General features: G+C 69.0%; 54 protein-coding genes. 27 read left to right on the top strand and 27 right to left on the bottom strand.

Annotation, left to right across the window (positions count from 1 at the left end):
- Positions 1-72: 72 nt before the first annotated feature.
- The 4 genes from HOV77_RS28380 to HOV77_RS28365 are packed head-to-tail and all read right to left on the bottom strand — an operon-like array spanning position 73 to position 2,787.
- A complete protein-coding gene (locus HOV77_RS28380) occupies positions 73-741 on the bottom strand; it encodes an endonuclease/exonuclease/phosphatase family protein (protein WP_290867126.1) in 669 nt (222 codons plus the stop codon).
- Between the two features lie 19 nt (positions 742-760).
- Positions 761-1,705 (bottom strand): ROK family glucokinase, encoded by a 945-nt coding sequence (locus HOV77_RS28375; protein ID WP_290867124.1) that lies wholly within the window; start codon positions 1,703-1,705, stop codon positions 761-763.
- Positions 1,706-1,742: 37 nt separating this feature from the next.
- Positions 1,743-2,336, bottom strand: coding sequence for a hypothetical protein (locus HOV77_RS28370; RefSeq protein WP_290867122.1), 594 nt, complete (start codon positions 2,334-2,336; stop codon positions 1,743-1,745).
- A 4-nt stretch (positions 2,337-2,340) separates the two neighbouring features.
- The gene (locus HOV77_RS28365) at positions 2,341-2,787 is read right to left on the bottom strand and encodes an SRPBCC family protein (protein WP_290867119.1); all 447 of its coding nucleotides are present in this window, start codon (positions 2,785-2,787) and stop codon (positions 2,341-2,343) included.
- 100 nt (positions 2,788-2,887) lie between these two features.
- On the opposite strand from HOV77_RS28365, the gene HOV77_RS28360 reads away from it, so the two are divergent.
- The 4 genes from HOV77_RS28360 to HOV77_RS28345 all read left to right on the top strand — a co-directional run bounded on the left by HOV77_RS28360 (position 2,888) and on the right by HOV77_RS28345 (position 7,672).
- Positions 2,888-4,693 carry an AMP-dependent synthetase/ligase gene (locus HOV77_RS28360; RefSeq protein WP_290867117.1) on the top strand — a complete coding sequence of 602 codons (1,806 nt, stop codon included), beginning with the start codon at positions 2,888-2,890 and terminating at the stop codon, positions 4,691-4,693.
- 85 nt (positions 4,694-4,778) lie between these two features.
- The gene (locus HOV77_RS28355; RefSeq protein WP_290867114.1) at positions 4,779-6,413 is read left to right on the top strand and encodes a GAF domain-containing sensor histidine kinase; all 1,635 of its coding nucleotides are present in this window, start codon (positions 4,779-4,781) and stop codon (positions 6,411-6,413) included.
- Between the two features lie 44 nt (positions 6,414-6,457).
- The gene (locus tag HOV77_RS28350; RefSeq protein WP_253761516.1) at positions 6,458-7,126 is read left to right on the top strand and encodes a response regulator transcription factor; all 669 of its coding nucleotides are present in this window, start codon (positions 6,458-6,460) and stop codon (positions 7,124-7,126) included.
- Between the two features lie 18 nt (positions 7,127-7,144).
- Complete coding sequence (locus tag HOV77_RS28345) at positions 7,145-7,672, top strand: diadenosine tetraphosphate hydrolase (RefSeq protein ID WP_290867110.1); 528 nt, start codon at positions 7,145-7,147, stop codon at positions 7,670-7,672.
- Positions 7,673-7,690: 18 nt separating this feature from the next.
- Here the strand turns inward: HOV77_RS28345 and HOV77_RS28340 are convergent, their stop codons facing one another.
- From HOV77_RS28340 to HOV77_RS28325, 4 genes are all read right to left on the bottom strand, one after another.
- A complete protein-coding gene (locus HOV77_RS28340) occupies positions 7,691-8,374 on the bottom strand; it encodes a hypothetical protein (RefSeq protein ID WP_290867107.1) in 684 nt (227 codons plus the stop codon).
- Positions 8,371-9,093, bottom strand: a complete 723-nt coding sequence (locus HOV77_RS28335; RefSeq protein WP_290867105.1) for an ABC transporter ATP-binding protein — start codon at positions 9,091-9,093, stop codon at positions 8,371-8,373. The genes HOV77_RS28340 and HOV77_RS28335 overlap by 4 nt, the downstream gene beginning before the upstream one ends.
- A 12-nt stretch (positions 9,094-9,105) precedes the next feature.
- Positions 9,106-10,221, bottom strand: a complete 1,116-nt coding sequence (locus HOV77_RS28330) for a glycosyltransferase family 4 protein (protein WP_290867102.1) — start codon at positions 10,219-10,221, stop codon at positions 9,106-9,108.
- Between the two features lie 71 nt (positions 10,222-10,292).
- Complete coding sequence (locus tag HOV77_RS28325; protein ID WP_290867099.1) at positions 10,293-11,534, bottom strand: M48 family metallopeptidase; 1,242 nt, start codon at positions 11,532-11,534, stop codon at positions 10,293-10,295.
- A 117-nt stretch (positions 11,535-11,651) separates the two neighbouring features.
- Here HOV77_RS28325 and HOV77_RS28320 point away from each other — a divergent pair, with 117 nt between their 5' ends.
- Complete coding sequence (locus tag HOV77_RS28320) at positions 11,652-12,377, top strand: SDR family oxidoreductase (RefSeq protein ID WP_290867096.1); 726 nt, start codon at positions 11,652-11,654, stop codon at positions 12,375-12,377.
- 274 nt (positions 12,378-12,651) lie between these two features.
- On the top strand, positions 12,652-12,891 hold the full coding sequence (locus HOV77_RS28315) for a hypothetical protein (protein WP_290867093.1): 240 nt from the start codon (positions 12,652-12,654) through the stop codon (positions 12,889-12,891).
- On the opposite strand, the gene HOV77_RS28310 is transcribed toward HOV77_RS28315, so the two are convergent.
- Positions 12,892-14,274, bottom strand: a complete 1,383-nt coding sequence (locus HOV77_RS28310; protein ID WP_290867090.1) for an NYN domain-containing protein — start codon at positions 14,272-14,274, stop codon at positions 12,892-12,894.
- 74 nt (positions 14,275-14,348) lie between these two features.
- On the opposite strand from HOV77_RS28310, the gene HOV77_RS28305 reads away from it, so the two are divergent.
- From HOV77_RS28305 to HOV77_RS28275, 7 genes are all read left to right on the top strand, one after another.
- Positions 14,349-16,133, top strand: a complete 1,785-nt coding sequence (locus tag HOV77_RS28305; RefSeq protein ID WP_290867087.1) for a DEDD exonuclease domain-containing protein — start codon at positions 14,349-14,351, stop codon at positions 16,131-16,133.
- 81 nt (positions 16,134-16,214) lie between these two features.
- A complete protein-coding gene (locus tag HOV77_RS28300; protein WP_290867084.1) occupies positions 16,215-18,134 on the top strand; it encodes an HD domain-containing protein in 1,920 nt (639 codons plus the stop codon).
- A gap of 32 nt (positions 18,135-18,166) precedes the next feature.
- Complete coding sequence (locus HOV77_RS28295; protein ID WP_290867081.1) at positions 18,167-18,718, top strand: NUDIX domain-containing protein; 552 nt, start codon at positions 18,167-18,169, stop codon at positions 18,716-18,718.
- Complete coding sequence (locus tag HOV77_RS28290; protein ID WP_290867078.1) at positions 18,711-19,529, top strand: NTP transferase domain-containing protein; 819 nt, start codon at positions 18,711-18,713, stop codon at positions 19,527-19,529. The genes HOV77_RS28295 and HOV77_RS28290 overlap by 8 nt, the downstream gene beginning before the upstream one ends.
- Positions 19,526-19,807 (top strand): Lrp/AsnC ligand binding domain-containing protein, encoded by a 282-nt coding sequence (locus HOV77_RS28285; RefSeq protein WP_290867076.1) that lies wholly within the window; start codon positions 19,526-19,528, stop codon positions 19,805-19,807. The genes HOV77_RS28290 and HOV77_RS28285 overlap by 4 nt, the downstream gene beginning before the upstream one ends.
- A gap of 49 nt (positions 19,808-19,856) precedes the next feature.
- A complete protein-coding gene (locus HOV77_RS28280; protein ID WP_290867073.1) occupies positions 19,857-20,681 on the top strand; it encodes an alpha/beta fold hydrolase in 825 nt (274 codons plus the stop codon).
- 102 nt (positions 20,682-20,783) lie between these two features.
- Positions 20,784-21,458: a hypothetical protein gene (locus HOV77_RS28275; RefSeq protein WP_290867070.1), complete on the top strand. Its 675-nt coding sequence runs from the start codon at positions 20,784-20,786 to the stop codon at positions 21,456-21,458.
- Positions 21,459-21,497: 39 nt separating this feature from the next.
- Here the strand turns inward: HOV77_RS28275 and HOV77_RS28270 are convergent, their stop codons facing one another.
- The 6 genes from HOV77_RS28270 to HOV77_RS28245 form a co-directional block, all read right to left on the bottom strand.
- Positions 21,498-22,439 carry a cyclase family protein gene (locus HOV77_RS28270; protein WP_290867067.1) on the bottom strand — a complete coding sequence of 314 codons (942 nt, stop codon included), beginning with the start codon at positions 22,437-22,439 and terminating at the stop codon, positions 21,498-21,500.
- A 69-nt stretch (positions 22,440-22,508) separates the two neighbouring features.
- Positions 22,509-24,248, bottom strand: a complete 1,740-nt coding sequence (locus tag HOV77_RS28265) for a cation:proton antiporter (RefSeq protein WP_290867064.1) — start codon at positions 24,246-24,248, stop codon at positions 22,509-22,511.
- A gap of 39 nt (positions 24,249-24,287) precedes the next feature.
- Positions 24,288-25,880, bottom strand: coding sequence for a GMC family oxidoreductase (locus tag HOV77_RS28260; RefSeq protein WP_290867061.1), 1,593 nt, complete (start codon positions 25,878-25,880; stop codon positions 24,288-24,290).
- 29 nt (positions 25,881-25,909) lie between these two features.
- Positions 25,910-27,811, bottom strand: coding sequence for a glycoside hydrolase family 15 protein (locus tag HOV77_RS28255; RefSeq protein WP_290867058.1), 1,902 nt, complete (start codon positions 27,809-27,811; stop codon positions 25,910-25,912).
- Positions 27,808-29,217 carry a glucose-6-phosphate dehydrogenase gene (zwf, locus tag HOV77_RS28250; protein ID WP_290867055.1) on the bottom strand — a complete coding sequence of 470 codons (1,410 nt, stop codon included), beginning with the start codon at positions 29,215-29,217 and terminating at the stop codon, positions 27,808-27,810. The genes HOV77_RS28255 and zwf overlap by 4 nt, the downstream gene beginning before the upstream one ends.
- 5 nt (positions 29,218-29,222) lie before the next feature.
- Positions 29,223-30,524, bottom strand: a complete 1,302-nt coding sequence (locus HOV77_RS28245) for an NAD(P)/FAD-dependent oxidoreductase (protein ID WP_290867052.1) — start codon at positions 30,522-30,524, stop codon at positions 29,223-29,225.
- 210 nt (positions 30,525-30,734) lie between these two features.
- Here HOV77_RS28245 and HOV77_RS28240 point away from each other — a divergent pair, with 210 nt between their 5' ends.
- Entirely contained in the window at positions 30,735-32,126 is a 1,392-nt protein-coding gene (locus HOV77_RS28240) for a cytochrome ubiquinol oxidase subunit I (protein ID WP_290867049.1), read from the top strand.
- Positions 32,127-32,150: 24 nt separating this feature from the next.
- Positions 32,151-33,161, top strand: a complete 1,011-nt coding sequence (gene cydB, locus HOV77_RS28235) for a cytochrome d ubiquinol oxidase subunit II (RefSeq protein WP_290867047.1) — start codon at positions 32,151-32,153, stop codon at positions 33,159-33,161.
- 2 nt (positions 33,162-33,163) lie between these two features.
- Here cydB and HOV77_RS28230 read toward each other — a convergent pair whose 3' ends face one another.
- From HOV77_RS28230 to HOV77_RS28210, 5 genes are all read right to left on the bottom strand, one after another.
- Positions 33,164-34,738, bottom strand: coding sequence for an MFS transporter (locus tag HOV77_RS28230; RefSeq protein ID WP_290867044.1), 1,575 nt, complete (start codon positions 34,736-34,738; stop codon positions 33,164-33,166).
- A 155-nt stretch (positions 34,739-34,893) separates the two neighbouring features.
- Positions 34,894-36,495, bottom strand: a complete 1,602-nt coding sequence (locus HOV77_RS28225; protein ID WP_290867042.1) for a ubiquinol-cytochrome c reductase cytochrome b subunit — start codon at positions 36,493-36,495, stop codon at positions 34,894-34,896.
- A complete protein-coding gene (locus HOV77_RS28220; protein ID WP_290867039.1) occupies positions 36,492-37,631 on the bottom strand; it encodes a Rieske 2Fe-2S domain-containing protein in 1,140 nt (379 codons plus the stop codon). Before HOV77_RS28220 ends, HOV77_RS28225 begins: the two co-directional genes overlap by 4 nt.
- The gene (locus HOV77_RS28215; protein WP_290867036.1) at positions 37,628-38,476 is read right to left on the bottom strand and encodes a c-type cytochrome; all 849 of its coding nucleotides are present in this window, start codon (positions 38,474-38,476) and stop codon (positions 37,628-37,630) included. Before HOV77_RS28215 ends, HOV77_RS28220 begins: the two co-directional genes overlap by 4 nt.
- Before the next feature lie 38 nt (positions 38,477-38,514).
- Positions 38,515-39,132: a heme-copper oxidase subunit III gene (locus HOV77_RS28210; protein ID WP_290867033.1), complete on the bottom strand. Its 618-nt coding sequence runs from the start codon at positions 39,130-39,132 to the stop codon at positions 38,515-38,517.
- Positions 39,133-39,263: 131 nt separating this feature from the next.
- On the opposite strand from HOV77_RS28210, the gene HOV77_RS28205 reads away from it, so the two are divergent.
- From HOV77_RS28205 to trpD, 3 genes are read left to right on the top strand one after another with little or no spacing between them, the layout of a single operon-like run.
- Entirely contained in the window at positions 39,264-40,256 is a 993-nt protein-coding gene (locus tag HOV77_RS28205; protein WP_290867030.1) for a cytochrome c oxidase assembly protein, read from the top strand.
- A 48-nt stretch (positions 40,257-40,304) separates the two neighbouring features.
- A complete protein-coding gene (locus HOV77_RS28200) occupies positions 40,305-40,715 on the top strand; it encodes a hypothetical protein (protein WP_290867171.1) in 411 nt (136 codons plus the stop codon).
- A 59-nt stretch (positions 40,716-40,774) separates the two neighbouring features.
- Entirely contained in the window at positions 40,775-41,845 is a 1,071-nt protein-coding gene (gene trpD, locus HOV77_RS28195) for an anthranilate phosphoribosyltransferase (RefSeq protein WP_290867027.1), read from the top strand.
- Positions 41,846-41,998: 153 nt separating this feature from the next.
- Here the strand turns inward: trpD and HOV77_RS28190 are convergent, their stop codons facing one another.
- A complete protein-coding gene (locus HOV77_RS28190; RefSeq protein ID WP_290867024.1) occupies positions 41,999-42,424 on the bottom strand; it encodes a cytochrome c oxidase subunit 4 in 426 nt (141 codons plus the stop codon).
- Between the two features lie 13 nt (positions 42,425-42,437).
- Complete coding sequence (coxB, locus tag HOV77_RS28185; protein WP_290867168.1) at positions 42,438-43,310, bottom strand: cytochrome c oxidase subunit II; 873 nt, start codon at positions 43,308-43,310, stop codon at positions 42,438-42,440.
- Between the two features lie 167 nt (positions 43,311-43,477).
- Here coxB and HOV77_RS28180 point away from each other — a divergent pair, with 167 nt between their 5' ends.
- The 3 genes from HOV77_RS28180 (at position 43,478) to HOV77_RS28170 (ending at position 46,420) form a co-directional block, all read left to right on the top strand.
- On the top strand, positions 43,478-44,650 hold the full coding sequence (locus tag HOV77_RS28180) for an aminotransferase class V-fold PLP-dependent enzyme (RefSeq protein WP_290867021.1): 1,173 nt from the start codon (positions 43,478-43,480) through the stop codon (positions 44,648-44,650).
- A complete protein-coding gene (locus HOV77_RS28175) occupies positions 44,647-44,877 on the top strand; it encodes a sulfurtransferase TusA family protein (protein WP_290867018.1) in 231 nt (76 codons plus the stop codon). The genes HOV77_RS28180 and HOV77_RS28175 overlap by 4 nt, the downstream gene beginning before the upstream one ends.
- Positions 44,878-44,968: 91 nt before the next feature.
- Positions 44,969-46,420: an endo-1,4-beta-xylanase gene (locus HOV77_RS28170; protein ID WP_290867016.1), complete on the top strand. Its 1,452-nt coding sequence runs from the start codon at positions 44,969-44,971 to the stop codon at positions 46,418-46,420.
- Positions 46,421-46,520: 100 nt separating this feature from the next.
- On the opposite strand, the gene HOV77_RS28165 is transcribed toward HOV77_RS28170, so the two are convergent.
- The 3 genes from HOV77_RS28165 to HOV77_RS28155 form a co-directional block, all read right to left on the bottom strand.
- A complete protein-coding gene (locus HOV77_RS28165) occupies positions 46,521-47,498 on the bottom strand; it encodes a carbohydrate kinase family protein (protein ID WP_290867014.1) in 978 nt (325 codons plus the stop codon).
- Between the two features lie 156 nt (positions 47,499-47,654).
- Positions 47,655-48,014 carry an iron-sulfur cluster insertion protein ErpA gene (gene erpA / locus HOV77_RS28160; RefSeq protein ID WP_290867012.1) on the bottom strand — a complete coding sequence of 120 codons (360 nt, stop codon included), beginning with the start codon at positions 48,012-48,014 and terminating at the stop codon, positions 47,655-47,657.
- Between the two features lie 44 nt (positions 48,015-48,058).
- Complete coding sequence (locus HOV77_RS28155) at positions 48,059-48,517, bottom strand: MarR family transcriptional regulator (RefSeq protein WP_290867009.1); 459 nt, start codon at positions 48,515-48,517, stop codon at positions 48,059-48,061.
- A gap of 87 nt (positions 48,518-48,604) precedes the next feature.
- Here HOV77_RS28155 and HOV77_RS28150 point away from each other — a divergent pair, with 87 nt between their 5' ends.
- Complete coding sequence (locus HOV77_RS28150; protein WP_290867007.1) at positions 48,605-50,122, top strand: MFS transporter; 1,518 nt, start codon at positions 48,605-48,607, stop codon at positions 50,120-50,122.
- Here the strand turns inward: HOV77_RS28150 and HOV77_RS28145 are convergent.
- Together HOV77_RS28145 and HOV77_RS28140 are read right to left on the bottom strand one after the other, a co-directional pair.
- On the bottom strand, positions 50,113-50,640 hold the full coding sequence (locus tag HOV77_RS28145; RefSeq protein ID WP_290867005.1) for a hypothetical protein: 528 nt from the start codon (positions 50,638-50,640) through the stop codon (positions 50,113-50,115). The genes HOV77_RS28150 and HOV77_RS28145 overlap by 10 nt on opposite strands.
- A 66-nt stretch (positions 50,641-50,706) precedes the next feature.
- Positions 50,707-51,789: a glycerate kinase gene (locus HOV77_RS28140; RefSeq protein ID WP_290867002.1), complete on the bottom strand. Its 1,083-nt coding sequence runs from the start codon at positions 51,787-51,789 to the stop codon at positions 50,707-50,709.
- Positions 51,790-51,853: 64 nt separating this feature from the next.
- Here HOV77_RS28140 and nadA point away from each other — a divergent pair, with 64 nt between their 5' ends.
- The 5 genes from nadA (at position 51,854) to HOV77_RS28115 (ending at position 56,237) form a co-directional block, all read left to right on the top strand.
- A complete protein-coding gene (nadA, locus tag HOV77_RS28135) occupies positions 51,854-53,023 on the top strand; it encodes a quinolinate synthase NadA (RefSeq protein WP_290867000.1) in 1,170 nt (389 codons plus the stop codon).
- Positions 53,024-53,353: 330 nt separating this feature from the next.
- A complete protein-coding gene (gene murA / locus HOV77_RS28130; RefSeq protein WP_290867165.1) occupies positions 53,354-54,700 on the top strand; it encodes a UDP-N-acetylglucosamine 1-carboxyvinyltransferase in 1,347 nt (448 codons plus the stop codon).
- Between the two features lie 43 nt (positions 54,701-54,743).
- On the top strand, positions 54,744-55,379 hold the full coding sequence (locus tag HOV77_RS28125) for a DUF3043 domain-containing protein (protein WP_290866997.1): 636 nt from the start codon (positions 54,744-54,746) through the stop codon (positions 55,377-55,379).
- 94 nt (positions 55,380-55,473) lie between these two features.
- On the top strand, positions 55,474-55,722 hold the full coding sequence (locus tag HOV77_RS28120; protein WP_290866995.1) for a helix-turn-helix domain-containing protein: 249 nt from the start codon (positions 55,474-55,476) through the stop codon (positions 55,720-55,722).
- A 2-nt stretch (positions 55,723-55,724) separates the two neighbouring features.
- Positions 55,725-56,237, top strand: a complete 513-nt coding sequence (locus HOV77_RS28115; RefSeq protein ID WP_290866992.1) for a Clp protease N-terminal domain-containing protein — start codon at positions 55,725-55,727, stop codon at positions 56,235-56,237.
- Positions 56,238-56,944 lie beyond the last annotated feature (707 nt).

Below are 56,944 nucleotides of genomic sequence, written 5' to 3'. Positions count from 1 at the left end.
GCCAAGTGCAAGGCCAGCCGAGCCGGGAGCGCGGTGGCAGCCGAGCCGCGGACCGGCCGGGCAGCCGACGGGTCAGAGGATCAGGTCGGCGACGAGCGGAAAGTGGTCGGAAGCCCGAAGCGTCAGCGGCCCCCGCTCGACCCGGTACGCCGAGACGCCCACCGAAGGGCTGACTGCGATGGTGTCGATCCGCCGGTTCGGACCGCGGCACGGGAAGGTGTCGCCGCCGTCCACCCCGAGGTCGGTGCGGCCCTGATGCACCAGGTCCCAGCTCACCGACCCGGGCACGTCGTTGAGGTCCGCGCCCAGGATCACCGGACCGTCCACCGAGGCGAGCGCCTGACGTAGCAGCAGCGCCTGCGACGGCCGCTCTTCGTCGTCAGTGGACAGATGCGCGCCGGCCAGGGTAAACGTCACTCCGCCCACCGAGCATCGGGCGAACGCCGCGCCGCGCATGTGGCGCCCCGGCTTCAGCGGGAAGCGCACTTCCCATGCGTCTAGGCGGCGTACTCGGAGGCTGGTGAGGATGACGTTGCCCAGCGCGGGCAGGCCACCCGCCACCACGACCAGCCCGAACGAGCTCGCGAGCGCCGCCGCCTTCGTGCGCCAGCGGAAACGCCGCGGTCCCTCCTGCATGATCAGGACATCCGGCTCCAGGCCGCGAACCACGGCGGCCAGCGCGTCACGATCGTCTCGCGACGAGTGGATGTTGTACGCGACTACGCGCAGTCCGACGCCCATCCCGGGAGCGTAAGACCTACTAGCTGCGCGCCAAATCGGCCGCGCCGACGATGCCCGCGAGGTTGCCCATCTTCGCCGGGCGTACCTCGGCGATCGGCGACTTCGCACGCTGCGCGAGCTGCTCCTGATAGGACACCAAGGCCGGCTTCATGAGCAGGTCGCCGGCCTCGACGACACCGCCGCCCACCACGATCACCTGCGGGTCGAGGAGCTGGACCATGTCGGCCATCGCGACACCGAGCCAAGTCCCGGCCTGCCGGAAGGCGTCGATGGCGAGCGCGTCGCCGGACAGTGCCGCCTCGGTCACCATCGGCCCGGTGATCGCGCCGACGTCACCGCCGGCCTGGTCCAGCAGGGCGGCTCCGGCCGCGGTGTCGTCCTTCACGCCGGTCTGGGCGTACCGGACCAGGGCGCTGCCGGAGGCGTACTGCTCGATGCAGCCGTGGCGGCCGCAGCCGCAGGGGTGCCCACCCGGGACCGCCTGGACGTGCCCGAGTTCGGCGGCGATGCCGTGCGCGCCCCGGATCAGGCGGCCGCCCAAGATGATGCCGCCGCCGATGCCGGTGCCGATGGTGAACAGCACCATCGAGTCGGCGGCGTCTTCGGCTGCGCCGTAGCGGAACTCGGCCCACGCGGCGACGTTCGCGTCGTTCTCGACGATGACGGGCAACCCGGTGCCCGCGCTCACCGCGTCGCGCAGCGGCTCGTCGCGCCAGGCCAGGTTCGGAGCGAACAGCACAGTCGACCGGTCGGCGTCGATCCACCCGGCCGCGCCGATGCCGACGGCGTCGATCTGCCGGTCCTCGGCGAGCTCCCGGACCACCTCGACGATCACGTCCCGCGTACGCGCCACGTCGTCGGCGGGCGTGGGGCGGCGAGTCGTCGCGAGCACCTTGCCGGTCTCGTCGACGATGCCGCCGAGCACCTTGGTCCCGCCGATGTCCACGCCGATGGTCAGTCCCACGCCAAACCCCTCATTCCCGCGAGTACGCGCGTTCACCTTATCCGTTGTCGTCGGGACGCGGCCTGGGCATGGCCTTCTTGGCGGGCTTCTTGGGCGCTGCCTTCTTCGGCGGGACTTCTTCCTGGTCAGCGGCCGGCTTGCCGGAGGTCTTCCGGGGTGCGACCGCCTTCTTCGCGATCGCCTTCTTCGCCACTTTCTTCGCGGTTGTCCGGCTTGCCGGGCTCGTCGGCGATGCCGAGCCGCCCGAAGCAGCCGACCCCGCCTGCGCAGCGGAGTCGCCCGAAGCAGCCGAACCGCTTGAAGCAGCCGAGGACGAAGAAGCCGGCGAAGGCTCTTCGGCCGTCGCGGACCGCCACGGATCGGCGTCGGCCGCCTCGCGCGTCCCGGACAGGTTGCGCAGCAGGCTGGCCAACCCCACGGCGAGGTCGCCCGCACCGGTCGCGAGCCGCTCGACGAACTGCGGATCGGGGTCGCGGACCGCCTCGATCAGCTTGCAGAAGGGGCAGACGCAGCAGGCGGCGCTGCCGGTGGCCAGCTCAGGATGGTTGCCGGCGGCCAGGGAGGCGACGGCCAGCGCCGCCGCGACCAACCGCTCGGCCTCCTGACGGGCGGTCGAGGGCTCGGTGAACACCGGGTCACCCCCGGCTCTCGACGCGCTTCTTCAGCCCGCCCAGCGCCGCGTCCATGATCGCCTTCTCCGCCTTGCGCTTGAACATGCCCAGCACCGGCATCGTGAGGTCGACCTCCAGCGTGTAGGTCACGGTCGTCGTGCCGTCCTCGTTGTCCACGAGGTCGTACGCGCCGTTCTGCACCTTCAGCATCTTGGAGGGGTGGACCAGCCGCCACTCGATGCGGCTGAGGTCCTCGGCGTACTCGTAGAGCACGGTGTACTCGTCGGAGACGACGCCGGCATCCAGGGCGAAGGTCACCTCGGCGGCGTAGCCGTCCTCGTACTCGGTGAGGACCTCCACCCGCTTCATCGCCGGGATCCACTCCGGGTACGCCGGGAAGTCGCAGATCACCTCGGCGATCCGGCCGGGTGTGGCGTCGATCACGATCGACTGCATGGAAGAGTCGGCCATGATGAGCAGGCTACCGCCCGGCCGATTTCCATGCGGAGCAGGTAGCTTCGAGAAAGCAGAGTCGTGACGTTCCCCGGCTCACCGAAGCGAGGAGGACGCCGTGCGGGAGATGGCGGTACCGGCGGTCGTGACCATCGGCGACGGTGACAGTCTCACCGATCCCGTCTGGGTCAACGCCGACCGACATCCGGACGCCGTGCAGTTCCTTCTGGACGACCGTCAGGTGACCTGCGCCGAGTTCCGGACCGAGGTCGTGGCGCTGGCCCGGGGCCTGATCGCGGCCGGGGTCGGCCCGGGCGACCGGGTGGGCCTCATGAGCCGGACCCGCTACGAGTGGACGCTCACCGACTACGCGATCTGGTCCGTGGGCGCGGTGACCGTGCCGATCTACGAGACCTCCAGCGCCGAGCAGGTCCGCTGGATCCTCGCCGACTCCGGCGCGGTGGCCTGCGTGACCGAGTCCGCCGCGCACACCGCCACGGTGCGGGAAGCCGCGCCGCTGCTGGCCAAGCCGGGGAGGCTCTCGGTCGAGCCGCCAGGAGTGCAGTCCGTGTGGCAGATCGACGCAGGCGACCTCACCACCGTCATCGCGCGGGGAGCCGACGTCGACCCGGATGCGGTCGCGCAACGGCGGGCGGGCGTACGCGCCGACGACACCGCGACGATCATCTACACGAGTGGCACCACCGGCCGGCCGAAGGGCTGTGTGCTGAGCCACCGGAACATGCTCGCCGACATCGGCAACGCCGTTCCCGAGCTGGACATCCTGTTCCACGAAGGATCGACGACCCTGCTGTTCCTGCCGCTGGCCCACGCCTTCGCCCGGTTGCTGCAGATCGGCGCGGTCGCCGCCCGGGTGCAGACCGCGTTCGCCCCCGACGTGAAGAACCTCGTCGCCGACCTCGCCCGGGTCCGCCCGACGTTCGTGCTGGCCGTTCCCCGGGTCTTCGAGAAGGTCTACAACAGCGCCCGGCAGAAGGCGCACGGCGACGGCAAGGGCAAGATCTTCGACGCCGCCGAGGCCACCGCGATCGCGTACTCGCAGGCGTTGGAGACCGGTGGTCCCGGGGTGGGACTGCGGTTGAAGCACGCCCTCTTCGACCGCCTCGTCTACGGCAAGCTCCGGGCCGCCCTCGGTGGCCGGTGCACCGCCGCGATCTCGGGCGGTGCACCGCTCGGCGAGCGGCTGGGCCACTTCTACCGGGGCATCGGCCTGCTGGTGCTGGAGGGCTACGGGCTCACCGAGACCTCGCCCGCGATCACCTTCAACCGGGAGGGCGCGCAGAAGGTCGGCACCGTCGGCCGCCCGCTGCCCGGGGTGGCGGTCCGGATCGCCGACGACGGCGAGATCCTGGCCAAGGGCGACATCATCTTCCGCGAGTACTTCAACAACCCGGTCGCCACCACCGAGGCGATCTCCGACGGGTGGTTCCACACCGGCGACCTCGGCGAGCTCGACGACGACGGCTTCCTGCGGATCACCGGGCGGAAGAAGGAGATCCTGGTGACGGCCGGCGGCAAGAACGTCGCCCCGGCCGTGCTGGAGGACCGCGTACGCGCGCATCCGCTGATCAGCCAATGCATGGTCGTCGGCGATCAGCGTCCCTTCATCGCGGCGCTGGTGACGCTGGACGAGGAGGCGTTGCCCGACTGGCTCGCCACCCAGGGCCGGGCGGGGACGGGCCTCGCCGAGCTGCGGGACGACCCGGCGGTCCGGGCCGCGATACAGTCTGCTGTGGACGAGGCGAACAAGGCGGTCTCCAAGGCCGAGGCGATCCGCGTCTTCCGCATCCTGCCCCGTGACTTCACCGAGGCCACCGGCGAGCTGACCCCGTCCATGAAGGTCAAGCGCGCGGTCGTGATGAAGGAGTACGCCGACGAGATCGACGCCATTTACCTCCGCTGAGCGGAGTCGCTCCGAGTCCACGGCTCTCGGCGCGACGCAACAGCCCGGCGGCCGGACGGCCGGTGGGCGGGCGGCGTTTCTCGCGATGACGATGCGAGTGGCGCTGCTGGTCCTGGTCGCGGTGCTGATCCTGCTGGCCACCCGGGATCCCAAACAGCTCGTCTGGGTCGGCCTGCTGGTCGGAGCGGCCGCTGCGGTGCCCGCCAGTTCGCGCTGGCCGATCGTGGGAACCTTCGGCCGGTTCGCCGAAGTCGTCATCGTCGCCGTCGGTGCGACCGCCGTCGCCATGGCGGCCGTGGAGGCGGGGACGGTCACCGGCGGCTTCGGCGCCGGGGCGCTTCTGCCCTACCTGGCTGTCCCGTTGACGGCGGCGACTCTGAACAACCGCCCGGTCGAGGCGGCCACCCTGCTGGCGGTGACCGCGGGCACGCTCGTCGTCGCCGGTCTGGTGACCGACCTGGACGGGCGGCCGCTGCTGGCCTCGTCCGGCTACGTCATCGTCTGCGCCCAGTGGCTGGTGCTGGTCGCGCTCGGCACGGTCACCACGGGCGCGCTCCAACGGGCGGTCCTCGCCCGGCGGGAGCCGCAGCCCTATGTGGAGGCGACCCGGCTGCTGACCCAGCTCCGCACGGTCGCCCGGCAGCTGCCCGGGGCGACCCTCGACCCGGGTGGCATCGCCGAGCACCTGCTGGACGAGGCGCGTACGGTCACGAAGTCCGACCGGTCGGCCGTGCTGACCGCCAGCGGCGGCGGCCGCCTGATGGTGCTGGCCCAGGCCGGGCTCGCGCACGACGGCAGCGAGCAGCACGACTGGGAGACGATGCTCGACACCGACACCGGGATCGCCGAGGCGTGGGCCAGCCAGCTCCCGCACGTGGCGACCCGGTCGCAGGTACGCGACGCGCCCCGGGACGCCGACGTCACGGCACTCCTGATCCCCCTGGTCGCGGGCGTACGCACAGTGGGCGTGCTCGTCCTGGAACGCGACGACGCCGGCGGCTTCGCCTCCCCGGCGATCAGCCGCATCCGGCACGCGGCCGAGCAGGCGGCCCTCCGCCTCGAAGCGGCGCTCCTGTTCGACGAGGTACGCTCCCTGGCCACCAACGAGGAGCGGCAGCGGCTGGCCCGCGAGATCCACGACGGGGTGGCCCAGGAACTGGTGATCATCGGTTACGGCGTCGACAACGCGCTGGCCGGCCTCCCGGAGGAGGCCACCGAGACCGCCGACGAGCTCCGCTCACTCCGTGAGGAGATCACCCGGGTCGTCACCGAGCTGCGGCTGAGCCTGTTCGAGCTACGCAGCCAGGTCGACCGGCACGGCAACCTGACGGCCGCGATCGCCGAGTTCGCGCGGATCGTCGGCGCGTCGGCGGGGCTGCGCGTACACCTGTCTCTGGACGACTCGCCCGGCCGGCTCCCCTCGGCCATCGAGGCGGAGTTGCTGCGCATCGCGCAGGAGGCCATCACCAACGCCCGGAAGCACGCCGGGGCCAGTAATCTGTGGGTCACCTGCTCCGTGGACCCCCCGAACGCCCATATTGAAGTGTCGGACGACGGACAGGGAATCGCTGACCAGCGGGTTGACGGACGGTACGGTCTTGCGATCATGGCAGAGAGAGCGGAACGTATCCGTGGCAGGCTGGAGATCCGGCCCCGTCACCCCCATGGCACAACGGTCGCGGTGGTGTTGGGTCCGGCCGGTCGGCGCGATAGCGTGTGAGCCAGCCGTCACGACCGGCGGCCCTGAAGGGGAGAGCACCGAGCATGTCCACCAGCACCGTACCGGCGGGCCGTACCAAGGTACTACTCGTCGACGATCACGACCTCATCCGTAAAGGTTTGCGGCATGCCTTCGAGCGCGACCGCCAGTTCGAGGTCGTCGGCGAGGCGGGGACGGCGGCTGAGGCCGTCCGTCAGGCCGGTGCCCTCCAGCCCGACGTGGTGATCATGGACCTGCGGCTGCCCGACGGCAGCGGCCTGGAAGCGACCCGCGCCCTGCGCAAGGCCAGCTCCACCATGGGCATCGTCGTCCTCACCATGTATGCCGGCGACGACCAGCTGTTCGGCGCGCTGGAGGCGGGCGCCTCCGCGTTCGTCCCGAAGACTGCGCCGGCCGACGAGGTCGTGGCCGCCGCCCGGCACGCCGCCTCGGCGCCGAGCGCGTTCACCGCGGCCGACCTGGCCGAGGCGATGAAGCGCCGGCTGGCCCCGGCCGGCCCGCAGCTGAGCCCCCGCGAGGGCCAGGTGCTGCGGCTGCTCGCCGACGGCATGAGCGTCAACGGGATCGCCAAGCAGCTCTTCGTGAGCGAGTCGACGGCGAAGACCCACATCTCGAAGCTCTACGAGAAGCTGGGCGCGGCCAACCGCGCACAGGCCCTGATGACCGCTCTGCGCCTGGGTCTGCTCGAGGCCCCCGACGCGCCCAAGTTCTAGGAAGAGGCAGCCTCATACATGGGACGGCACTCCTCCACGCCCGCCGACGAGCTGGCTGTCGACTGGCGTTCTGACCGCGTCGGCTCGGCTCGCCGTGGCGAGAACCCGATGGTCATGGCGAAGGTCCCCAGCGGCTACGTCGTGTTCGGCGACACCCAGCAACTACCGGGGTACTGCGTACTGCTCTCCGACGTGGACGACGCCGACCACCTCACGGACCTGTCCGGCGACCAGCGGACGGAGTTCCTGGCGGACATGGCGCTGCTCGGTGACGCCGTCTTCGCCGTGTGCGGTGGCCGGGACCCGGCGTTCCGGCGGCTGAACTACGAGATCCTCGGCAACTCCCTGCACCACCTGCACGCGCACGTGCACGCGCGGTACGCCTGGGAGCCGGCCGAGTTCCGCAAGGGCCCGGTCTGGCGGTACGCGTACGAGGACCGGTTCGCCGAGCAGCACGATCCGCTCAGCTCCCCCGACGCGGAGGAGCTGGACGAGCTGCGCACGGCGATCACCGCCGAGATCCACCGCCTGCTCAAAGCACGCTGAGCAGCTGAGCTGATCGGTCTACGCCCGGTTCCGCCGGAGCCGGGCGTAGACCGTCAACGCCAGCGCGACCCAGACGGCTGCCTGCACGGTGTAGCCGAGCGTGCTGGTGAGCGTCAGGGAGTCCCGGCTCACCGTCTTCGCGATCGTCGTCATGGGCGGAATCAGCCAGACGAGCGGAGTCTGCGGCAGTCCCAGGACGATGGCGAGCACACTGCCGACGGCGAGCACGCCGACGCCCTTGCCGGCCGACTCGGTCACCGCCCGGCTGCTCAGCGCGCCGAGCGCCACTCCGGCCGCCAAGGCGAGCAGATGTGCCCATACGCCGATGGCAAGCTGCTGAGCCAACGGGTCGAACTGTGCCTTCACCGCGCCTGTCAGCCACGGCAGGACCAGGGAAACCCCGGTCACGACGAGTCCGGCGGCGAGCGCCGCGAGCAGGCCGGCCACCTGTTCCCGGCGAGCCGAACCGACGGCGACCAGCGCCAGCCGCCGCTGCACATCCGGGTCGCCGTCGAGGATCACCCGGGTCTGCCAGGCGTACGCCGGGAAGAGGATGAGCGCGCAGACGGCGTACGCCTCCGCCGCCTCGGCCTTGCCGCCGCCGTGGAACAGCAGCAACGCCAGGAGCACCACGATCCCCGGCGCCAGTACGCGTCCGGACTTCACGTACGCGATCAGCCGCATCCTCGCCAACGGAATCATGACCGCACCTGCGCGCGTACCCCTTGAGATTGAAGCTTTGCGATGAATGCCGTGACCTCACCGGCGGGCATGACCACCTCGACGACGCATTGTTCCTCGGGATCGGCCGCGACGGCCGTGACCGTGCCGTCGGCGACCGTCCACCGGGTCGCGCCCGGGAGCCGCGCGGTCTCGCCGCGATGGTCGCTGACCAGCACCGTCGCGCCGTTCGCCGCAGCCTCGCTGACGATGGCCGGGACCAGCGCGCGGGCCGCGGCGTCGAGACCCTCCCACGGCTCGTCGAGAATCAGCAGGCGGGGCGGCACGAGCAGGGCCTGCGCGAGCCCGACCTTCTGCGCGGTGCCCTTGGACAGCTCGCCGAGGCGCACGTCGCGGAACTGCTCGAGGCCGAGGCGCTCGATCCAGCCGGTGGCCGCCTGGGCCGCCGCCGACGCGCGCAGGCCGCGGATCTCGCCCATCGCGATCAGATAGTCGTACGCGGAGAACGGCTGGTCGGCGGGGAAACGCTCGGGCACCCAGCCCACGATCGGCGGCCGCCCGCGGACCCGGCCCTTGCCCGGCCGCAGCAGTCCGGCGGCGATCTGGAGCAGGGTGGACTTGCCCGCGCCGTTGCGGCCTTGGACGATCACGATCTCGCCGGGACGGGTCTCCAGCTGGACACCTTGGAGCACCCACGGGCCGCCGCGGTGATACCGCAGCCAGACGTCCTCGAGGAGCATCCCGGAATTCTGTCAGGCGCGCAGTGTTTCGCGCAGCCTCTGCGCCTGGAGCTCCCAGTTCCATTCACGTTCCACCCAGGACCGCCCGGCCTCGCCCATCCGGCGGGCCAGCGTGCGGTCGCTCAGCAGCTCGACCAGGCGGTCGACCAGGGTGGTGAGGTTGCCGACGACGTACCCCGTCTCGCCTTCGAGCACCGCGTCGGGTGCTCCCCCGGAGTCACCGGCGATCACGGGCAACCCGGTCGCGGAGGCCTCCAGGTAGACGATGCCGAGCCCTTCGACGTCGAGACCGCCCCACCGCGTACGGCATGGCATCGCGAACACGTCCCCGGCCGCGAAGTGGGCCGGCAACTCCGCCCATTCGACGCCGCCGGTGAAGGTCACCTCGCGCTCGACTCCGTGCTCACGGGCCAGCCGTTCCAGCGCGGCCCGATGCGGCCCACCGCTGACGATCAGCAGCGCGGCGTCGGGCACCTTCTTCAGGACGTGCGGCAACGCCCGGATGAGACTGTCCTGGCCCTTGCGCGGAACCAGCCGGGAGACGCACACGATCACCGGACGATCCCGCAGGTCATACCGCTTGCGAACCTCGGTGCCGTCCACGTCCGGGCGGTACGCGTCGACGTCGACCCCCGGCGCGAGCCGGCGCAACGAGGTGAGCGAACCGATCGCGGGTTCCAGCCGCTGCCGGAAGTACTCGCCGAGGTAGGTGATGACGTCGGAGCCCCGGGCGATCCGCTTCAACGCAGTACGTGCGCCCGGCAGCGCCGCCCAGCCCGCCTCGTGGCCGTGGGTCAGCCCGACGATCCGCTCCACCCCGGCGCTCTCCCGGAGACCCTGCGCCAGCAGGCCCAACGGGGCGGTCGCGCCGAACAGCACCCGGTCACAGCCGTTTGCGCGGGCGAGTTCCTGAGCGCGCTTGGCAACCGACCGGGTCGGCAGCAGCATTCCGGTGTCCTCGCGTACCACCTCGAACGGTTGCTCGGCGTCGAACTTCTCCTGGCCTCGCCAGGATGAGGCGTACACGACGACCTCGTCCGGCGGCAGGCGCAGCGCCAGGTTGTGGACGAACTGCTGGATGCCGCCCGGTCGTGGCGGGAAGTCGTTGGTGACCAGCAGTGTCTTCACCTACGCCAGCGTACCGGCGGGGTTTCGCGCTCGGCGCTCGGCGCTCGCCGTTCGGCGCTCGCCGTTCGGCGCTAGTGGGAGCGGGCGTAGGCCCGTGCGGCCGCGATCCGCTCCACAGTAGAGGGATGGCTGCCGAACAGCGTCTGCTCCCAGGCGGGCGGATCGGGGTCGCCGAGGTTCACCAGGGCGAGCCGCTTCTGCATCTGCTCGAACGTGCCCGGATCGCCGGTCAGCACCAGGGCGTGCTCGTCGGCTCTCGCCTCGACCGAACGGGAGACGTACGCCTGGATCGGCCCGCCGAACAGGCCCGCCACGGTGCTCAGCGCCAGCAGGAGACCGATCGAATGGGGATCGGCCAGCGACTCCACTCCCGCCCGGTGCAGCAGTCCCGTCCAGCCTCCGATGAGGAACAACGCGACCACGAGCGCTGCCGACCCGAGCGCGCCGATCAGCGTACCGGTGAGCACGTCGTTGCGTTTGGCGTGGCCGAGTTCGTGCGCCACGACGCTGACGATCTCGTCGTCGGGCGCTTCCCGCAGCAGGGTGTCGTAGACGACCACTCGCCGGGTCGGCCCCAATCCGGAGACGTACGCGTTGACCGCCCGAGTCCGCCGGGACGCGTCAGCCACGAGCACGTCCTTGACGGGAACCCCGTCAGAAGCGGCGAGCTCGACGATCCGCGTACGCAGGGCGCCATCGGCCATCGGCGTGAACTTGTTGAACACCGGCTCGACCAGCACGGGGAAGATGAACGACAGCAGCACGACCAGGCAGGCAGCGCCGGCGGCCGCCCACGCCCACCACCAATTCGGGGCAAGCCTGGTCAAGCCGTAGAACAGGAACAGGACTATCGCTCCCAGGATCGCCGTTATCGCGTACCCCTTGAGGACATCGATGGACCACGCGCCCCAGCCCTGCGTCGAAAGCCCGTAGCGCACGGAGATCCGATGGCCCACGGCCGCGAGCGGCAGCGTGACCAGGTCCGCGGCGAACAGCACGAGCAGGCCGCCGCCGACCGCCTTGACCCACCACGGTCCCGGCACGACGTTGACGAGCTTCGCGCCCAGCGGCGTCAGACCCAGCGTCAAGGCCGCGACAATCCCCAAGATCATGCTCGGGTACGCGATGAGCCGCAGTTCGGCGCGGTAACTCCTGGCCCGGGCCACTTTGTCGGCCGGCAGCTCGGCGAGGGCCGCGAGCTGGTCCGAACGGGGCGCCGGCGGCCGGTGCCACGGGATCAGCAGCGCGGCGGTCACGACGAGCCCCGCCACCAGCACGGCGAGCGTGACCCACGCCCAACCCCTCACGGTCATGCGCGCCAGCCTTTCACGCCCCGTTGATCATGAACCCAGGGTCCGGTTGGACGGCGTGTCGGAGCCCACTACTTCATGATCAACGGGCGGTCGGCGGTGCGCGATAGGGTCGCGATCATGAGTGCGAAGCTGGCTGTGGTGAGTGGCGGCGGAACGGGCATCGGAGCGGCGATCACCCGGACGCTCGCCCAGGACGGATACGAGGTGATCATCGCCGGGCGGAGGGCCGAACCGCTGGCCAAGGTGGCGGCCGAGATCGACGGAGTGACCACTGTGGTCGCCGACCTCGCCGATGCCGCCCAGGTCACGCGGGTGGCCGAGGCAGTAGCCGATCGACCGGTGGACGTCCTGGTCAACAACGCGGGCGGATTCGTCACGCCGAACGGGGATTCGCTCGCCGACGAGGCCGAGATGTGGCGGCGTGCGTACGACGTGAACGTGCTGACGGCGGTGCTGCTGACCTCAGCCCTGGAGGCGTCACTGCGCCGGCCGGGTGGCCGGGTCATCCTGCTCAGCTCGATCGCAGCCCAACGGGGAGGCGCCGGACCCTACTCGGCAGCGAAGGCGGCCCTGCACGGCTGGGTTTTCGACCTCGCCGCGCGGCTCGGCCCGGACGGGATCACCGCCAACGTCATCTCCCCCGGGTACATCGCCGAGACCGAGTTCTTCGGCACCCGGATGACCCCCGAAGGACACGCTCATCGGGTGGCGCAGACGCTGGTCGGGCGGGCCGGCGTACCGGACGACATCGCTGCCGCTGTCGGCTGGCTCGCCGGTGCGTCCGGCGGATATGTCACCGGGCAGATCATCGGGGTCAACGGCGGGTCGGTTCTGGGGCGCTGACCCCTTCCAGGTCAGGCGCATGCTTGTGTGCGGGCTCGCGCGGGTACGGGCTCGCGCGGGCGCGCTCGCGATATCCCGGGACAACGCGGTTAAACGCGCGATCAAAGCCGCGTTACCCCGGATAACGCGCCAGCCCCGACGCGCAGCTGGCACCGCAAGCCCCCGATGCGCAGCCCGCGCGCTGAGGTCCGACGCGGTAGCGGTCCGGGCTGGGCGGAAGCGCTGCGCCGCTCCGGAGTTCGTCCTAGCGTAGGGGGAACGAAGGAGGCAAGCCGTGAGCAATACCAAGAAGGCCGGGAATTCGAAGAACCACCATAAGACGGACGAAATGTCCTTCGATCTCGACCTCCGTGACCCCGCCGACGACCACGGATACGCCGGGGAGCAGGCGCGGGAGGAGTCCCGTCAGGCGGCGATGGCCGCCCGGGAGAAGTCCATGCGTACGAAGATGTCGGTCGGGCAGGCCAACACGATGCGCCTCAAGCGGGGCAACCAGCCACGCGGCGGCCGGTAGTCAGCCGCGCGCGACCCGGCGTAGCAGCGAATCCGCCGCCATGGGGTACGCACCGTGGCGGCGTACGCCGTCGGCGACCTCGCGGTCGGACGACACGACCACGAGGGGGCGGCCGGCCGGCTCGGCCCGGACCAGTCGCCGGACGAGCTCGTCGGCGGTCTCTCCCTTACGCGAGAACAGCACACGCAGCCCACGCGGATTCGGCGGAAGCCCGTGCACCTTCTCCGCACCGTCGAACACCACGGTCACTTCGGCGCGCGTCTGCGCCGCGAGCGCGCCCAACGCCGTGATCAGCCGCGTACGCTGCTGCTCCAGCGACATGTCGGGGTAACCGCGTTTGGTCACGTTGTACCCGTCGACGATCAGGTGCACCTTCGGCAAGGCGAGCAGCTGATCGAGGCGGCCGGGGTCGTCCTGGCTCTGGGCGCGGGCGGACGGGCCCGCGTCGGCCGGGCGGTCGGCGTACTGCTCCGCCGTCGCGTCGGCCGGCAGGATGGTCGCCGGATCGAGGGCCAGTTCGCGGCGCAGCCCGACGGCGGCCTGCCCGATCGTCTCCAACAGCAGCCACAGACGGGCTTCGTCGACGGCGCGCTGCTGCCGGGCGTCCTGCCGGGCAGTGGACGTCGACGCCTCGGCCTCGGCCAGTTTGGCGCGCAACCGACGCAGTTCGGCGTCGTGGTCGGCGGTGTTCTTGGCCAGCCGCCCCCGTTCGGCCGCGAGCGAATCGGTCGCCTTCTTCAACGCTGCCTGCGCTTCCCGGAGCGCCTTCGCGTTGCCGCGGAACTCCTCGCGTACGGCGCTGAGCTCCTGGTGGGCCTTGGCGAGCTCGTCGCGCAGCTTCTCCACCTCGACGCGGGCGACCGCTCGATCGTGTTCGGCCCGCTGGGCCCGCGACTCGGCGGCCTGCAGCAGCTCCCCGACGGCTGCGCTCTCGGCCTCTAGGCGTACCGCATGCTCAGCGGCCTCGAGCAGGTCGCGCCAGCCGGCCGGACGCGCGAGATAAGCCAACGCGGCGACCTCGACCGGGTCGGCCGCGGCCGGCGAGACTCCCTCGACCACGGCGGCGCCCAGGTCGCCGGCCTCGGTGACCACGCGCTGGCTGACCCGCTGGCGGAAGATCGGGTCGGCGGTGAGGTGAGCCGCGATGACCGGGCCGCCCATCCGGGCGCGACGGTTGGGGGCGAACTTGGCGACCTTGCGGAGCGGCACGGACAACTCGTCCTGCGGTATGCCCGCGAGCACCGCGGCCGTGAGGGTGATCACCCGCTGACGCACCGGCTCCGGGAGAATCGGCTCCGGCTGAAAGTCCAGGTCATCGCCGATTTCGTCGGGCACGCCGGAGCGGCCGCCCGCAGGGTGGCTGGTCAGCTCCGGATCCGACATCTCTCCAGTCTCCCACCTCGGCGGGCCGCACGACGAGGCATCTTCTGTCACACCCGCCCCTTATGGTGCGCTGCGTGCCGTCCGGACTCCCCCGTGCCGACCTGTCGGGTCGGTCGAACCGCGCGATCCCCGAGCAGCTCACCGTCGACCTTATCCTCGATGATCCGTTCGCGCAGGACCTCGTACACACCACCTTCGTCGTCCTCGACCTGGAGACGACCGGCGGGAGCCCGCACGACGGCGACGGGATCACCGAGGTCGGCGCGGTGAAGGTCCGCGGTGGCGAGGAGCTCGGGCGGTTCGCCACATTGGTCAATCCGGGTCATCCCATTCCACCGTTCATCACCGTGCTGACCGGCATCACGACGGCGATGGTCACCCCGGCGCCGAAGATCGAGGCGGTGCTGCCCGGGTTGCTGGAGTTCCTGCGGGAGTCGGTGGTCGTCGCGCACAACGCCCCCTATGACGTCGGCTTCCTCAAGGCGGCCTGCACGCGGCACGGATACACCTGGCCGAATCCGCGGGTGCTCGACACCGCCGCGCTCGCCCGCCGGGTCCTGATCCGCGACGAGGTGCCCAACCGCAAGCTGGGGACGCTGGCGGCGTACCTGCGGACCGAGCATCAGCCCAACCACCGGGCGTTCGACGACGCACTGGCCACGGTGGACGTCCTGCACGCCTTGATCGGCCGGCTGGGCAGCTTCGAAGTACGCACCCTCGGCGACGCCATCGAGTTCACGAAGGCGGTCACCCCGACGCAACGGGCCAAACGCGGACTGGCCGACGGACTGCCCCATGCCCCCGGCGTCTACATATTCCGGGCCGCCGACGACCGGCCGCTCTACGTCGGCACCTCCGGCGACATCGCCACCCGCGTACGCACGTATTTCACCGCCGCCGAGAAGCGCGCCCGGATGTCGGAGATGATCCACATCGCGCAGCGAGTGGACGCGGTCGTCTGCGCGCACGCGCTCGAAGCCCAGGTACGCGAACTGCGCCTCATCGCCGCGCACGCGCCGCCCTACAACCGGCGGTCGAAGTTCCCGGACCGGGCGTGGTGGGTGCGGTTGACCGACGAGCCGTTCCCCCGGTTGTCCGTCGTACGCGAACCGGGCGGCGGCGGGGCGAGCCTGGGCCCGTTCGCCGGACGGCAGGCGGCGCAGGCCGCGGTGGACGCCTGCCACGAGGCGCTGCCGCTGCGGCAGTGCACCACGAAGCTGTCGGCCCGCAAGCCGTCGGCCACCTGTGCGCTGGCCGAACTCGGCCGCTGCCCGGCGCCCTGTGAACTGCGCATCGACCCGGACGACTACGGCAAGGTCGCGGCCGATCCGTTCGCCACTTCGGTGGCCGGCGATCCGAGTCCGGTGGTCGACCGGCTGATGACGCGGTTGAAGGTGCTGGCCGACGCTCAGCGGTTCGAGGAGGCGGCGGCGTTGCGGGGACGGCTGGCCGCGTTCCTGCGAGCGGTCATCCGCATGCAGCGGCTTTCGGCGGTGACCCGGATCGGCGAGCTGGTCGGAGCCCGGCGAGACGCCAAGGGCGGCTGGGAGATCGCGATCGTCCGGCACGGACGGCTCGCCGGGGCGATCACTGCTCCGGTCGGGACCCATCCGCGGATCAGCTTGGAGACCGCCCGGTTGACCGCCGAGACCGTACGCCCCGCGGCCGAGGGCCCGATCCCGTGCGCGACGGCCGAGGAGACCGAACGGATCCTCGATTGGCTGGAGCGACCGGAGACTCGGCTCGTCGAGGTCTCCGCCGACTGGGCGTCACCAATTGGTGGCGCAGCGCGACTGAAACCCCTGTTAGCGAGGCTCGACGCCGCTTCCATGACACGGATCGTGAACGAAAGCCCATGAGGTATTGACCGAAAGTCCGACACGTTCGTTACTAGTCTTAAGGAACGAGGAACACCGTCCGCCAAAAGGGAGGTGTCCATTATGGATGTCAATGCCACCCTGGGCACCACGCCGCTGTCCGGCCGGGTGCGTTCCTGGTTCGCGGCCCCGGACCGGTTGGGCCGGCCCGTGCCGAGCATCAGCCCGATGGCCGCGCTCGTGCGCGCGCACCGGCAGGTGCATCCCGGCGCGGACACCACGGTCGTGCGGAAGGCGTACGTGACCGCCAAGCGGGCGCACGAGGGCCAGTTCCGCAAGAGCGGCGAGCCCTACGTCACGCATCCGGTGGCGGTGGCCCAGATCCTGGCCGACCTCGGGATGGACACGACGACGCTCGTCGCCGCCCTCCTGCACGACACGGTCGAGGACACGCCCTACACCTTGGAACTGCTCCGCGAGGACTTCGGTGACGAGGTGGCCCACCTCGTCGACGGCGTGACCAAGTTCGACAAGGGCCACTTCGGAGCGATCGCCGAGGCCGAGACGATCCGGAAGATGATGGTGGCCGCCCGCCGCGACGTGCGGGTCCTGGTCATCAAACTGGCCGACCGCCTCCACAACATGCGGACGCTCGACGCCCGCTCCCCCGCTTCTCGCGCCCGCATCGCGGGCGCGACGCGTGAGGTGCTCGTCCCGCTCTGCGACCGGCTCGGCATCCAGGTCCTCAAGCGGGAGCTGGAGGACGTCGTCCTCGAATACCTGGAGCCGGACACCTTCGCCGAGATCGACAAGGTCGTCCAGGAGCGTCCGCTCTGGAAGGACTTCCTGGACCACATGATCCTGACGACCGAGCACGCGTTGCGGGCCGACGAGGTGCGGGCCGACGTCCAGCCCCGTCATCGGCACCATTACACGATCTGGCGCGACACCCGCGCGGTCGGGCACAACGTCAAGCCGCTGGACATGCCCCGCATCGTCGTCCTCGTCGACGGCCCCGACACCGAGTGCTACACCGCGTTGGGGGCGATCCACCGGACTTTCCGCCCGGTCCCGGGCCGGTTCAAGGACTACATAGCGTCGCCGAAGAACAACCTCTACCGCTCTCTGCATACGACCGTGCTCGGCCCGGACAGCCGTCCGGTGGAGGTGCTCATCCGCACCCAGCAGATGCACCGCGACGTGGAATACGGCATCATCGCGCGCTTCCGGTTCCCCCCGAACCGGGTGCTCTCCGACAAGGTCAGCGCCTCGATCGGGCAGGCACTGACCAGCGCGCCCGTCGTCGCGCTCGGCAAGCGGCTGCCCGACGCGCTGCGCCGGCCGCTCGCCGGGGCGCTCGGCAAGCTCACCGGCGACGCCCAGGACGCTCGGGCCGCCGCCGCGGAGGCGGCCGAGACCGCCGATCTCGAGTGGCTGCGCCGCGTACTGGATCTGGAGCAGGACACCTCGAACGCGGCGCACTTCGTCCGATCGCTGCGCAGCGACCTCGCGGAGACGCAGATCCAGGTCATCGCCCGGGGACGGACGGTCGTGCTGCCCAGCGACTCGACGCCGGTCGACGTCGCGTACGAGTTCGGGCCGGCGGTCGGCGACCGCATCCTGTCCGTCGCGGTGAACGGCGAGATGGCGGCCCTGTCGACCGCATTGGTGGACGGCGACGTCGTCGAGATCATCGAAGCCGCGCCCGGGCAGCCGTGCGGCCCGTTCGAGGACTGGCTCAGCTTCGCCAAGTCCCCGAAGGCCCGTGTCCATCTACGCCGGCGCTTCCGGTCCTACTCGGCCGACGACGTGCCGTCGGGCACGATCACCGATCGGATCGCCATCGGCCGGGCCGCGCTCGGGCTCGCGCTGCGCCGCCGATCGCGCGGGCTCGCCGACGACGAGTGGCTCGTCAAGCTGGCCGAACAACTCGACTACCCCGACCTCGACACGATGCTGGTGACCATCGCCGAGCACCGGATGAGCGCCGACAGTGCCGTCGACAAGCTCATCCAGCTCGTGGATCACGGTCCCACCGGCTGAGTCGCGGGCATGGCATTCGCTACAGTCTCCAGGTGAGCCCACGCCGTTCCGCCTTGCGTACCCGGCTGACCGCGATCGGCTACGGGATCTTCTACCGGCTGCCACACAAGACCCGGCTGCGACTCGTACGCCTCGCGACCCCGAAGTACACGATCGGCGCGGTCGTCCTCATCTTCGACGTCGGCACCGATCCGGACGGCCCGGCCCGGCGCGTCTTGTTGCTGCGGCAGCCGCCCGGGCGCGGCTGGACCTTGCCGGCCGGGCTGCTCAACCGAGGTGAGACTCCCCTGCAAGGAGCCCTCCGGGAAGCCGCCGAGGAAACCGGCATCGAGTTCGAGCCGGATCAGCTGAGCCCGGCCAAGCCGAACGCGCTCGTGCACACCAACGGGCGCTGGGTCGACACGGTGTTCACCGCCCGGGTCGACGCCGACCAGGTCGAACTCTCGGTCGACGGAGCCGAGGTCTGGGAGGCGGCCTGGCATGCGCTCGACGACCTGCCGAAGCTCACCGTCGCGACCGGACGTCTCCTGGGCACCTACGGCCTTGGCCCAGACGCTCCCGCCTCCCAGTCCAGCCATGGCTGAGCTGGCGGCGATCGTCCTGGCCGCGGGCGAAGGCAGCCGCCTTCGTCCACTCACGACGCTGCTTCCCAAGGCGTTGTGCCCGGTCGGCAACGTGCCGATGATCGACCGCGCGCTCGCTCTGCTCGACGAGATCGGGCTCAGCGGTCCCGATCGGGTCGCGGTCAACGCCTGCTGGCTGGGCGATCAGGTCGCCGAGCACGTCGGCGACCGCGCGCACGTGAGCGTCGAGAAGGAGCTGCTCGGTAGCGCCGGGAGCGTCGGCCACCTGCGCAACTGGGTCGACGGCCGGCCGGTCCTGGTGATGAACGCCGACGCCTACTTCTCCGCCGACGTCACGATCTCCGCGCTGGTCACCGACTGGGACGGCGAGCGCCTGCGGATGCTCGGCCAGCGCCACGTCGGCGGCGAGGGCGAGTTCGGGGCCTATGACTTCGCGGGCATGTCGCTGCTTCCGGCCGCGACGGCGGCGTCCCTGCCCGCGGATCATGGAGATCTGGTACGCCTGGCGTGGCGCCCCGCCGAGGCGACGGGAACGCTGGACGTGATCCGGTTGCACGGGCTCTACCTGGACTGCGGCACTCCCCGGAGCTACCTGCACGCGAATCTGCTCGAGGTCGAGGAGAGCCTGATCGCACCAGACGCGGTCGTCACCGGTGACGTCCGGCGGAGTGTGATCGGCGCGGGGGCGAACGTCCGCGGCGACGTCCGCGACAGCGTGGTCTGGCCGGGGTCGGACGTCGCCGAAGGCGAGCACCTGAGCCGGGCCGTACGCGCGCGGAACCTGACCGTGCGAGTAGAGTCACGCTCGTGATCACCGCGATTGTTCTCGTCGATTGTGCCACCGACTCGATTCCCGAGGTCGCCACGTCGCTGGCCGATCTGCCCGGGGTGAGCGAGGTCTACTCGGTGGCGGGCAGCGTCGATCTGATCGCCGTCGTCCGCGTGAAGGAGTTCGAGCAGATCGCCGAGGTCATCGCCGGCGGCATCTCGAAGACTCCCGGTGTGGTCAACACCGACACGCACATCGCGTTCCGGGCGTACTCACGGCACGACCTCGAGGAGACCTTCTCGATCGGCTTCCCCGCCTGACACCGCCAGGGCTACCCGCCGGTAACATATGACGGCTAGGCTGGTCGGCATGCAGTTGTTCCTCGACCGTGGTGCCGACCGCCTCTCGGTGGACGTCACGCCCGCGGCCGACCCGCAAGCTCCGTTCTTCGCCGTCTTCCCGGCGATGGGGGTTCCCGCGCGCTACTACGGTCAGCTGGTCGAGCGCCTGAGCGCCGACGGCAGTGGCGTGGCCGTCGCCGACCTGCGGGGCACCGGCGACAGCCTCCCGAAGGCCACCCGTGCCGCCCGGTACGCGATGACCGACCTCGCCGACGATGTGGGAGCCGTCCTGGCCGCGACGGCCGAGCTGCGGGCGGGACGGCGTACGTTCCTGCTCGGGCACTCACTGGGCGGCCATGCCTGCGTCATCCACCTCGCCCGGTGCGCGCCGGAGCACCCGGTCGACGGATTGATCCTGATCGCCTCCGGTCTGCCGCACTGGCGCTTGTTCGGGTCGCGCTCGCTCGGCGTACTGGGGTTCGCCGAGGGCATCCGCGGAATCAGCGCGCTGCTCGGTCATTGGCCCGGCTGGGGATTCGGCGGCCGGCAGTCACGCGGCGTCATCCAGGACTGGGCGCACACCGCACGGCGAGGCGAGTTCGCGACCCGGTTGGGCGTCGCCGACCGGCTCGGTGACATCGGCGTACCGGTGCTGGCGATCAGCGTCGACACCGATCAGTACACTCCCCCGCCCACGATCGAGCTGCTCGCCGGCAAGCTCACCGGCGCAAAGGTGACCCGGGTCCACGTGAGCGCGGCCGAGGCGGGCGCTCCGCTCGACCATTTCCGGTGGGCCAAGTCGCCGGGAGCGGTCGTCGAACGGATCACCGCCTGGCTTCCGGCGTACGTTTAGGGCGAGCGGGTTTCAGCGTTCATCCACCGGCCGCGACGATTCGCTGGACAGTGGAATCATGAACAGTCACGTGGCGGCACTCGCCGACCGGACCATGCCGTGGTGGACGCGGGTACGCGACCTCGCCCGCTCGATGTGATGCCCGGCCGCAAGGAGATCCGCCCGCCGCAGGTCGTCAAGTTCCACCCTCGGGTCGACGACGATCTCCTGACCGGCTTCGATGGCGAGCACCAGCCCGGTGAGCTACGGGGCTTCTTCGCGATAACGATCGCGGTGTCCCTGCTCGCCTGGGATGTGGCGTTCGCTTTGGGCGCGTACCACACGGTGTTCTACTACCGCCTGCTCGAGATCTTCGTGCTGTCAGCGGTGCTACTGCTGGGAGCGCTCGCGTTGCGCCGACACCTTTCGGTCCATCCGTGGATGCTCGCGATTCTCGCGCTGCCGGTGATCTGGCTTGCCTGGCGGCTGATCGTTCCGGTCGGTGGCCGATGGGCCAGGACATATCGAGTAATCGACATCTGTCTCATCGCTCTCATCATGGTCACGCTGCCGGTGACCCTATGGGCGGTGGCCCGGATTCTGGCCCCGGACTACTTCGCGCTGTCGACACTTCGGCTCCGCTTGGTCAGCGTGGCGATCGTCGTCGTGGTGGGAATCGCCGGGTTCCTCACCGGGCAGTTCAACAATCACGTGGTCACCTGCCAGGACTTCGTGGTGGCAGGCGACGATCAGCCCGGCAACTGCCGCGTACGCCCGACGACGTCACCGCGGCCGTGACAATCGGGGCTCGCGCACGCGGCATCCGAGCGGGGCACGTCAGAGCACCGCGATGGGGTTGACCGGTGAGCCAGTGGCTTCCGGAAGGCGCAGCGGAGCGATGACGCACAGAAACGTCCACCGGTTCTCGCGCTCGCACACCGGCAGCAAGTCGTCGAACCGGAGATAGTCGAGCAGGTGTATGCCGAGCGCGTTGACCGCCAACACGTGCACCGGATAGCCGACTCCCGTGGCCGGGGCGGTGTCGTTGTTTCCGTCACTGCCCAGCACCGCCACCTGACGCTCGGCCAAGAACTCCAGAGCCGTGGGATGGAGGCCGGACCGGGCGGACGCTGCGTCCCAGGCTCCGACACTGGCACGGCGTCGCCGATGACCCACGTGCACGAACAGCAGATCGCCCGGTCCCACCCGGAGCCCTTGGGCCTGCTCCGCCGCGCCGAGATCTTGCACTGTCACGTGTTCGCCGGGCTCCAGCCACGAAACTCCGTGCAGACGCGGAATGTCGAGCAGCACACCCCGCCCGACGATTCCGTTTCGGGCGACGTCGATGGACAGCGACGGTGAGCCATCCGGCTCGGTGGCCCCCGCCGGCACGTCGTTGTACATCTCGCCGTCGTAGATGACGTGGCAGAGGGCATCGATGTGGCTGTCGGCGTCGCCGTGAATGTTCATCGCCATCCGGTCGTACGCGAAATGCAGACCCGGCGCCCCCCGGTGCTCTCCGGGCGAACTGATCATGTCGTGGACGGCCGGGTGAGGATTGTCCACAGCGACGTCCGTCGTCACAGCCGCTGCCATCGAGATCGGCAGGCCCAGCCGGACCTCGGTCAGGGCGGCGAGAAGCCGTGGCGTGGTGATGTGATTGAGTGCTCCGCGTCGATCGGCTGTGCCCCAGTGCACGGTATTCTTCAGCCGCGCATAGAGCTCGCGGAACTGCTGAGAATCGAGATTCGGCAACTCCGCTCGCGCGTTCGTCGTCATATCGGCTCCGCCCCGTGAGTCGGCCCGGCGTTCCGGCCGACAACCTCCATCAAACCGCCGCAGCCCGGGTCACCGAAGAACGACCATGGAGTCCCCAGGCCCAGCCTCCGGCAGACCGTCGTCGGTGACTGGCCGAAGGTCGCCCTCGCTTCCCACCCGAAAGAGCAGGTCGCCTGATATCGCCGTGGCGTCCCGGCCGACCGACGTGCGCTCACCCCGCGCGAACCGCGTCGCGATGGCGTCCCGGGTGAGTTCAGGGCCGAACAGAAGCGCACCCGCGCTTTCGCCGGGCAACACCGCATGACTGTCCGGGCGTGGCCGTAGCCGATAGATGGGCCCGTCCAGCCCGCCGGCCAGCAAAGTGCCGGCGAGAGCGTTGAAGCCGTCGTCCTCGGTCAGCAGAAACACAGCGGTCACCCCCTCGATGCGGGCGGCCGGGTTGGTCACGTCGGCGATCAGCTCACCCGGTGCCAGCTCCAGGCCGGCATCGGTGATCGTCTTACGCTGACCGGCCATCCCCGACCACAAGACGACCTCCAGGCCGATCGAACGCAACGTCTGGGCCAGGTCGACCACCCAGGGCTCACCGCCGATCAACATCGGGCGAGCCCGAGCCGTCCGGACCACACCCAGCAACTTTGCCACCGGAGCGGCGGTCAACCCGTACACCGTGACGGTCACGACGATGATCAGGAAGGTAGTGGGGAGGATCTGTTCGGCTCCGGCGATGCCTTGTCCGGTCAGTGTGGGCGCGAACGTCGACGCCGTGGCCGCGGCCACGATGCCACGCGGCGCCATCCACCCCACGAAAGCCCGCTCGCCTGTGGACAGATCGGTTCGCACCGTCGAGACCAGGGCGACGATCGGACGCACCACCACGATCAGCACCACCGCAGTCGCGGCCGCGGGAAGTATCACGTCGGTCAACGAGGCCGGCGTGACCGTGGCGGAAATGCTGACGAACAGCAGGCCCAACGTGAGCTGCACCAGGGTTTCGAAGAACGGCCGGCGCTCGGCGATGGCGAACCCCGGCATGTTGGCCAGCGCGAGCCCGATGAGGATCGCGGCGATGAGTCCACTGTCGTCGCGCGCGACGTCACACAGCGCCGTCACTCCGACGACGACGGCGAGCTGCGCCAGGGTGCCGAGAACCTCGCCCACCCGCAGTACGCGCAGGATCAGCCAGAGAATTCCGATCCCCACCACGCCGCCGAGCAGGCCCAGACCGACGCTGCCCGCGAAATGCACCATGCCCGAGATGACGGTCCGGTGGCTGTTCGACACGATCGCGTGGAAGACCACAGCGCCGAGAATCGCCCCGATCGGATCGATCAACGAGCCTTCCCAGGACAGGATGTGCTGCAGCCGGTCGATCGGGCGTACGAAGTTGAGCAGTGGACCGACGACGGTCGGCCCGCTCACGACCAAGATCGCCCCGATCATCAGCGCGGCTTGGCCCGACATGCCCAGCAGCCACATCGCCAGCAACGCCGCCGTCAACCAGGTGACCGTGACGCCGATCGTGATGAGCCGGCGCAGGACGGTCCGAATATGCCCGTGCAGCCGTCGCAGCTTCAGCCCGAGTCCCGCGTCGTAGAGGATCACCGCCACCGACAAGGAGACCAGCGGCTGGAATGCCGATCCGAGCAGTCGCTCCGGATCCACGACACTCGTCGTGGCACCGGCGATGAATCCGACCGGCAGGAGCACGATCAGGGCCGGAATCCGCAACCGGCTGGCGATCAGCTGGGATCCGACGGCGAGGGCCAGGATCAGGGCCACGCCGAGCAGGATCTGGTCGGTCGTCACGGCGAGCGCTCGGATCGCCGGCGGTGCACCGCGGGCGGGTCAGCTCGCGACGACCGGCGTCGTCGCAGCGGCACCCGAGACACCCATCCTCTCGAGTAGATGATCACCGACTCGCAAGGCGTTCGCCATCGCCGTGAGAGCGGGATTCACCGCGCCGATGCTCGGGAAGAAGCTCGTGTCCACGACGTACAGGTTGTCCACCTCGTGGGCCCGGCAATCGGCGTTCAGAACCGACGAGGCCGGGTCGGCGCCGAAGCGGGCCGTGCCGGCCTGGTGGGCGACACCGGCGATCGGGATGTCGGTCTTCATGTAGGCGAACCTGTGCACCAGGTGATCCTCGTGCATTCCCAGGTGCTTCAGCATCGACTTGAGCTGGTGGTACAGCCGGGTCGACGCGGTCTTGTTCGACGGGGCGTACGCGAGCCGGATGTCGCCCGTCGAAGTCAGCGTCACTCGGTTCTCCGGCATCGGCAGATCCTCCGTGGACAGCCAGAAGTCGACCGCGTGGGCGGCGACGTCGCGCAAAGCCCACTTCGGGGCGAGCTTCGTCTCGATGGGCTTCTCGCCCTTGTACATCTCCGCCTCCGACTTGCCGATCATCTGGATGTTGCCCATCGGATAGTCGAAGTCCGGTCCGGAGAAATAGAAGTCGTTGACGCCCAAGGTCTTCTGGAAGACGGTGGGGTTCGGCTCCCTCGACAACGCGAGCACTGCTTGGCTGTCGTGATACATGTAATTGCGGCCGACCTGGTCCGACCCGTTCGCCAGCCCGTTGGGATGCTTGTCGGTGGCCGAGGCCAGCAGCAGCTTCGCCGTGTTCGCGGCTCCGCATGAGACCACGACGATGTCACCCTGGTAGCGCTCCTCGTGCCCCTCGTGCTCCACGACCACCGTCGTCACCGACCGGCCACTGGCGTCGGTCTCCAGTCGCACCGCCTCGGCGTTGGTCAGCAGAGTCACGTTCGGCTGGGTCAGCGCAGGGCGTACGCCGAACACCTCGGCATCGGACTTGGCGTGCAGCGGGCAAGGGAATCCGTCGCAGGCACTGCATTTCACGCAGATGCTGTACGGCATGTTCGTCTCGGTCAGGCGTACGCCGCACGGCGCGTGGAACGGATGCAGGCCGACCGCGGCCAGGTCGTCCGACAGCTGCTGGATGCGCGGTTCGTGGGCCACCGGCGGGAATGGATAGGGTCCGCTGGCCGGCGGTTCGGTCGGGTCCTCACCACGGGCACCGTGCACCTGATACATGTGCTCGGCGGCGGTGTAGTAGGGCTCCATGTCCGCGTAGCTGATCGGCCACGCCGGTGAGCTGCCGTCATGGTGGTGAAGCTCGCCGAAGTCCTTCTCCCGCAGGCGATACAGAGCAGCACCGTAGAGCTTGGTCATGCCCCCGACGAAATAGTGCACCTGGGGCTGGAATGCCTTGCCCTTGTGGTCGTACCACGTGTCGGGCGAGATATAGCGCCCGTCGATGAACACCGCGGAGGTGTCCCAGTTGTCAGGTTCACGGGGCAACCACGATCCGCGCTCCAGCAGCAGGATTCGCTTGCCCGACGAAGCGAGCCGAGCGGCCAGCGTGCCGCCACCCGCACCCGTGCCGATGATGATCACATCGTATGCGCTGGTCATGATCTCCCCCGTCGCGGCGGTGAACGCCGTCATGAGATTTCTTGGATGCGCTCGTTCAGGATGATCCGGCCGGCCGCCTCGATGAGCGCCAGGTGCGAGAAGGCCTGTGGAAAGTTGCCGAGGTGCCGGCCGGTCTCGGTGTCGAACTCCTCCGCGTACAGCCCCAGCGGAGACGCCACCTTCAGCAGCTTCTCCATGAGGTCACGGGCCCGCTGCAGTTCGCCGATGGCGGCCAAACCTGAGACGAGCCAGAACGAGCAGATCAGGAAGGTGCCTTCCTTGCCGGACATGCCGTCGTCGGTCTCCTCCGTCCGGTACCTCAGCACGAAGCCGTTCTCGGTGAGGTCGTCGGCGATCGCCTCGACGGTGTTCCGCAGGCGCTCGTCGGTACTCGGCAAGAACCCGAAGGTCGCAGCGAGCAACGTCGAGGCGTCTAGGGCGTCGGTGTCGTAATGCTGGCGCAGCACGCCCCGCTCGGAGACGCCGTGCGCGAGGATGTCGGCCCGAATCTCTTCGGCGGTCGTCCGCCAGGTGCCGGCCAGGTCGAGATCGCCGCGAATCTCGGCCAGTTTCGCCGCCCGGTCGAGGGCGACCCAGCCCATGAGTTTGGAGGAGACGTAATGTTGCGGCGCTCCGCGGGCCTCCCAAATGCCTTGGTCAGGCTGCTGCCAGACCTTGCTCGCGCACTCGGCCTGCGACTGCACGATGGGCCAGAGGCGGCGCGGCAGCCGCTGACTGCGCTGCGTGTGCAGCAGAACCGAGTCGAGAACCGCGCCGAACACGTCGTTCTGCCGTTGATCGAACGCTCCGTTGCCGACACGGACCGGGCGGGCGCCCGCGTAACCGGTCAAGTGGTCCAGTGTGGACTCTGTCAGGTCACGGCGGCCGTCGATGCCGTACATGATCTGCAGTGAGCCGTCCTCGGTGGGTTCCAGGTCGGCGATGAACTGCATGAACTCGTCGGCCTCCCAGTCCAGGTTCAGCCAATGCAGCGCCTGCAGCGTGAACGTCGAGTCCCGGATCCACGTGTAGCGATAGTCCCAGTTCCGTTCGCCGCCCGGCGTCTCGGGCAACGAGGTCGTGAGCGCGGCGACGGTCGCGCCGGTCGGCATGTAGGTCAACCCCTTGACCGTCAACGCCGATCGCTGCAGCATCTCGCGCCAACGGTGATCCGGCATGCGCGAGTTGGCGATCCAGTCCCGCCAGAATTCGCGAGTCGCATCGAGTCGCGCGGTGGCCTCGGCGAAGTCTCGCGGGGCGAATCGGTCCGTTCGCCAGGAGAGCGCGCAGAACGCGCCCTCGCCGGCCTTGAGCACGTGGCGGCCACGCACCTGCTCACCCTCGGCGCCCAGGTTCAGGTCCGAGACGAGCCGCAAGGACACGCCGTCGGCGGTCACCTCGGCCATATGCATGTCGGCCGAGATGTTCTGCCACTCGGCCGTGGTACGCCCATAGCCGAACACGGGCTCGCAGACGAGTTCGACCTCGACGCGACCGTCGATGCACTCAGCGGTACGGATCAGCAGATGGTCCGCGTCGGCATCCACCGGCGGCCGGGTATGCGGGGTGGCGTCGTCCTTCTCCGGATTCGGGAAGATCGTCAAAGCGTCCCGGACCACGAGCCAGCCGGTCGCTGTACGCCAGTTCGTCACCAGCACATGCGTACCGGGCTCGTAAGCACGCGAGACCGGGTGGTGGATGCCGTACGGGCCGAGCCTGAAATGACCGGCCTGCCGGTCCAGCAGCGCACCGAAGACGCTGGCCGAATCGAAGGACGGTACGCAGAGCCAGTCGACCGAGCCGTCCGGTGCGACCAACGCGCCGGTGTGGCAGTTCGACAGAAACGCATACTCGGCGATCGGTGTGAAGGGCGACGGGGCGGCGGCGCTCTGCGGCATCGTGTCGGCCGGACGGTCGGCGACGGCGGTCATGACATGCCCCAAGGCTGGTGCCAGCCACCGAAATCGGCGACAAGCGCATTCGCGGCGTCCGGGCCCATCGAGCCTTTCGCGTACGCGTGGACGGGTGGCGGCGCGTCGAGCAGCGGCTGCATGATCCGCCACGTCTCTTCGACACCGTCCTGACGGGTGAAACGCATGCTGTTGCCGACAAGCGCGGCGTGCAGGAGCACCTCGTACGGCGTGGGGCCTTCGCCGCCTTGCGCGGCCGCCTCGACGTCGGCGGTGACGGTCTGAGGCTCCGGACCCTGCGCGCCGCGGGCCTCGAACCGGAACCGGATCCCGGTGCTGGGGTCGAGCCGGACGACGATCTGGTTGGCCTCGGGATCGCGTTCGAACGGCAACTGCAGGCCCAACCGCGGCGGGTGCTTGAAGACCAGCCGGAATTCGGTCTGAGTCTGGGCGAGGAACTTGCCCGTCCGGATGAAGAAGGGAACCCCCGACCATCGCCAGTTGTCAATGTCAAGACGTAGCGCCGCGTAGGTCTCCGTGGTGGATCCGGAAGCCACCCCCGGAACGTCCTGATAGCCGTCGTACTGGCCGCGCACGTAGTTCGCGGGCTCGGCCGTGAGCACCGCCTTCCACAGCGCCACCTGGGCGTTCTTGATGGTGTCCGGATCACGACCGGACGGTGCCTCCATCGCGCCGGCCGACAGCAGCTGCATCAGGTGGTTGACGACGACGTCTCGTAGCGCGCCGACCGGGTCGTAGAAGTGCCCACGGTCCTCAACCCCGAAGTCCTCGGCCATCGTGAGCTGCACACACTCGACGTGATTGCGGTTCCACACCGGTTCCAGCATCGTATTGGCGAAGCGTAGGTAGATCAGCTCCTCCAGACCCATCTTCCCCAGGAAATGATCGATGCGGAACAACTGGGGCTCGGCGACGTAGGTGTGCAGCTGGTCGGCCAGCTCCCGGGCCGATGCCTGATCGTGCCCGAACGGCTTCTCCACGACTACCCGGCCGCTGCGGACGAGGTCTGCGTCGGCCAGACCCTTGATCACCATGCCGAACAAGGATGGCGGGATCTCCAGGTAATAGACGGGCGTCGTCGCGGAGCCCACGGCCGCACCGAGCCGGGCGTACGTGCCGGCATCTGCGAAATCCCCCGCCAGATAGGACATGCGGCCGACGAGTCGATCGAACACCTCTTCGTCGATCTTCTCTCCCCCGCCCTCGATCGCGGCCCGGGCATGGTCACGCAGGTCTGCGTCGCTCCACTCGTCGACCGCGACGCCGACGATCGGGCAGTCGAGCAGGCCCCGGGCTTCCAACCGGTAGAGAGAGTGGAAGGTCATCACCTTCGCGAGGTCGCCGGTGATCCCGAAAATCACGAAGACGTCCGCAGGGGACGAGGTGGCGGTGTCGGTCCTAGCCATGGCGATCAGTCCTTCTTCTCCCAGTCGATGCGGGGCATGTCGATGCGGGACGGCTCCAGCAGCGCCGCAGAACGATGGTGAGGCCGCAGGTAGAACTCCTCGGCCCACGCGACGAATGCCTTGAGTTCGGCACCGGTGTTGCCGAGTAGCTCGGCGTGCACCCCGAGCCAGGCGGCGAACGCGAACCGGCCGTGGATCTCGTGCCGGTGCGATCCGACCTCAGCGACGGCGGCCTTGCGGCCGATCATCGCCATGATGCCTTTGTCGCGGTAGTGGAACGGAGTGGGCGCTTCGCCCCGGCTCCGAGCGATGATGTTGTCCGCCGCCCACCGTCCGGCCTGCTGAGCGACGCTACCCAGCTGCGGCAGCGCCGGCTCGTCGCCGAACGGGATGTTGGCGATGTCGCCCAGCGCGTACAGGTCGGGATATCCGGGCACTGTCAGGTCCGGCTGCACGTCGATGCGGCCACCCCGGCCCACCGGTAGACCGGCGTCGGTTGCGATGTCGGCGGCCTTCTCGCCGCCGCCCCACACCAGCAGCCGGGTATTGAGCGTCGTACCGTCACCCAGTGTCACATGATCCGCGCCGACCTCCTTGACCGCGACGCCGAGCCGCAGCTGTACGCCCCGGCGCTGCAGTTGCTTGGCGGCGTACTCTCCCGCTTCCGGCGAGAAACCCGAGAGCAAGGTATGGCCGAGGTCCACCAGGATCACCTGAGCCCCGCCCAGCGGAAGATCCGGATAGACGTGCGGCATGACATTGTGGATGAGTTCGGCGAGAGCGCCGGCCGTCTCCACTCCGGTCGGGCCGCCGCCCACCACTACGAACGTCAGCGCTCCGGTGTCGGCCACCTCGGGCCGGTGGGCCGCCTCTTCGTACAACTGCACGATCCGACCGCGTACGCGCCGAGCGTCCTCCACGCTGTACAGCGGATACGCGTGCTCGGCCGCACCGGGCGTGTTGAAGAAGTTCGGCTGAGCGCCGGCGGCGAGCACGATGACGTCCGCGGCGAGGGTCTCGCCCCCGGCGAGCGTGACCGTCCTGGCGGCGGCGTCGATGGCCGTCACCTCGGCTTTGCGGACGGTGATGTTGCCTTTGTCCCGGAAGATCCGGGCGAGGTCGAACCGTATGTCCTCGAATGTCAGTTCTGCCGTTGCGACTTGATACAGCAATGGCTGGAACTGGTGGTAACCCGCCTTGTCGAGGAGGTCCACGGTGAAACCGGGTTCATCGGCCAGCCGCTTGGCGCAGGCCACTCCCGCGAGACCGCCGCCGACGATGACAACCCTCGTGGCGTTCGTGTCCATGACTTTTCCCATGCTCGGGTGGTGCGACCCCGACCATTCTTCCCAGGCCCGGCCCACCTACGCAGCCGAAAGTGAATATGCGAAGTTTCCTCCGCAGACCGCGAGACGCGCCTGATGCACGAGGCTCGGCCGCACGCCTCCAGGGCTAGCAGCGGGGTAGAACTTGGCATTCACACCGCTTATCCGGGTTTGCGCGGCGATACTGAGGCGATGTCGAACGTAGATCTCGCGCGGATCCAGTTCGCGATGACGTCGATTTATCACTTTCTCTTCGTCCCGGTGACGATCGGATTGGCCTTCCTCACCGCGATCCTGCAGACCGTGTGGCATCGGCGTGGAAACGACGAGTATCGGCGGCTGACGAGGTTCTTCGGCACGCTTCTCGTGATCAACATCGCCGTCGGCGTCGTCACGGGACTGGTCCAGGAGTTTCAGTTCGGCATGAACTGGTCGGCGTACTCGCGGCTGGTCGGCGACGTCTTCGGAGCGCCGCTGGCGATGGAGGGCCTCGCCGCGTTCTTCCTCGAGGCCACCTTCCTCGGCGTGTGGATCTTCGGCTGGGACCGGCTACCGCGGCGTATCCACCTGGCCGCGATCTGGGCGGTCGCGGTCGGCGCGTCCTTGTCGGCGGCGTTCATCCTGGCCGCGAACTCGTGGATGCAACATCCGGTCGGCTACACCAACAACGCCACCACTGGCAGGCCCCAGCTCAACGACATCTGGGCGGTAATGACCAACCCGGTGTTCCTATGGGGATACACACACGTCCTGCTCGCCGCATTGGCCACCGCATGCGTCGTCATGCTGGCGGTCTCGGCCTGGCAACTGCGTCGAGGCCGGCATCGTCAGGTCTTCGCCCGGTCGGCGAAACTGTCCCTCGTCGTCCTGGCGCCAACGATGATCTTGGCGATGTTCGTGGGCAGTGAGCTGGGCGTCGTCGAGGCCAGGTACCAGCCGATGAAGATCGCCGCCGCGGAGGCGCAGTGGGAGACTTGCCAGCCTTGCTCCTTCTCGGTGTTCCAGATCGGTGGCGGTAACAACGACCAGACACCGACGAAGATCATCGCGCTTCCGCACCTGTTGTCGCTTCTGGCCACCAATCATTGGAACGGCCAGGTCGTCGGGCTCAACGAGGTGAACGCCCAGTACCAACAGCAATACGGGCCGGGCAATTATGTGCCCAACGTGTTCATCCAGTACTGGTCGATGCGGCTCATGGCCTACACCGCGGTGCTGATACTCCTGTTGTCACTGTGGGGCCTGTGGCAGATGCGCCGCGGCAAACTGGAGACCTCCCGCCGGTTCCTCTGGCTAGCCACCTGGGCGGTCTTTCTGCCCATCATCATGAACACCGCCGGCTGGATGCTGACCGAGAGCGGCCGGCAACCGTGGCTCGTCCAAGGAATCATGAAGACCGCCGACGGCGTCTCACCGTCCGTGGGCACGAGCGCGATCGTCGTCAGCCTGATCGTCTTCTTCCTGCTCTACCTGGTGCTCGCCATCGTCGACGTCGTGCTGATGATGCGGTACGCCCGCCGCGAGCTGCCACCGGCGCCCACCGAAGAGGCCGCCGAGCCACCGATTCCCGCCGCCATTCAGTGAGGCAGCCATGAGAGTGAGGCAGCCATGAGCCTGGTCAACGTGTGGTTCATCCTCATCGCCGTCCTCTGGACCGGATTCTTCGTGCTGGAGGGATTCGACTTCGGCGTCGGCATCCTGCATCGTCACCTGGCCCGGGACGAGCCGGACCGGATGACGATCATCAGCACGATCGGTCCATTGTGGGACGGCAACGAAGTCTGGCTCGTCGTAGCGGGCGCTGCGATGTTCGCCGCCTTCCCCGGCTGGTACGCGACCATGTTCTCCGCGCTCTACCTCGCGCTGGCTCTGGTGCTCGTCGCGCTCATCCTGCGCGGCGTCGCCTTCGAGTTCCGCGGGCGCGACGAGAGCACCCGCTGGCGCCACACCTGGAGCATCCTGCTCATGATCGGCAGCATCGTCGCGCCCTTCCTCATCGGGGTGGCGCTCGGCGACCTGCTCAACGGGCTGCCCATCGGCGCCGACCAGGAATACACCGGAAACTTCTGGGACCTGCTCCAGCCGTATGCCCTGTGGGTGGGGATCACGCTGCTGTCGATCTGCGTACTCCACGGCGCGACGTTCATCGCGCTGAAGACCACCGGTGAGGTACGCGATCGGGCCCGGCGCCTGGCCCGCCGAGCGGCGCCGGTGACCGCCGTGATCGTGACCGTCTTCGCGATCTGGACCCACGTCGTGGCGGACAAGGGCGTACTGCTCAACCTGGTGGAGGTCGCCGCGATCCTGGCCGTCCTCGGGGCGGTCTGGCTCATCGGCGAAGGCCGGGACGGCTGGGCGTTCACGGTGACGACGTTCGTGATGGCCAGCACCGTCGTCGCGATCTTCACCGAGCTGTTCCCCCGGGTGATGGTCTCCACCAACGGCGCCGCCACCGACCTGACCATTTCGAACACGGCGTCGGGCAGCTACAGCCTCAAACTGATGACCGTCATCTTCGTCGTGCTGTTCCCGGTCGTCGCGGCATACCAGGCGTGGAGCTATCACGCCTTTCGACGGCGGCTCAGCCGCGCCGAATTCGAAGACCCGACCGAGGAGTGACTTCAGCCGCGCTCGTCGAGCGCGTGATATTCAGCCAGTAGCTCGCGTTCGCGGGCCGGCTTGGGGAAATAGACCGCGACCAGCGCCGCGCCGATGAGCACGGCGACGATCCCCGCCAGGTACGCCCATTGATCGCCCTGCAAGAAGGCCGCTTTCGCGCCGGCGATGATCTGCTGCTGGTACTCCGGGTACTGCTGCGCCGTGGCGGCTGCGCTGGAGAACGACTTCGTCAGCTGCGACTGCACCGCACTCGACACGTCATCGTTCGGCGAAGTCGTCAGCGTGGCTGAAGCGGCCGATGCGTAGCCCGCGGTCAAGAGAGCGCCGAAGATCGACTGCATGATCGCACCGCCGAGGTCGCGCTGCAGATCGGCCGTGCCCGACGCCATTCCGGCCCGCGTCACTGGAACGGCTCCGGTCAGCGAATGCGACGCGGGTGTGCCGGCGAAACCGACGCCGGCGCCGACCAGGGCGTACGCGAGCCCGACCTTCCAGTACGGCACTCCCTCCTTCCACAGCAGAAGCATCGTGAGGAAGCCCAGGAGGACGAAGGCGTACCCGACCAGCAGGGTGAAGCGCGCGCCGCGGGTTTCGACGAGCTTGGCCGACCGGGGAGCGATGAGCACCATGAGAACCGCGGCGGGCAAGATGGCGGCACCTGCCTCCACCGTGGAGTATGCGAGCACGTTCTGCAGGAACTGCTGGCCGATGAACATGGCACCCATCAGCGACCCGAAGACGATGATGCCGGCGCAAGCCGCGACCCAGAAGATGCGCCGCGAAGCCACGCGCAGATCGTAGAGCGGATTTCTGGCACGTCGTTCGCGCAGCAGGAAGGCGATACCAGCTGCTACCGCGATGATCGCCATGCTGACGACGATCGTCCCGGCACCCGGCACCGGCGAGAAGTTGATGCCCAGGATCACCGCCCCGACCAGGGCGATGGACAAGATCCCGCCGAGATTGTCCACCGGTTCGGTGGTCTCGTTCACGTGCGACGGCACGACCATCAGCGCCATGATCAGCGCGACAGCCGCGAGCGGCAGGGTCAGCAGGAAGACCGAGCCCCACCAGAAGCTCTCGAGCAGGACGCCGGCCGCCAATGGGCCCAATGCGGCGATGGCACCGCCGATCGCCGACCAGAGCGCAATGGAGCGTGTCCGACCGGGTCCCGACCACAGCGCGGTGATCAGCGCCAACGTCGTGGGGTATGCCATGCCGGCCGACAGACCACCGAGCAACCGCGCGAGCATCAGCACCGTGTCGTTCGGCGCGTACGCCGCGAGGAGGCACGCCGGAACTGACAGCACAATGCCGAGGACAAGCATCATCTTGCGGCCGTGCCGGTCGCCTACCGCCCCGAGATAGATCACGGAACAGGCCAACCCGAGCGAGTACGCGACCGCGATGAGATTCAGCATCGTCTGGGACGAGTCGAAGGCGCGGCCGATGTCCGGTAGTGCGACGTTCGCGACGGCCAGGTTGAGGTTTGCGACGGCGGCCACCAGGATCAGCGCGGCGAGGACGACCGACTGCCGCGGCGGCGCTGCCCCCGTCGGTCCGGCTGCTTGACTCATGAGATCCCCCCTACGCCGATTTGCTTGCCCTTAGCAGTATTGAGCATGATCTAGCGGCATACTTCCGAATCTGCGGGACGCGTGGGGTTCGGCGTCGTACAGAATGAGCGAGGCCCCCGCCGAATCGGCGGGGGCCTCGTGATGCGTACCGGCGATCAGACGCTGGTCTTCTCGCGCTCCTTCTCGGGAGCCGGCGGAAGCTGCGGCTTGACCGGCACCTCGATCGGCTTGAAGAAGCCCCGGATCGCCGGGCCGAGCGCCCCGAGCCGGTTCATCTTCTTCGGCACCGTCCAGTTGACGTACGGCAGCTCCTCCGGGTGCCCGTGGTCGTCCACCGGGGCCAGCGGCTGGTGGATCTCGACGAACGCCCCGTTGGGCAAGCGCTTGATGATGCCGGTCTCGACACCGTGCGCCAGCACCTCCCGGTCGTGCTGCTGCAGGCCCAGCGCGATGCGGTGAGTGATGTAGTACGCCAGCGGCGGGATCACGAGCAGCCCGATCCGGCCGGCCCACGTCATCGCGTTCAGGCTGATGTGGAACTTGTCCGCGATGATGTCGTTGCCACCGGAGATGAGCAGGACGATGTAGAACGAGACCGCCATCGCACCCAGCGCCGTACGCTGCGGGACGTCTCGCGGCCGCTGCGCCAGGTTGTGGATCGACTTGTCCTTGTTCTTGCGCGCCTCGATGAACGGCCACGCCATCGGCAGGACCGTCAGGATGCCGGGCAGCACGACCGTCGGCCAGAAGATGCCGGGGATCATGTACTGATGACCGGCGATCGAGAAGGTCAGCTCCCAGGCGGGCATCAACCGGGTCGAGCCGTCGAGGAACATGACGTACCAGTCGGGCTGGCTGCCGGCCGAGACGACCGCCGCACGGTAGGGCCCGAACAACCAGATCGGGTTGATCTGGAAGAGACCGCCCATCGCCGCGATGACCGCGAAGACCAGCATGAAGAAGCCGGCCTGCTTCATCACGTACCGCGGGAAGAACCGCTCGCCGACGACGTTGCTGTTCGTCCGGCCCGGTCCCGGCCACTGCGTGTGCTTCTGGATGAAGACCAGCGTGATGTGGATCGTGATCAGCGCCAGCAGTACCAGCGGGATCAGGAACACGTGCACGATGTACAGCCGGTCCAAGATCACATGCCCCGGGAACTCCCCGCCGAACAGCGAGCTGGTGACCCAGGTGCCGATCACCGGGATGGAGAGCATGATGCCGGTCGCGATCCGCAGACCGGTGCCGGACAGCGCGTCGTCCGGCAGCGAGTAGCCGGCGAAGCCCTCCAGGAACGCCAGCCAGAACAGCAGCAGACCGATGATCCAGTTCGTCTCACGCGGCTTGCGGTAGGCGCCGGTGAAGAAGATCCGGAACATGTGGACGATGATGGCCGCCACGAACAGCAGCGCCGCCCAGTGGTGCATCTGCCGGACGACGAGACCACCGCGCACGTCGAAGGACAGGTCCAGCGACGAGGCGTACGCGTGGGACATCTCCTGGCCGCGCAGCGGCGTGTAGGACCCGTCGTACTTGACCTCGGTCATCGACGGGTCGAAGAACAGGGCCATGAACGTGCCGGTCAGCAGCAGGACGATGAACGAGAACAACGCGATCTCGCCCAGCAGGAACGACCAGTGGTCGGGGAAGACCTTGTTGAGGATTCCCCGCAGCGGACGGGCGACCTTGAACCGTTCGTCGACGGCGTTGGCCGTCGCGCCCGGAAGGGCCTTGAGGTCTACTTTGCGTCGCTTCATTTGGATGGCCTCTCCCAGTACGCCGGCCCGACGGAGACGTCGAAGTCACGCCGCGCGACCAGGAAGCCCTCATCGTCGACCCCGATGGCCAGCATCGGCAGCCGGCGGGCGGCCGGGCCGAAGATCGGCTTGGCGTTGTCGGTGATGAGGAACTGCGACTGGTGGCACGGGCAGAGCAGCCGGTTGGTCTGCTGCTCGTAGAGGCTGGCCGGGCAGCCGGCGTGCGTGCAGATCTTCGAGTACGCCACGAAGTTGTTCCACATGGACCCGCCGTCCATGGCGTTGACGGGGTACTTGTGGAGGTTGTCGCGCAACGTCTGCGCATCTTCGTCACGCAGGTGGATGAGCAGGACCGGGGAGTCGGCGTGCTCGTTGGTCGTGCCGCCCGGCACGTCCGGGAACACCGTCATCTGACCGCCCGTGCTGACGTCCTCCGGGCGTACCGGCGTGTGATCCTCGCGGACCATGCGCACCGGCTTGCCGTTGTTGAAGGCCTCGGGGTTCCACCCGGTCGTCATGTACGGGTCGTGACCACCCGGGTCGCCCTTGTGCGGGTCCTTCAGCAGCATGCCGACCGGCACGACCACGGCGGCCGCGCCGAGGCCGAGACCACCCAGGCCGAGCGCGCCCTTGATGAGCGGGCGGCGCTGGATGTTGAACTCGCTGCCGATGAAGCCGAGCGTGCCCGCGGCCAGCGCCCGGTCGTCCGGCGACGACGGGTCGTTGTGCCGTTGCTGGACCGCGATCTCGTGGGGCAGCAGCTTCTTGCCGTAGACGAGGATCGCCATGCCGATCCCGAAGAGGGACAGGCCCAGCGTGAAGCCGAGCAGCGGCGTGAACCAGTCCCAGTTGTTCGAGCCGAAGTGGTACTCCTCCGGCTGGCCCAGCGGGGACACGTAGATCACGACGAACGCGATCGCGGCGAGACCGCAGAGCAGCAGCAGGAACGCGACGAGGCGCTCGACCCGCTTCTCAGCCTTGGTCCCCGGAACCGGGAACTGCGGCTCGTAGTGCACGATCTCGATCTCGTCCCGCCGCAGGCCCTCTTCGAGGACCTCGCGGTAGGTGAGGTTGGGGTCCGTCGGGTCGACGGCCTTCGCGCCGTCCGGGACCTCCGTGGTCTCGTGGGTGCTCATGACTTCCCCGCAATCCAGAGGGTGGCGAAGACCAGTGCGACGATGCCCACCAGGAAGATGGCCAGACCCTCGGTGACCGGGCCGAACCGGCCGAGGCCCCAGCCGCCCGGGTCCTGGTCGCTCTTCATGCCCTGCACGTACGCGATGATGTCCAGCTTCTCCTGCGGGCTGAGCTGGTTGTCACCGAAGACCGGCATGTTCTGCGGGCCGGTCAGCATCGCCGCGTAGATCTGGCGGTCGGTGGCCGGCTCGAGCGTCGGGGCGTACTTGCCGGACGACAGCGCGCCGCCGCCAGCCGAGAAGGCGTGGCACGAGGCGCAGTTGACCCGGAACAGCTCGCCGCCCTTGGCGATGTCGGCCTGGCTCGGGTCGACGTTCGCCGGCAGCTGCGGCCCGCCGCCGAGCTCCTGGATGTACTGCCCGAGCGACTCGGCGTTCTGCTGCAGCTCCTCGCCGTCCCAGAACGTCCGCTTACGCGGGATCTGGGCCTCCTGGCGAGCCGCCGGCATCCGGCCGCTGGTCACCTGGAACTCGACCGACGCCGACCCGACGCCGATCAGGCTCGGGCCCTTGCCGTCCACACCCTGGGCGTTGCGACCGTGGCACGTGATGCAGTTCTGGTCGAACAGCGCCTTGCCGTCCTCAGCCGAGCGGGACAGCGTCGCGGCGTCGGCCGCCTGCGTGGCCGGCGCGACGGCGACGTAGAGGCCGCCCGCGAGCACCAGCGCCGCGAGCATGCGGATGGTGGCACCCGTACGCCGTGCGACCTTGCCCCGCCGGCGCGGCGCCGCCAGCCGCCGCATGCGGGCGGTGAGTCCGCCGCCCTTGCCGGGTTCAGTTGTCATGGCCATACCTTCGTCTTTGGCATCCGCCGAGCGCCGGGTCATCCGAGCCCGGCCAGGCGCTCGAGGATGTAGATCATGAAGAAGAGGGCGATCCACACGACGTCGACGAAGTGCCAGTAGTACGACACGACGATGGCCGAGGTCGCCTGCGCCGGGGTGAACCGGCCCAGGGTGGTGCGGATCATGTAGATGATGAAGGCGAGCAGACCGCCGATGACGTGCAGCCCGTGGAACCCCGTCGTGAGGTAGAACATCGAGCCGTAGCCGTCGCCGTTGATCTTGATGCCTTCGTGCACCAGGTTGCGGTACTCGTTCGCCTGCCCGAGCACGAACACCAGGCCCATCAGGAACGTCAGCGTGAACCAGCGCCGGAGGCCGTACACGTCGCCGCGCTCGGCGGCGAAGACGCCCATCTGGCAGGTCACCGATGACGCAACGAGGATCAGCGTGAAGGTCAGGGCGTACCCGAACTTCAACTCCGGGAAGTGGTGTTCCCACTGGCTGTAGTCCGCCGCGCGGATGGAGAAGTACATCGCGAACAGCGCCGCGAAGAACATCAGTTCACTCGAGAGCCAGACGATGGTCCCTACGCTGACCATGTTGGGTCTGGTCAACGAGTGGATCCCGCTCTTGGCGATAGCTGGGGCCGCAGTCACGCGGTCATTATTATCCTCGACCAGCATCGAACGGCGTCGGGGTGCCTGTTAAGGCGGCGTGTCGTGATCCCGCCGACCCGCGCCGACCGCCCCGCCGTGCCGCCTACCTGCGGCGGGACTAGCCTCAAGGGGTGTTCTCCACCCTGATCGCCGCCGTCACGGGCGGCCTGCCGCCGTTCACGGCGACAACGATCTTCAGCGAGACCAGAGTAGACGGATGGCTCGCGGCGGCGCTGCTGCTCGCCGGGGGCTGGTATCTCTACGGCGTCCACCGGCTGAAGGCACGCGGCGACAAATGGCCGGTGAGCCGGACGATCATGTTCGTCGGCGCCGGGCTCGGCTCGATCGCGGCGGTCACCCTGACCGGCATCGGCGCGTACGACACCACGCTGCTCAGCGTGCACATGGTGCAGCACATGGTGCTCGGGATGGTCGCGCCGATCTTCCTCGCCCTGGGCGCGCCGGTCACCCTCGCGCTTCGCACGCTGCCCAAGAAGCCGCGGGCGCTGCTCATGTCCGCGATCCACAGCCGGGTCGCGCGCGTCTTGGCGTTTCCCCTGGTGGCGTACGCCATCTTCGTGGCGAACCCGTTCGTCTTGTACTTCACCGACCTGTACCGGCTGACGCTCGAGCACACCTGGTTGCACGAGGTCATGCACGCACACTTCATCGCGACGGGGTGCCTGTTCTTCTGGCCGCTGCTGGGGCTGGACCCGTTGCCGGGCCGCTGGCCGTATCCGGGCCGGGCGTTGCTGATGATGCTGAGTGTGCCGTTTCACACCGTGCTCGGTCTGACGATCATGCAGCAGAAGCTGCTGCTCGGCGGCGACTACTACCCGTCCCTCGGTCTGACCTGGGCGAACCCGGCTTCCGACCAGGTGACCGCGGGCGGCATCCTCTGGGCCGGCGGCGAGTTCGTCAGCGTGACGATGCTCGGCGTACTGGTGGTCCAGTGGATCCGCGCCTCGGAACGCGAAGCGGCCCGGGTCGACCGCCAGCTCGACCGTGAGGAAGCGGCGGCGGCCCAGCTCGCAGCGGAGCAGTCAGAAGGACAGTCGGCTGACATGACCAGTCTCACACCGCATCAGGCGTCCGAGTACGATCAGCGGGCAGCAACCAGCTAGCAGCGCAGCCCGGCTGCGCGCGTGACAGACAGCGCGGGAGCCCTCGACATGACCGAAGCACCCACCCAGCGGCACACCGTCCTGCTCTACAGCGACGACCCGGCGGTCCGCGAGAGCATGCGGCAGGCCATCGGCGTACGCCCCGCCGCCGACCTGAGCGTCGAATTCGTCGACGCGTCGACCTACGCCGAGTGCGTGAAGCTGATCGACGAGTACGAGATCGACCTGCTGGTGCTGGATGGCGAAGCGTCGCCCGGCGGTGGCCTGGGCATCGCCCGCCAGCTGCACGACGAGGTGGCCGACACGCCGCCGACGGTGCTGGTCATCGCCCGGTCCGCCGACCGCTGGCTCGCCGCGTACGCCAAGGTCACCGCGACCCTCATGCACCCGCTCGACCCGGTGTCGACCGGTCGTACCGTCGCCGAGCTGCTTCGCGAGAAGTCCCCGGCGTCTGCCTGATCCGTGCGACCCGCCAGCGCCGCCGGGTCCCACCCGACCTCGTCTGGAGGAGGCTCGCCATGGGCGAACGCACCTGGCCCAGTCTGTTGTCCGCGCTGACGCGCGCCCAGGAGATCTCCACCGACGACGCGGCCTGGGCCATGGAGGAGATCATGGCCGGGTCGGCCACCTCGGCGCAGATCGCCGGCTTCGCGCTGCTCCTGCGGGCGAAGCGGGAGACGCCGGCCGAGTTGGCCGGGCTCGCGGCCACCATGCTGCGCAACGCGCCCGCAGTGCCGTTGTCGGCGGCGCAGCGGGCTCAGGCGGTCGACATCGTCGGCACTGGCGGCGACGGCGCGCACACCGTCAACATCTCCACGATGTCGGCGCTGGTCGTGGCGGGTGCCGGCATTCCCGTCGTCAAGCACGGCAACCGCGCCGCGTCGTCGTTGTGCGGCGGAGCGGATCTGCTGGAGCACTTCGGCATCCCGCTCGACCTGGGCCCGGACGACGTCCTGCGGTGCGTCGAGGAGGCCGGCATCGGGTTCTGCTTCGCCGGCCGCTTCCACCCCGGTCTGCGGCACGCCGGTCCGACCCGGCGAGAGCTGGGCGTACCCACCGCGTTCAACCTGCTCGGCCCGCTGACCAACCCGGCTCGGCCCCGCGCTGGAGCCGTCGGAGTGGCGGACAGCCGTCTGGCGTCCACCGTCGCGGGCGTTTTCCGGGACCGGGGTGATTCGGTACTGGTGATGCACGGCGAGGACGGACTCGACGAGTTCACCACCGCTGCGCCCACCACTGTGCACGTCGTACGCGGCGGCACGATCCATACGGCCACCGTGGACGCCGTGGACCTCGGTCTGCCCCGCAGCGCCCCCGGCGATCTGCGGGGCGGCGACGCGCCGTTCAACGCCGCAGTGGCCCGGCGCCTCCTGGCGGGCGAAACCGGCCCCGTACGCGACGCGGTCCTGGTCAACTCGGCGGCCGCCCTGGTGGCCGTGGCCGGAGTGGACGGTCCCCCGTTTGCCGATCCGGCGACCGAACTGCCCGAGGCGTTGCGGGCCGGCATAGAGCGGGCCGCCGCCGCGATCGACTCCGGTGCGGCGGCGAAGGTTCTGACCACCTGGGTCGAGATCGCCAACACCCGCTGACACTGCGCTCGCACCGCGCTCACGCCGCCAAGATCGTCGCAGAACGCCGGATAACGCGGCCTTGTTCGCGCGCAAGACCGCGTTATCCCGGGATATCGCCGTGGACACCCAAAACGCCGCCCCCGAAAGGGGGCGGCGTTTTATAGCGAAGCGTCAGTGCTCAGCAGTACGCCGAGTGCCCGTGTAGTACTCGAAGAGCATGGCGCAGGCGGCGAGAATGACGCCGAACAGGCCGGCTCCGATGAGCCAGGGCATCCAGAAGACCATGCCGACCCCGGCGATCGTGGCCGACAGCGCGATGCCGAACGGCCAGTAGCTGCCGGGCGAGAAGAAGCCGATCTCGCCGGCGCCCTCCGCGATCTCGGCGTCGTCCCGGTCCTCCGGGCGCAGGTCGATGCGCCGCGAGACGAACCAGAAGTAGCCGCCGCACATCGCGCAGAGCAGCGTCGACATGATCAGCGCGACCGTGCCGACCCAGTCCACGTGGCCGAGCGAGTGGTTGGTCCACCAGGCATACACCGGGGCGCACAGCGCCAGGAAGAGCGCCACGCCGCCGAAGAGCCGCCATTCAGACTTCATCGTGCGTACTCCCTCAGTTGCCGGTGCTCACGGGGACCTGCTGCGCGTCCTTCTTCATGTTGAACGGCGAGGTCGTGGTGGAGTAAGGGTCGGAGCCGATCGCCGTCAACGCCTCGGGCGTCGTCTTGCCGGCCTTCTTGGCGTCCAGGAACTTCTGGTAGTCCTCCGGGGACACCGCGCGGACCTCGAAGTTCATCATCGAGTGGTAGGTGCCGCAGAGTTCCGCGCACCGGCCGACATAGGAGCCGGGCTCGTCGATGGTGACCTCGAAGACGTTCCGGACGTTGCCCGGGAAGACGTCACGCTTGAAGAGCAGGTCCGGCACCCAGAACGAGTGGATGACGTCCTTGCTCGTCTCCTCGATCCGGATCGTCTTGCCCGTCGGCACGACCAGCACCGGGACGTAATCGCTGGCACCGGTCGTCGTGGCGATCGTGGCGGCGCTGCTGTCGGTGTCCGGCGCGCTCTTGTAGTTGAACTGCCATTCCCACTTGAACGCCACGACCTCGACGGTGACGTCGGGGTTCGGCGAAAGCTTGTTCACGTTCGTCTGGATCACCGCGGTGTAGTAGAAGAGGACCGCGATCACCAGGAACGGCAGGACCGAGTACAGCACCTCGATCGGCAGGTTGAAGCGCGTCTGCACCGGCAGTTCGGTGTCGCCCTTACGCTTGCGGTACACGATGATGCACCAGAAGATCAGGCCCCAGACGAAGAACCCGACGAAGAACGCCGCGACCACCGACCAGATCCACATCTCGTACATCTGCTGAGACTGCGGAGTCGGGGTCTTGTCCGGCCAGCCGAAGCCGCCGAACGGCTTGCCGACGTCGTAGGCGTCGCATCCGCTGAGGAATGCCAGAGCTCCCACGGCGAGTGCGCTCAGACCGAGCGCCCGTGACCGACCCTTTGCCACCTAGATCTGCCTCCCTTGCCGCCGCTTACCGGCCGTTGACCGGCGAAGCGTCTGTCGACGCGTCGCACACTACTCGACCATGCGTCCCGTTTCGGTCTTGGGGTCGGCGTGTCTGCGGCGAGCAGTAGGTTGGAGGCATGTCTGAGCAGGCAAGGCGGTCCGCGTACTTCGATGCCGCGACGGCGTCTCCCCTGCATCCGGCTGCGCGTGAGGCGCTGATCGCGTCGCTCGCCGATGGCTGGGCCGATCCGTCACGGCTCTACACGCAGGCCCGCCGGGCCCGCGGGCTGCTCGATGCGGCGCGAGGTGCGACCGCTGAAGTTCTAGGGGTACGCCCAGCGGAGCTGACGTTCACCGCCAGTGGAACGGCCGCAGCGCACCTGGCAGTCCTGGGTGGACTGGCCGGGCGGCGGCGTACGGGGCGGGTCTTCGTGCATTCGGCGATCGAGCACTCCGCCGTCCTGCACGCCGGCGATGATCACGTTTCCGCTGGTGGTCAGGCTGTTTCCGTGCCGGTCGACCGGTTGGGCCGGCTCGACGAGGACACCTGGCGGGCAGCGGTCGCCGCCGATGGTGTGGCGTTGGCCGCACTGATCGCCGCCAGTCACGAGGTCGGCACGCTGCAGCCCGTCACCCAGGCTGCCGAAGTCTGCGCTGCTCACGGCGTACCGCTGCTGGTCGACGCGGCCGTGATCGCGGGCCGGACGCCGTTGCCGACCGGGTGGTCGATGCTGACCGCGAGCGCGCGCAAGTGGGGCGGACCACCCGGGGTCGGTCTGCTGGCCGTCCGCACCGGTACGCGTTTCGACCCGCCGCAGTCGGCGCACTGGTCGCAGCCGGAGCGCGCGGCCGGGCACGGACCGGGTGCACCGGACCTCCCGGCGATCGTTGCTTCCGCCGCCGCCCTGCGAGCGGTCTGGGCCGAAGCGGAAGCGGAGGCCGCCCGGCAGCGCAAGCTGGTGGACCGCATCCGGGAACAGGTCGCCGCTACGGTGACCGATGTCGAAGTGGTGGGCGACCCCGTCGACCGGGTCCCGCACCTTGTCACCTTCTCCTGTCTCTATGTCGACGGCGAATCGCTGCTCCGCGAGCTCGACCGGCACGGGTACGCCGTCTCGTCGGGTTCGTCGTGCACGTCGTCGACGCTGGAACCGAGTCATGTGCTGGTCGCCATGGGGGCGCTGTCGCACGGCAACGTCCGGATCTCCCTGCATCGGGAGGTCACCGAGGAGCAGGTCGACCGGTTCCTGGCCGAGCTGCCGGGGATCGTCGCCCGGCTTCGCGAGGAGGCGGGGGTGACCGGGCTGTGAGCGGCGCGACCGAGCCTCATGAGCTGGACTGTCTCGGCCAGCGCTGTCCCCTGCCGGTCATTGCCCTGGCCCGGCGACTGCCGCAGGTCGCCGTCGGCGAGGTGATCCGCGTACTGGCCGACGATCCGGCGGCCGCGCTCGACATTCCGGCGTGGTGCCGCCTCCGGGGACAGGAGTTCGTTGGGTCTCCAGCCGAATACGCCTTCGACGTGCGGCGAAGCAGTTAGCCGGAAACTATCGGTTGACACCGATCTCTGGGAGCGCTTCCATTGACTCTCCCGCCTCACCGCCCAGTGAGGCCGCCCCGGGAGGTTCGCCATGTCCTCATCCTCGGCGGGCGCGTTCTCCACGCGTACCCGCCTGATTCTGATCATGGGAGTGACCGCCGCGCTGGCCGCGGTGTCCCCGATCGCCGGCCTGTCCACGGCCCGGGCCGCCGACCCGACGCTGCACCAGCTCGCGGCGGCCAAGGGCAAGTATTTCGGCTCCGCCACCGACAACCCGGAGCTGACCGACACCGCCTACACCGCGATCCTCGGCAGCGAGTTCGGCCAGATCACCCCCGGTAACTCGATGAAGTGGGACACCACGGAGCCGACCCGCAACACCTTCGCCTTCACCAAGGGCGACGCCGTCGTGAGCCTCGCCAAGAGCCACAACCAGATCGTCCGCGCGCACACCCTCGTCTGGCACAACCAGCTGCCGAGCTGGGTGTCCAGCCTGCCCACGACCGAGGTGCAGGCGGCCATGGAGAACCACATCACCCAGGTCGCGACGCACTACGCCGGCCAGGTGTACGCCTGGGACGTCGTGAACGAGCCGTTCAACGAGGACGGCACCTTCCGGACGAGTGTCTTCTACAACGCCATGGGCAGCGGATACATCGCGACCGCGCTGCGCGCCGCGCGGGCGGCCGACCCGACGGCGAAGCTGTACATCAACGACTACAACACCGACGGCACCGGGGCGAAAGCCGACGCGATGTACAACCTGGCCTCCTCGCTCAAGGCGCAGGGCGTGCCGCTGGACGGCATCGGCTTCCAGGGCCACCTGGCGATCCAGTACGGCTTCCCGACGAACATGCAGGCCAACCTGCAGCGCTTCGCCGACCTGGGACTCGACGTCGCGATCACCGAGCTCGACGTCCGCATGATCCTGCCGCGCGACGCGACCAAGGACGCCACTCAGTCCACCTACTACACCAACGTCGTGAACGCCTGCCTCGCCGTGAACCGCTGCGTGGGCATCACCATCTGGGACTACACCGACAAGTACTCCTGGGTGCCGTCGGTCTTCTCCGGTCAGGGCGCAGCCCTGCCGTGGGACGAGAACCTGGCGAAGAAGCCGGCGTACACCGCGATCTTCAAGGCGCTCGGCGGCATCGTGAGCACCTCGTCGCCGTCGCCGTCCGGCCCCTCGCCGTCCACGCCCGCGCCGCCCACCGGCTGCAAGGTCGTCTACTCGGCCAGCCCGTGGACCGAGGGCACGGGAGTCGGCGGCTTCACCGCGAACATCACCGTGACGAACACCTCGGCCACCCCGGTCAGCGGCTGGACGCTGCGGTTCAGCCTGCCGTCCGGGCAGACGCTGACGCAGTCGGGCTGGAACGCCACGTACGCCGTGAGCGGCCAGGCGGTGACCGCCACGAACCTGTCCTACAACGCGACGATCCCCGCCAACGGGTCGACCAGCTTCGGCTTCAACGGCCGATGGAGCGGCAGTTACAGCAGCCCGGCGGCGTTCACGCTGAACAACGTCACCTGCTCTTAGCTGACGCCGGAAATGGCGCTGGATCAGGGATCTGGGTCGTATTCCGCTCAAGATTCGACCGAGAACCCTGATCCAGCGCCGCAAGACAGCGCCGCAAGAACTACGCGGGCAGGTGCGGCCGAACCTCGTTGGCCGCGTCGTCCCCATAGGACTCGGCGAGGCGCTTGACGAACATGTCCGAGCGGACCTCGTACTCCTGGGTGCCGACGGTCTCCAGGACGAGCGTCGCCAGCAGCGCGCCGACCTGGGCCGCACGCTCGAGGCCGAGCCCCCACGAGAGGGCGGCGAAGAAGCCGGCCCGGAATCCGTCGCCGACACCGGTCGGGTCGTACGCGTGGATCTCCCGGGCGACGGGGACGTGGATGCGCTCCATGTCCCGGCCGGTGATCTCGACGCCGTTCTTGCCGAGCGTGGTGACGCGGATCTTGACCCGGTCGAGGACCTGCGCGTCGGTGAGGCCGCTCTTCTGCTCCAGCAGCGACTTCTCGTACTCGTTCGTGAGCAGGAACTCCGCGCCGTCGATGAGGTGCAGGACGTCCTCGCCGGGCATCCGGGCCAGCTGCTGGGACGGGTCGGCGGCGAAGCGGTAGCCCCGCTCCCGGCACTCCTGCGAGTGACGCAGCATCGCGGCCGGGTCGTTCGCACCGACCAGGACGAGGTCGATGCCGTCGAGCCGGTCGGCGACCGGGGCCAGCTCGATGTTGCGCGCCTCGCTCATGGCGCCGGCGTAGAACGAGGCGACCTGGCAGAGGTCCTCGTCGGTGGTGCAGACGAATCGCGCCGTGTGGGCCACTTCGCTGACATGGACCGAGCCGCAGTCGACCCCGTGCCGCTCGAGCCAGGAGCGGTAGTCGGCGAAGTCGGCGCCGACCGCGCCGACCAGGGTCGGGCTCAGCCCGAGCTGGCCCATGCCGAAGGCGATGTTGGCCGCCACCCCGCCGCGCCGGACGACCAGGTCGTCGACCAGGAACGACAGCGAGACCTTGTCGAGCTGGTCGGCGATGAGCTGGTCGGCGAATCGACCCGGGAAGTGCATCAGATGATCGGTGGCGATCGAGCCTGTGACGGCGATCTTCATTGGCTGCCCTCGATATGTTGGCGAACGGTGACGGGCGGGGGACACCGCATGGCGTGCCCAGCGCCGGGCCAGCCTACCGGCAAACGGCACGAAAGAGGGCCGCCACGTCGCCAAGACGACGTGACGGCCCGCCACTACCGCACGATGAGAGGTGGCTCAGTGGAACGAGTCACCGCACGCGCACGAACCCTGCGCGTTGGGGTTGTCGATGGTGAAGCCCTGGGCGTCGATCCGGTCGGCGAAGTCGATCGTGGCACCCGACAGGTACGGGGCGCTCATGCGGTCGACCACGACCTCGACTCCGTCGAAGTCGGCGATCACGTCGCCGTCGAGCTGACGCTCGTCGAAGAAGAGCTGGTAGCGCAGACCGGAGCAGCCACCGGGCTGAACCGCGACGCGCAGCCGCAAGTCGTCGCGACCCTCCTGCTCGAGCAGGGCCTTGACCTTGCCGGCGGCGACATCGGTGAGGAGGATGCCGGTCACGCTCTCCTGCGACTGGGTGGTAGGACTGGTCACGAGTGCTCCCTGATCTGTTGCGATCGTCGTCTCCAAGGCCAACGCTAGCTCGCCTGCGACGATTCCCTGTGGGCGACCCGGCCGAGTGGTCCGAAATCACGGCCGAATTCCTCGAGTGTCTCCGCCAGGACCGCCCGTTGCGTGGGGCAGGCCCGCTGCCAGCGCTCGCGGCCGGCGTCGGTGATGTGAACGAAGACACCCCGGCGGTCGGTGGCGCACGACTGGCGCAGTACCAGGCCCTCCCGCTCCAGCCGGTCGACTGCGCGGGACAGCGCGCTCTGGCTGAGGTGGACCTCCTCGGCGAGCTCCTGCATCCGGGCCGCGCCGGGGCACTCGCGCGCCTCCGCCAGCCGGTCGAGGATCTCGAACTCGCTCATGCCGAGGCCGTGCTGGTCGTGCAGAGCCTTGTCGAGCTGGCACGAGGTCGAGGCGAACAGGCGCGCCAGGTCACGCCACTGCCGGACGTGCGGTGGCGCCTGAAGGTCCACGATCTCGGGGCTCACAAGGCCGAAGCCTAGCATGCGCCTGCACAACATGCGAGAGCATTTTATGTTTGCGCATTGGTTGCGGGTGCATGTAAGTTACCCGGCATGATCGTCACCGAGTCATCGGCAGAAGGAACCACCAACAAGCGCGGCCGGCACGCAGGTGTGCCCGGTCCCGTCCCGAATACCCAGCCCGGCGCCCGATGGACCCCGCAGCTCTGGGGCACGCTGCTCGTCCTGTGCACCGTCTTGTTCCTCGACGGCCTCGACGTCTCGATGGTCGGTGTGGCCCTGCCCGCCATCCAGGCCGACCTGGGCCTGTCCACCGCGTCGTTGCAGTGGATCGTCAGCGGCTACGTCCTGGGTTACGGCGGTCTGCTGTTGCTCGGTGGGCGTACCGCCGACCTGCTCGGCCGCCGCCGGGCGTTGCTCGTGGCGCTCGGCGTCTTCGCCGCCGCGTCCCTGCTCGGCGCGCTCGTCGACGACGGCGGGCTGCTCATCGCCACCCGGTTCGTCAAGGGGCTGGCCGCGGCGTTCACCGCGCCGGCCGGGCTGTCCATCCTCACCACGACGTTCCCCGAAGGCCCGGTACGCAACAGAGCCCTCGGCATCTACACGGTCTTCGGCGCCAGCGGCTTCTCCTCCGGCCTGATCCTCGGCGGCCTGCTCACCGAGATCAACTGGCGGGCGACCTTCCTTCTTCCCGCTCCCCTGGCGCTCATCGCGCTGGCGGCCGGGCTGAAGCTGATCCCCCGCAACAGCGAGCGTGCGACCGGCGGGCACGACATCGTCGGCGCGGTCACCTCGACGGCGGCGCTCTTACTCACGGTGTTCACGGTGGTGAACGCACCCGCCCAGGGCTGGGGCTCCGTGCGTACGCTCGGCTCGTTCGCAGTGGCAGCCCTGTTGTTCGCCACGTTCATCGCCGTCGAGAAGCGCATCAAGCACCCGCTCGTCCGGCTGGGCATCTTCCGCAACCGCACCCTCGTCCGGGCCAACGTCGCCGCCGTCACCGTCGCCGGGGCGTACATCAGCTTCCAGTTCGTGCTCGGGCTGTTCCTGCAGGCCGTCCTCGGCTGGTCGCCGCTGCAGATGGCGCTGGCGCTGCTGCCGGCCGGGCTCATGGTCGCCTCGTCCGGTTCGCTGATGGGCCGGCTGATCACCCGCTTCGGGACCGGCCGGCTGATCGCCGGCGGCATGGGCGCGTTCGTGCTGGCGTACGCCGCCTTCCTCGGCGTCGACGCGTCGTCGTCCTACTGGCGGATGCTGCCGACCGTGCTGCTGCTGGGCGTCGGCTTCGCGCTCGCCTTCTCGTCGATGAACGTGCAGGCCACCAACGGGGTGGCCGACGAGGAACAGGGTCTGGCCTCCGGCCTGGTCCAGACCTCGTTCCAGGTCGGCGGGGCGCTGGTCCTCGCGGTCACCACGGCGATCGTCGGCAACGAGGTGATCCAGCCCGGCCGGGTGCCGTCGGCGTTCGGCCCGGCGATCGCGGTCATCACCGCGGTCACCGTCGCCGGGCTGCTCGTCGCTCTGCTCGGCGTACGCCACGGCGCGAAGAAGCCGGAGCCCGCGGTCGAGGCGGTCGACACCGATCAGGAGCTGGAGCCGAGCTACTCGTAGCAGTCCTGATCCTTGGCCTGCACCGCCACTTGGACGACCCGGCCGCCGTACACCTCTATCCGGTAGACGGCGGCCGGGTTGCCTGGCACCGCGACCAGTCCCCGGCCGTCGTGCTCGCCGCCGTCGACCGGCTTCCACTCCGGATACGCCGCGTGCAGCTGCCCGTACGAGGCGCCGATCCCGACGCCTTCCGGGGTGCTGATCCCCGCGTACCCGTAGATCGCGGCGAGCCCAAGTTTCTTCGAGAAGAACAGCCGCCCCTCGGTTCCGTTGGAGGCGGCCCCTTTCAGATACGCGTACCGGCCGCAGGCGGTGCCCGCCGATCCGGCCGGCTCGCTGATCAGCCCGGTGGCCTGGGCCTGCTCCGGGGTCATGCCCAGCTTCAGCTCCCCGTATCCAGCCGGCCCCAGCGTCACCGCCACCGGGGCGGCCGACGAGGCCGAGACGGGTCCGGCCGGATCGCAGGCGGCCAAGGCCAAGGCGATCAGGAGCAGCGGCAGCGGGCGAAGCAACTTCATGACGAACCCCCGTTCGAAGTAGTTCGATGGGGAAGACGTCACTCGGCGTCCGCCGGTTGCCGACGGCTATCCGACTGCGAGCCGCGCGGCCACCTCCCGCACGCAGCCCCGCGCGTCGCCCAAGGCCCGCTCCAGGCCGAACTCCTCCGACAACGACCAGGCCCGCGTCACACCCGCCGCGCGCCAGGCCGCCGGTTCCGCGGTGACTCGTCCGGCGATGACCACGACTGGTACGCCTAATGCAGCGCCCGCCCCGGCGACCCCGTCGATGACCTTGCCGTGCAAAGACTGCTCGTCGAAGGAGCCTTCGCCGGTGATCACCAGATCGGCCCGCTGAAGTTCCACGTCGAGGCCGATGGCGTCGCGGACGAGCTGGATGCCGGAGGTCAACCGGCCGCCGAGGGCCAGAATGGCCGCGCCCAGTCCACCGGCCGCCCCCGCGCCGGGAGTCTCGGCGATGCCCTCCGGCAGCACGTTCGCCACTCTGACCAGGGCGGCTTCCAGCTCCTCGACGGCGGCCGGATCGGCGCCCTTCTGCGGCCCGAAGACCCGGCTGGCCCCGCGTACGCCGATGAGCGGGTTGTCGACGTCGGTCGCCCCGATCAGCTCGATGCCGTCCAGCGTCTTCGTCCCGCCGCCGGCCTGGCTCCCGTTTCCGGCGTACGCCGCCAGCGCCTCCGGGTGGCCGAACCCGGCCAGCACGCGTACGCCCGCGTCATTGGTGGCACTGCCGCCGAGCCCGATGACGATCCGCCGTACGCCGTCCACCTCGGCCGCCGCCGTGAGCAGCGCAAGCAACCCCGCCGAGCTGGCTCGCCGCGGATCGCGTTCGGCCGGGCTCAGATGATGCAGTCCGCACGCGTGCGCGCTCTCCACGTACGCGGTCTCCCCCACCACCAGGATCTCGCCCTCGACCGGCCGGCCGAGCGGATCCGTCGTCGGCACTGGAAAGCGCTTTCCTTCCGGGTGAGTTCCTTCGGGGTGCGCCGCCGCGAGGACGTCCACGAAGCCGGGGCCGCCGTCGGCCAGCGGACGCAGCACGAGATCGTCGTCCGGGCGTACCGACCGCCACCCCTCGGCCACCGCGGCGGCGGCGTCGGGCGCGCTCAGGGTCCCGGCGAACTTGTCGGGGCAGATCAGCAGACGCATGTGCGGTGCCTATCACATCGCGCGGACCTCTGTCACACCCCACGCTGCGTGGGACGATTGCGCTGTGACGACCACATGGGTTGAACCAAGCAACACCGCCACCGCGCTGCTGCTGCTCGGCCGGGGCAGTGACCCTGCCTCCGAGCGCGGCGTGGAATGCCCCGGCGAGCTGCCGCCCGCGAGCGACCCCGACCTGGTCGCCCGGGCCCAGGCCGCCAAGGCCGCGCTCGGCGACCGCGTCTTCGTGCTCGGTCACCACTACCAGCGCGACGAGGTCATCCAGTTCGCCGACGTGACCGGCGACTCGTTCAAGCTCGCCCGCGAGGCCGCCGCCCGGCCGGACGCGGAATTCATCGTGTTCTGCGGCGTGCACTTCATGGCCGAGTCCGCCGACATCCTCACCACCGACGCGCAGAAGGTGGTCCTGCCCGACCTCGCCGCCGGATGCTCGATGGCCGACATGGCGGTGCTGAGCCAGGTCGAGAAGTGCTGGGATCTGTTGCAGGATCTCGGCATCTCCGAGTCGGTCGTGCCGGTCACCTACATGAACTCGTCGGCCGACATCAAGGGCTTCGTCGGCCGCAACGGCGGCGTCGTCTGCACGTCGTCCAACGCGAAGCGCGCCCTGGACTGGGCGTACGAGCAGGGCTCCAAAGTGCTCTTCCTCCCGGATCAGCACCTCGGCCGCAACACGGCGGTGCTCGAGATGGGTTACAGCCTCGACGACTGCGTCCTCTACGACCCGCACAAGCCGAACGGCGGGCTCACCGAGCAGCAGCTGCGAGACGCGAAGATGATCCTGTGGCGGGGGCACTGCTCCGTCCACGGCCGGTTCACCCTGGAATCCGTGCAGGACGTGCGCGAACGCGTACCGGGGGTCAACGTCCTGGTGCACCCGGAGTGCCGCCACGAGGTCGTGACGAACGCCGACTACGTGGGCTCGACCGAGTACATCATCAAGACCATCGAGGCCGCGCCGGCCGGTTCCGCCTGGGCCGTCGGCACCGAGCTGAACCTGGTACGCCGCCTCGCGCTGGCCCACCCGGACAAGCAGATCATGTTCCTGGACAAGGCGGTCTGCTACTGCTCGACGATGAACCGCATCGACCTGCCGCACCTGGTGTGGGCGCTGGAGGAACTGGTGGCGGGCCGGGTGCCCAACCAGATCACGGTCGACCCCGACACCGCGCACAACGCCCGGGTCGCCCTCGACCAGATGCTCGCCCTCCCCTGACGATTGTCGCGTTGATCATGAACCTAGGGTCCGGCTTAAGCCCATAGCCGGACCCTAGGTTCATGATCAACGGGAAGAAGGTGGCGTCGCCTGTCCTCAATAGACATGAGGCGGATCGAGCGATTCCGACTGCGTCACCAGAGTCCATTCTGGACCGGAGCGACTCGGGAAACGCGAAAAGGACACGGCGCGCAACATTGCCGTTCCGGTGCGTGATCAGTGATTCCGGCTATTCCCGAATCGGCGTGACTCCTCTGACGCAGACGGATTCCGGGAGTATGCTTCGGCGGTTCCCAAGCCCTGCCCCCTTTCTTCGCGCCCATGGAGGTCGTGTTGTCTGACGTACTCGTCGTGACCGGTGGCACTCCCCTGACCGGTGAAGTCCGGGTCCGGGGCGCGAAGAATCTCGTCTCGAAGGCGATGGTGGCCGCGGTGCTCGGCCACACCCCCAGCCGCATGTTCGACGTCCCGCGCATCCGCGACGTCGAGATCGTGCGCGGGCTGCTGGAGCTGCACGGCGTACGCGTCACCGACGGCGAGCTGGACGGTGAGCTGATCTTCGACCCCTCCAACGTCGAGCGGGCCGGCATCGACGAGATCAACGTCCACGCCGGGTCGAGCCGCATCCCGATCCTGCTGTGCGGGCCCCTGCTGCACCGGCTCGGCCACGCGTTCATCCCCGACCTGGGCGGCTGCCACATCGGACCGCGCCCGATCGACTTCCACCTCGAGGCGCTGCGGCAGTTCGGCGCGCTGGTCGACAAGACGCCGGAGGGGCTGCACTTGTCCGCCCCGAACGGACTGCACGGCATCAAGTTCACCCTCGACTACCCGTCGGTCGGCGCGACCGAGCAGATCCTGCTCACCGCAGTCCTGGCCGAGGGCGTGACCGAGCTGGCCAACGCCGCGGTGGAACCCGAGATCGTCGACCTCATCTGCGTACTGCAGAAGATGGGCGCGATCATCAAGGTCCACACCAACCGCGTGATCGAGATCGAGGGCGTGCCGCGGCTGACCGGGTTCACCCACCGGCCGATCCCGGACCGGATCGAGGCGGCGAGCTGGGCCTCGGCCGCCCTGGCGACCAAGGGCGACATCCTCGTCCGGGGCGCACGGCAGGCCGACATGATGACCTACCTCAACGTCTTCCGCTCGATCGGCGGCGGGTACGAGGTCGACGACGACCCGGTCGGCGGCGGCATCCGGTTCTGGCACCCGGGCGGCGATCTGAAGCCGGTGGCCATCGAGACCGACGTCCACCCGGGGTTCATGACCGACTGGCAGCAGCCGCTGGTGGTGGCGCTCACCCAGGCGAACGGACTGTCGGTGGTGCACGAGACGGTCTACGAGAACCGGTTCGGCTACACCAACGCGCTGAACCAGATGGGCGCGACGATCCAGGTGTACGGCGAATGCCTCGGCGGCTCCGCCTGCCGCTTCGGCCGCCGTGGCTTCCGTCACTCCGCGGTCATCGCCGGCCCGGCCAAGCTCCACGCCCACGACCTCGTCATCCCGGACCTGCGGGCCGGGTTCAGCCACCTGATCGCCGCGCTCGCCGCCGAGGGCACCTCCCGCGTCCACGGCGTGGACTTGATCAACCGCGGCTACGAGGACTTCGAGGCGAAGCTGGCGGGCCTGGGCGCGCGGGCCGAGCGGCCGGTGACCCAGACGGCATGACGGGCGGCGGGAAAGTCCGACTTCGGTCGGCTACTCTTGTCGCGTGTCTACGCTCTTCCGCCGCAAGTCCGCCGACTCCCTGACCGGTTCAGGTGAGGAGTCGGTCACCTCGGTGACCGCCGAGGAGACCCCTGAGGAGACGGCCGAGCGCCTCTCGAAGGGGTTCACCCCCGGCAAGGGCAAGGCCACGCCCAAGCGCACCGACGGCCGCCGCAAGCCGGAGCCGCCGCCCGCCAACAAGCGGGAGGCGTACAAGCGCATGCGGTCCAAGCAGCGCTCGGAGCGCGCCGAGGCGATGGCCGGGATGAAGGCCGGCGAAGAGCGCTACCTGATGCCCCGCGACAAGGGCCCGGAGAAGCAGCTCGTCCGCGACATCGTCGACAGCCGACGGACGATCGGGACCTGGTTCTTCGGCAGCGCCTTCGTCGTGCTGCTCGGCACCGGCACCGGCAACCCCACCTTCGTCATGTACGCCCAGCTCATCTGGTTCGCGATCGCCTTCGCGACGCTGGTCGACACGGTGCTGATCTGCCGCAAGGTGAGCCGCCTCGTCCGCGAGCGCATCGCCAAGCCGGCCGTTTCGATGCGGTCGCTGTACTTCTACGCGTTCATGCGCGCAATCACCTTCCGCCGGCTGCGGATGCCGCAGGCCCGCAAGAAGTTCGGCGAAGCGATCTGACCCGAAACGAAGCCCGCCTCAGTGCGGGCTTTGTTTTCACCCTCCGTGTCAACCGAAGTTGACGGCTTCGGGCGTGTCAACTACAGTTGACGGCATGAGCGAGACCGATCGCGAAGCCACCGAACGGCTGACCACCGCGGCGAGCAGCACCGATCCGGCCGTCGGGCTCCGGGCGGTACGCGCCCTGCGCGAACTGGCCGAGCGGCTCGAAGCCGTCCAAGTGCGGCACGCCCGCAACCTCGGCTGGACCTGGCAGGAGATCGCGGCCCAGCTCGGCGTCACCCGGCAAGCGGTGCACAAGAAGTTCGGCGGCGGCCGAGGACTCTTCGGAGGGGAGAAGTAGCGATGCCGTTCCAGCGGTTCCACCAAGACGCCCGGCAGGCCGTCCTGCACGCCCAAGCAGCCGCCCGCGACCTCGGGGCCGACCAGGTCGGGCCGGAGCATCTCCTGCTCGGCCTGCTCGATCAGCCCGACGGCGTCGCCTGCGCCGTCCTGACCCGCCACGGACTCACCCGGCTTTCTGCGTACCAGATGATTCAGGGTTTGGACGCCGAGGCCCTGGCGGCCATCGGAATCGACCTCGCGGCCGTGCGCGACAAGCTGGAGGCGGCGTTCGGGGCGGGTGTGCTCGACGAGCCGGGACCGGTACGCGGACGGGTGGGGTTCAGCCCGGCGGCGAAGAAGGTGCTGGAACTGAGCCTGCGCGAGGCGATCCACCGGAAGGACGATCATATCGGCGACGGTCACGTGCTACTGGCGCTGATCCGTGAGGACGGGCGCGCGGTCGAGGTCCTGCGGGCGGCGCGCATCGACCCGGCGGCTCTTCGCGACGAGGTCCTCACCGCCCTTTCGCGTTGATCATGAACCTATGGTCGTTCTCGTCCGGCGTGTCGTGTCCCTTTCACCCTGATCGACTCCGCTGATCCCTGATCAACTCGCTCGCCGGTCGAGATCATGTTCCCTGGATCAGCTTTCGGGCGTCCGATTCTTCAGATCGAGTACCCGTTCCCAGCGCTGGACGGGCGATTTGGCGCTGGCCAAGGGATCATGACCTCCAAATCGGGTGATCTGCGGCTGGCTACGGGCACTCGATCTTGACTTGACCGTGGGTGCCGCGAGTCCGGGCGGTCGGCGTCGGTCTTGGGGCCATGCGGGCGGGTTACGCGCTGCCGTTCGCGGCGCTGCGCGCCCCATCGTGATCGTCGGGTTCCGACGATCTTGGAGCCGCGCCTTCATGCTGCCGGCGTCCGTGATCGTCGGGTTCCGACAGTCTTGGGGCTGCGCGCCTTCATGATCGCCGGGTCCCGACGATCAGCTCAGTAAAACGCCCACGATCGTCGGCTGCCGACGATCTTGGGCGTCCGATCCGTTTGCCCGAATCCGCCTCGGCACTACCACTCGGGGAACTGCCGCAGACTCGGCCGACCCCGTTGATCATGGAGTTTCGGGTCACGACACACCGTCGAGACCACCCTTAGGTTCATGATCAACGGGACGGGGACCGAGCGGGAGCGGCGGCACCAGCGGGAGCGGGAGCGGGAGCGGCGGCGCCAGCGGCGGCGGTA

The sequence above is a fragment of the Hamadaea sp. genome (assembly GCF_013362815.1).
In the GTDB taxonomy this organism is placed as follows: domain Bacteria; phylum Actinomycetota; class Actinomycetes; order Mycobacteriales; family Micromonosporaceae; genus Hamadaea.
This window is presented reverse-complemented; position numbering and strand designations above follow the sequence as displayed.

What these genes read in the sequence shown, in the direction of transcription:
- HOV77_RS28380 (WP_290867126.1), bottom strand. Translation starts at nt 741, where the DNA reads ATGGGCGTCGGACTGCGCGTAGTCGCGTACAACATCCACTCGTCGCGA.
- HOV77_RS28365 (WP_290867119.1), bottom strand. Translation starts at nt 2,787, where the DNA reads ATGGCCGACTCTTCCATGCAGTCGATCGTGATCGACGCCACACCCGGC.
- HOV77_RS28355 (WP_290867114.1), top strand. Translation starts at nt 4,779, where the DNA reads ATGACGATGCGAGTGGCGCTGCTGGTCCTGGTCGCGGTGCTGATCCTG.
- HOV77_RS28350 (WP_253761516.1), top strand. Translation starts at nt 6,458, where the DNA reads ATGTCCACCAGCACCGTACCGGCGGGCCGTACCAAGGTACTACTCGTC.
- HOV77_RS28345 (WP_290867110.1), top strand. Translation starts at nt 7,145, where the DNA reads ATGGGACGGCACTCCTCCACGCCCGCCGACGAGCTGGCTGTCGACTGG.
- HOV77_RS28340 (WP_290867107.1), bottom strand. Translation starts at nt 8,374, where the DNA reads ATGATTCCGTTGGCGAGGATGCGGCTGATCGCGTACGTGAAGTCCGGA.
- HOV77_RS28335 (WP_290867105.1), bottom strand. Translation starts at nt 9,093, where the DNA reads ATGCTCCTCGAGGACGTCTGGCTGCGGTATCACCGCGGCGGCCCGTGG.
- HOV77_RS28325 (WP_290867099.1), bottom strand. Translation starts at nt 11,534, where the DNA reads ATGACCGTGAGGGGTTGGGCGTGGGTCACGCTCGCCGTGCTGGTGGCG.
- HOV77_RS28320 (WP_290867096.1), top strand. Translation starts at nt 11,652, where the DNA reads ATGAGTGCGAAGCTGGCTGTGGTGAGTGGCGGCGGAACGGGCATCGGA.
- HOV77_RS28310 (WP_290867090.1), bottom strand. Translation starts at nt 14,274, where the DNA reads ATGTCGGATCCGGAGCTGACCAGCCACCCTGCGGGCGGCCGCTCCGGC.
- HOV77_RS28300 (WP_290867084.1), top strand. Translation starts at nt 16,215, where the DNA reads ATGGATGTCAATGCCACCCTGGGCACCACGCCGCTGTCCGGCCGGGTG.
- HOV77_RS28290 (WP_290867078.1), top strand. Translation starts at nt 18,711, where the DNA reads ATGGCTGAGCTGGCGGCGATCGTCCTGGCCGCGGGCGAAGGCAGCCGC.
- HOV77_RS28280 (WP_290867073.1), top strand. Translation starts at nt 19,857, where the DNA reads ATGCAGTTGTTCCTCGACCGTGGTGCCGACCGCCTCTCGGTGGACGTC.
- HOV77_RS28270 (WP_290867067.1), bottom strand. Translation starts at nt 22,439, where the DNA reads ATGACGACGAACGCGCGAGCGGAGTTGCCGAATCTCGATTCTCAGCAG.
- HOV77_RS28260 (WP_290867061.1), bottom strand. Translation starts at nt 25,880, where the DNA reads ATGACCAGCGCATACGATGTGATCATCATCGGCACGGGTGCGGGTGGC.
- HOV77_RS28255 (WP_290867058.1), bottom strand. Translation starts at nt 27,811, where the DNA reads ATGACCGCCGTCGCCGACCGTCCGGCCGACACGATGCCGCAGAGCGCC.
- zwf (WP_290867055.1), bottom strand. Translation starts at nt 29,217, where the DNA reads ATGGCTAGGACCGACACCGCCACCTCGTCCCCTGCGGACGTCTTCGTG.
- HOV77_RS28245 (WP_290867052.1), bottom strand. Translation starts at nt 30,524, where the DNA reads ATGGACACGAACGCCACGAGGGTTGTCATCGTCGGCGGCGGTCTCGCG.
- HOV77_RS28240 (WP_290867049.1), top strand. Translation starts at nt 30,735, where the DNA reads ATGTCGAACGTAGATCTCGCGCGGATCCAGTTCGCGATGACGTCGATT.
- cydB (WP_290867047.1), top strand. Translation starts at nt 32,151, where the DNA reads ATGAGCCTGGTCAACGTGTGGTTCATCCTCATCGCCGTCCTCTGGACC.
- HOV77_RS28230 (WP_290867044.1), bottom strand. Translation starts at nt 34,738, where the DNA reads ATGAGTCAAGCAGCCGGACCGACGGGGGCAGCGCCGCCGCGGCAGTCG.
- HOV77_RS28225 (WP_290867042.1), bottom strand. Translation starts at nt 36,495, where the DNA reads ATGAAGCGACGCAAAGTAGACCTCAAGGCCCTTCCGGGCGCGACGGCC.
- HOV77_RS28220 (WP_290867039.1), bottom strand. Translation starts at nt 37,631, where the DNA reads ATGAGCACCCACGAGACCACGGAGGTCCCGGACGGCGCGAAGGCCGTC.
- HOV77_RS28215 (WP_290867036.1), bottom strand. Translation starts at nt 38,476, where the DNA reads ATGACAACTGAACCCGGCAAGGGCGGCGGACTCACCGCCCGCATGCGG.
- HOV77_RS28200 (WP_290867171.1), top strand. Translation starts at nt 40,305, where the DNA reads ATGACCGAAGCACCCACCCAGCGGCACACCGTCCTGCTCTACAGCGAC.
- trpD (WP_290867027.1), top strand. Translation starts at nt 40,775, where the DNA reads ATGGGCGAACGCACCTGGCCCAGTCTGTTGTCCGCGCTGACGCGCGCC.
- HOV77_RS28190 (WP_290867024.1), bottom strand. Translation starts at nt 42,424, where the DNA reads ATGAAGTCTGAATGGCGGCTCTTCGGCGGCGTGGCGCTCTTCCTGGCG.
- HOV77_RS28180 (WP_290867021.1), top strand. Translation starts at nt 43,478, where the DNA reads ATGTCTGAGCAGGCAAGGCGGTCCGCGTACTTCGATGCCGCGACGGCG.
- HOV77_RS28170 (WP_290867016.1), top strand. Translation starts at nt 44,969, where the DNA reads ATGTCCTCATCCTCGGCGGGCGCGTTCTCCACGCGTACCCGCCTGATT.
- HOV77_RS28165 (WP_290867014.1), bottom strand. Translation starts at nt 47,498, where the DNA reads ATGAAGATCGCCGTCACAGGCTCGATCGCCACCGATCATCTGATGCAC.
- HOV77_RS28150 (WP_290867007.1), top strand. Translation starts at nt 48,605, where the DNA reads ATGATCGTCACCGAGTCATCGGCAGAAGGAACCACCAACAAGCGCGGC.
- HOV77_RS28145 (WP_290867005.1), bottom strand. Translation starts at nt 50,640, where the DNA reads ATGAAGTTGCTTCGCCCGCTGCCGCTGCTCCTGATCGCCTTGGCCTTG.
- HOV77_RS28140 (WP_290867002.1), bottom strand. Translation starts at nt 51,789, where the DNA reads ATGCGTCTGCTGATCTGCCCCGACAAGTTCGCCGGGACCCTGAGCGCG.
- HOV77_RS28120 (WP_290866995.1), top strand. Translation starts at nt 55,474, where the DNA reads ATGAGCGAGACCGATCGCGAAGCCACCGAACGGCTGACCACCGCGGCG.
- HOV77_RS28115 (WP_290866992.1), top strand. Translation starts at nt 55,725, where the DNA reads ATGCCGTTCCAGCGGTTCCACCAAGACGCCCGGCAGGCCGTCCTGCAC.